Source organism: Embleya sp. NPDC020630 (genome assembly GCF_044334985.1).
In the GTDB taxonomy this organism is placed as follows: Bacteria; Actinomycetota; Actinomycetes; order Streptomycetales; family Streptomycetaceae; genus Embleya.
The window spans coordinates 1389859-1445804 of sequence record NZ_JBIRUB010000001.1 but is presented as its reverse complement, the minus strand read 5'-3'; the positions used below and the strand labels follow the sequence as shown (position 1 = coordinate 1445804).

Genomic DNA, 55946 nt, shown 5'->3' with positions numbered 1-55946 from the left:
TGACGGGTCGTCAGTGCGCGCGGAAGGGGGCATCATGCGGGGTTTCGAGGTTGTCGTGGTCGGGGCCGGATCGGCCGGGTGTGTGGTCGCCGCGCGGTTGTCGGAGCGCTACGACGTGCTCCTGCTGGAGGCCGGTCCCGCCGCGCTACCCGAGGAGTTGCAGCGACTGTCCCGTCCGATCCGGGCGCCCTACGACTGGGGCGACACGGTCGTCTCCGGCGATCGGGACCTGCGGTACGCGCGCGGCCGGGTGGTCGGCGGCTCGTCCGCCACCAACGGCGCGGTGGCCATGCGTCCCGAACCCGAGGACCTCGACACCTGGCCCGAGGGCTGGTCCTGGGCCGATATGTTGCCGCACCTGAACCGGATCGAGCACGATCTCGACTTCGGCGACCAGCCCTACCACGGCGCCGAAGGGCCGATCCCGATCATCCGGCACCCTCGCGCCGACTGGGCCCCGCTCCAGGCCGCGTTCGCCGCCGGTTGCGCGGCCGTCGGCATACCGGACTGCGCCGACCACAACGCGCCCACCGGCACCGGCGTCGGCCCGATCCCGATGAATCGCCGGGACCGCACCCGGGTCTCCAACGCCGCCGCGTACCTGGCCGGCGCGGCCGACCGGGTCACCGTACGCGCCGACACGCACGTGGCACGCGTGCTGGTCGAACACGGCCGTGCGGTCGGCGTCGAACTCGCCGACGGCACCATCGTGCCCGCCGGTCGGGTGGTCCTCGCGGCCGGCGTGGTGCAGTCCCCGCTCCTGCTCGCCCGCTCCGGGCTCGCCGCCGCGAATCCGCACGTGGGCCGGCATCTGACCGACCACCCGGTGGTCTCCTTCGCCGCCCGGGTCGACCCCGACGCGGTCCCGGCCGACGCGCCCACCCTCCAGGTGATCGCCAAGGCGACCGCCCGCCGGCGCCACGACCTCCAGCTGACCCCCGTCGCCCGGCGCAACCCGGACGGCACGTGCGAGTTGGACATCAGCGTGAGCCTGCAACTCCCCGCCGGCGCCGGCGCGGTGACCCCCACCTCCGCCGATCCCGCCGCGCCCGCCCGAATCGACTGGCCGTTCCCGGCCCACCCCGACAACCTGGCCCGGCTGCGCGAGGGCCGCCGCCTCGCCGCTCGCATCGCACGCGAGAGCGGGATCCTCCTCGACAACATCGAGGCCGACCGCGCGGCCGCGCTCGGCGACGCCGAGTCCGACGCACTGATCCGACGCACCCACTACGCCTTCTACCACGGCGTCGGCACCTGCCGGATGGCCGAGGACCCGGCCGCCGGCGTGGTCGACCCGACCGGGGCGGTATTCGGGTTGCGCGCATTGCATATCGTGGACGCGTCCGTGATCCCGACCGTGCCGCGTACCAATACCCACCTGCTGGTGACCGCGCTCGCGGAACGGTGGTGCGATCTGGATACCGCGTGATCGTTCGGCCTAGCCAGGAGTCGTCTTGTCCAGTGTTCCCCTGTTCCCGCCCACCGACCCGCACCTGGCCGCGCAGGTCGGCTTCATCCTGGAGATCGACCGGCTCAAGGCCGTGGTGCGGCGCAACCTGATCGCGGACGCCTCCCGGCGCGAGAACACCGCCGAGCACTCGTGGCACCTGGCCATGCTGGCCGGCACGCTGGCCGAGCACGCCGCGACCGACGTCGACGTGGCCCGCGTGACCCGGATGTTGTTGATCCACGACCTGGTCGAGATCGACGCGGGCGACACCTTCTACTACGACAGCGTCGCCGAGGTCGACCAAGTCGAGCGCGAACAGCGCGGCGCGGACCGCATATTCGGCCTGCTTCCGGCTCCGCAGGGCGACGAACTCCGGTCGTTGTGGGAGGAGTTCGAGGCCCGCGAGACGCCCGACGCGCGCTTCGCGAAGGCGATCGACCGGTTCCAGCCGTGCCTGCTCAACTTCCACACCGAGGGCGGCACCTGGCGCGAGTACGACCTCACCCGCACCGAAGTGCTGGCCAAGCAGGGCAGCACGATCGAGGACGGCTCACCGTCGTTGTGGGCCTACACCCTGGAACTGATCGACGAGGCGGTGCGGCGCGGCTACCTCAAGCCCTGACCGACGAGCCCCGACCAACGAGCACCGACCAACGAGCACCGACGAGCCTCGACCCACGCGCCCCGGCCAACCGTTCCGCCGGCGCCAGGATACGCTGCCGAACATGACCAGTGACGCATCCTTCACCACACACGTCACCCAACGTCTCGCCGCGCTGCCCGGAGTGGCCGCCGTGGTGCTCGGCGGGTCTCGTGCCCAGGGCACCCACCGACCCGACAGCGACTGGGACTTCGCGGTCTACTACCGCGACGGCTTCACCCCCGACGCGGTCCGGGGCCTGGGCTGGCCGGGCGAGGTGTCGGAGTTCGGCGCCTGGGGCGGCGGGGTCTTCAACGGCGGCGCCTGGCTCACCGTGGAGGATCGGGCCATCGACCTCCACTATCGCGAACTCGCGGACGTGGAGCGGAGGTTGGCCGAGGCACGGGATGGCCGCTTCCAGGTCGAGCGGTTGATGTTCCACCTCGCCGGCGTGCCCACCTACCTCGTGGTCGCCGAACTCGCGGTCAACCGGGTGCTGTTCGGCGACCTGCCGCGACCGTCCTACCCGTCGGCGCTGCGCCGCGCCGCGCACGTCCGGTGGAGCGACGACGCGCGCCTGACCCTGACCTACGCGGACCAGGCGCACGCCGCACACGGGCATGTCACCGACGTCGCGGGGGCGATCGGCCGCGCGGCCTGCGAGGCGGCACACGCGGTGGCGGCCGGTCGCGGCGAGTGGGTGACCAACGAGAAAACCCTGCTCGACCGTACAGGCCTGCGCGACGTCGACGAGATCGCCGGCCGACTCACCGCGTCCACCCTGTCGACCGCGATCGCCGACACACGCGAACTGCTCGACAAGGCCCTGACGGCAAGCCGCCCGGACTGACGTGTCACCGCAGCCATCTAGTACGCGGTCACTTATCGTCCTCGGGTGGTACTTCCGCGCCACTCGCCCCGTCGCCGGCCATCCGCCGCATCAGGTCGGCGGCGAGGCGCAACACCTGCCGCTCGGTTTCGGTGAGCGATCCCATCGCCCCGGCCAACCACGCGTCCCGCTCCGCCGCGTCGCGCACGAGCGCCGCGCGGCCGGCCGGGGTCAGCGTGAGCACCGACTGCCGCCCGTCCCGGGCGTCCCTGGCCCGAGTGAGCAGACCGTCCCGGGCCAGCTCCGCGAAGACCCGGGTGAGCGACTGGGGTTGCTGATGCTCGGCGGCGGCCAGTTCGCCCGGCGTACATGGCCCGTGCCGCAGCAGCCGACCCAGCACCACCACCTTGTTACTGCTCAACGCGTCGGCCGACCGACTCGCCCGCATGCGCCCGGCGACCGCGGTGATCCCGCGCCGAATCTCGGCCACATCGCCCGACTCGACCGGCCCGTCGGCCCGTCCGCCGCCCTGCCCGGTGGCCGTCGACGACTCCATACCCGCTCCCGCTCCGGTCATATTGCCAAGCTATCACTTACTATTTACTAAGCTTGCGCTTACGATTTCCGCCATGGAATCGCCTCGCGCGACCACCGTCGCGATGGTTTCGGTCCTCGCCGCCTACGGCTCGGCCCTCCTCCTGCAACGCACCGCCCACCTACACGCCGACATCGTCGTCGCGACCGTGGTGATCGCGCTGACCCTGGCCCGCACCCAGCGCGACGCCGACCCGCTGGACCGCGCGCTCGCCTGTCTCGTCCTGCCCCCGCTCGCCATGCTCGCCGCCGAGATCGGCGCCCTGATCCCACGTCATCCCGCCGTCGGCGGCACCCTGTTCGCACTCGCCATGGCAACCACCGTCGAACTGCGCCGCTTCGCCTCCCGGATCGCCGCCGCCGCGAATGTCGCGGCGCTGCCCCTGGTGGCGAGTCTGGTCCTGCCCGCCGTCGGCACCCGTCCCGCCGATCACACGCACACCCTGTGGGTCGGCCTGAGCACCCTGATCACCGCCGTCTGGGTCGGCGCGGTACACCTGGCCATCCCCGGCCCCGGCCCCAAGCCGCGTCGAGCCGGCACCCCCACCGGCACCCGGCGCCGTCTTCCCGCGAGTACACGAATGGCCCTACAGACCGGTCTCGCCCTCGGCGCGGCCTTCGCCCTCGGCCGCGTTCTCTGGCCCACGCACTGGTCCTGGGCCGTGCTCACCACCTACCTCGTCTGCGCCGGCACCCGCGGCCGCGGCGACGCGCTGCACCGGGGCTTGGTGCGCACCGTCGGCGCCGCGGCCGGCACCGCCTTCGCCGGCGTGCTCGGCGGCGCGTTCGCCGCCCACGACGCCGGCGCCGTACCGGTCATGTTCGCCCTGCTCGCCCTCGGCTCTTGGCTGCGCACGATCGACTATGCCTACTGGGCCGCCTGCGTGACCGCCGTACTGTCCCTGCTCTATGGCTACTTCGGCCAACCCGCCGGCGATCTGCTGGTGGATCGCCTCGCCGCGATCCTGCTCGGGGCCGCGCTCGGCGTGGCCACCACCTGGCTGATCCTGCCGATCCGCACCGTCGACATCCTGCGCCGCCGGGTCGCCGACGCCCTGGCCGCACTCACCCCGCTCCTCGCCGGCCCCACCGGCGCACCGTCGTCCACCGACCACCCGCTGCACCGTTTCGACGCCGCGGTCGCCGCGCTGCACCCTCTGGAACCGGCCCTGCGCGCCCACCACCGACTGGTCCGCCGACACCGCCCGGGCCCGCACCCCGTCCAGGCGATCGACGCCGTACGCGCCTGCGTAGGACCGGCTCACCGCCTCGCCCAACTCGCCCCCGGACACACCCCGAAAACCGAGGCCAGGACCGCCGTGGCGGCCAACATCGGCGCCGTGCGCCGCGCGATCGGCCGTCGACCCGGCACGCCGTACCGCCCGCTGCCCATAACCCACCGAACGCCGGGAAGCCCGCTCACCGACCTCGACACGGCACTCGCCGGCCTCGCCACGATCTTCCACCCGGCCGCACCGGAGCCGGGGGGCGAGTACCGGGACGGGTCCAAACCGGCGCCCGGATAGGGTCGGCGGATGGATTCCGTGGCGGTGGACTGGGACGACGCGCACTGGCTCAACCCGCCGGCCGGCGCCGAGCGCGACGGCGACGCACTGGTGGTCAGCCCGGTGCCGGGTGCCGACTTCTGGCGGCAGACGTCCTACGGCTTCACCCGCGACACCGGGAGCGCGCTGCTCACCGACCTGCCGGCGGGCACGGCGGTGGAGGTCACCTTCGAGGCGGACTTCGACGCGCTCTACGACCAGGCCGGGGTGTTCGTCCGAGTGGACGAGCAAACCTGGGTCAAGGCGGGCGTCGAGGTCACCGACGGCGCGCTGCACGTCGGAGCCGTGGTTACGCGCGGTGTCTCCGACTGGTCGATCGCCCCGGTACCCGAGTGGGCGGGCGGGCCGATCACCGTGCGGGTCAGCCGGGCCGGCGACGCGCTCACCATCCGGGCACGGCACACCGACGAGCCGTGGCGGACCATCCGACTCGCCCCGCTGTCCCCGAACGCGTCGGCCACCGCCGGGCCGTTCTGCTGCTCACCGCAGCGCGCGGGCCTACGGGTGCGTTTCACCCGCTTCGTCCTCGGCCCCGCCGACGCGGGCCTGCACGAAAATCCCTGAAATCGGCACCCTCGAACTAGGCGCCCTCGACAACGAGCGCCCCTGAAACAAGCACTTCGAAGCCGGTCGGCGGCCGCTCAGGCCTCGCCCGCCGGTGGAACGCTCACGCCGTATTCCCGCGCCTCGTGCAGCGCGTCCTCCAGCTCGTCGAGCGCGGGCGGCAAGGCGTTCGTGTCGTGCGCGTCACTCGCCTCCGCCAGCACGGAACGGGCCCGGATCACCCGCTCGCGCACCGCCCGGACGACCTCGGCCTGGTCGATGGCCGACTTCTCGTCGTATCCAGCCGTCATCACTTCCTCATTTCCCGCAGCCCCCGCGCGAGTACCCGTACACCCATTGGTGTTCCGACCTGAGGCGGGTTTCAACCGGCACCGTGCGTACGGGCGCGAGAAGTGCGTCAGGAATTGTTGGGGGAGGCGTCCACCTCGACGAACGTGCGCCCGGTCTCGCGAGCGCTCGCCCGGCCGCCGGTCAGGTCGGTCAACCGCGCCACGAAACGGTCCCGGTCCGGCTCCGGGACGCATACGTCGATCGCCACCTCGGCGCCGTAGCGGATGTCGCGCACCTCGTGGCCGAGCCCGCGCAGGTCGTTTTCCAGCCGCCCGGCGTGCGCGTGGTCGACATCCACGGTCAGCACCAGCATCGGGCGCAGCTCGACCACGCCGACCGCGTCCACCGCCTCGGTCACCGCCGAGCCGTAGGCGCGGATCAGGCCGCCGGCGCCGAGCATGATGCCGCCGAAGTACCGGGTCACCACCGCGACCGTCTCGGTCAGCTCACGGCGCCGCAACACCTGGAGCATCGGCGCGCCGGCCGTGCCGGACGGTTCGCCGTCGTCGTACGCCTTCTCCTGCCCACCCGCGATCCAGGCCGAGCAGTTGTGCCGCGCGGACGCGTGCAGCGCCCGGCGGCGGGCCAGGAACGCCTGCGCCTGCGCGTCGTCGGACACCCGGGCGAGGGCGCACACGAAGCGGGAACGCCGAACCTCGACCTCGACCTCACCTTCGGACTTGATCGTGAGCAGCGGCATGACCGGGGCCTTCGGTACGGGATCGACGGACGCCCCCACGGTAGGGCCCGACGGCGCCCGACCCGGGTCCGGGCTCACCGTGCGCGGCTACGCCGGTACGACCTGCCGCCCCGAGGCGGCCACGAACGCGCGCAGCAGGGCGGTCTCGTCCCCGCGCCGCCAGGTGAGCGTCACCGCCGACTCGCTCAGCCCGGTCACCGACACGAAGGCCACGTCGGGGCGGCCGTTGTACGCGGCGAACTGGGCGCAGAACAGCAGCACGCCGTGGTCGCCCGCGATCAGCGACAGCACCTCCTGGAGGGTGCCGGCGCCCGGCCCACGCGGGATCGGTCGCCCGCCCGGGGTCACCGTCGGCGACTGCAGCTCACGCCAGGGCGCGGGCGCGGGTCCGGCGATCTCCACGAACACGCAGTCGGCCAAGTCCTCCGCGTCCACCCGCGCCCGCCGCGCGAACGGGTGCCGCGTCGAGACGCCGAGCACCAGCGGGTCGGCGGCGATCACCGGGCCGGTGCGCAGCGTGGGATCACCCACGGGCAGGGTCACGAAGGCGGCGTCGATCTCGCCGCGCAGCACCGGGCCGAACGGGTCCGACAGCGGCATCTCGACCAGGTCGGCGCGGGCCTGCGGATGCCGGGCGCGGAAGTCGCCGACCAGGTCGAGCAGGGCGCCGTACGGGGTGCCGACGAAGCCGATCCGCAGCACGCCCTCGATGCCCCGGGCGCGGGCCTTGGCCCGGTCGACCGCGCCGGTGAGAGTGACGTAGGCGGGTCGTACCTCGGCCAGGAACAGTTCGCCCTGCGGGGTGAGCCGGACCCGGCGACTGCTGCGCTCGAACAGCCGTGCGCCGATCCGGTCCTCCAGGTGCCGCAGCAGTTGGCTGACCCGGGCCTGTGAGGTGTAGAGCCTGGCGGCGGTGCGGGTGAAGTGCAGTTCCTCGCTCAGCACGACGAAGCACTCCAGCTCCCGGAACTCCACACTCATCCCGTTTCCCCTCCCCCGCTCGGCCCCGGGCACCGGGCACCGGGCCCGGGGTGGGCCGTCTCCCACATTCCGACCTGCGAGCATAAGCGGCCCCTATGCTCGCATGCGATCTTCGCCGTTGTTCGGGGTCGGGGCCGTGCCCAGGGTGGAGGGCATGTTCGAACCGATCGTCGACACCGACGCGCCCCTGCCCGCCCCTGACCGACCCACCCCCGCCGATCCGGCGCCCGGAACCGCGTCGTTGCGCTCCTGGCTCGCCGTGGCGGCGATCGCCGTCGGCACCTTCGCCGTGGTCAGCACCGAGATGTTGCCGGTCGGCCTGCTCACCCCGATCTCGCACGGCCTGCACGTCTCCGACGGCACCACGGGCCTGGCCATGACCCTGGCCGCCGTGGTCGCCGGATTCGCCGCGCCGACGGTGCTGGTGGCCGCCGGGCGGGTGGATCGGCGGATCGTGCTCGCCGCGATGATGACCGTGCTGCTCGCCGCCAACACGATCGCCGCCCTCGCGCAGAACTTCGCCACGCTCCTGGTGGCCCGCGTCCTGGTGGGCATCAGCATCGGCGGCTTCTGGGCGATCGGCGCGAGCCTGCCGGTACGACTGGTGCCGGCCGGTTCGGTCGGTCGGGCCTCGGCGGTGATCTTCGGCGGCGTGTCGGTGGCCTCGGTGGTCGGCGTGCCGGTGGGCACGATGATCGGCGAGTGGGCGGGCTGGCGGGCCGCCTTCGCCGCGATGGCCGGCCTCAGCGCGACGGTGCTGGTCGCCCTGCTCGTCCTGCTCCCACCGCTGCCCGCCGAGCGGGCGGTGCGGCTGCGCGAGATCCCGGCGCTGCTGCGGCGCGGCGGGGTGGTGGCCGGTGTGTCGGCGCTGGTCCTGGTGATCGCCGGGCACTTCGGCGCGTACACCTACGTACGACCGATCCTGGAGGAGTCGGGCGGCCTGGGCCCGGGGCCGATCGGCGCGCTGCTGCTGGGCTACGGCGTCGCCGGGGTGGTCGGGAACGTACTGGCCGGGGCGTACGCCGGCCGCCCGCCGCACCGCACGCTCGCTCTCGCGGCCGGACTGCTCACCGCGGCGGTCGTGGTGCTCGCGGTGTCGGGGACATGGACCCCGGGGACCGCTGCGGCGATGCTCGTGTGGGGGTTGGCGTACGGCGCGGTGCCGGTCGCGTTGCAGGGGTGGATGTTGCGGGTGGCGCCGGACGCGCCCGAGGCGGGCTCGGCGGTCTTCGTCACCGGGTTCCAGCTGGCCATCTCGCTGGGTTCGCTGCTCGGCGGGGTGGCGGTGGACGCGGTGGCCACGTCGAGCGTGTTGTGGTTCGGCGCGGCCCTCGCTGCGGCGACCACGCTGCTCGCGCTGGTGTGGGGCCGGCGTGCCGGGCGCTGAGGTGGACCCGGGGCCGTCCCGGCGACACGTCCGATTCGTTCAAGACCACAAGCGCCGCCGCCGGCTAGCGTGCGGGCATGACTTCTCCTACACCCCGCTTCCACTTCATCGGGCTCGTGGTCGCCGACATGGCCGCCTCGCTCGCGTTCTACCGGGCCCTGGGCCTGGCCGTCCCGGCCGACGCCGACGCCGAGCCGCATGTCGAAGTGCCCTTGCCGGACGGCCCGTTGCTGGTCCTCGACACGATCGCGACGGTCCGCTCGTTCGCCCCGGACTGGACCCCGCCCACCGGTGGCCACCGGGCCTCGCTGGCCTTCGCGTTCGCCGATCCGGCGGAGGTCGACAAGAAGTACGCCGAGCTGGTCGCGGCCGGGTTCACCGGATACCGGGCGCCGTGGGACGCGTTCTGGGGACAGCGGTACGCCGTCCTGCACGACCCGGACGGCAACGGCGTGGACCTGCTCGCCCCGCGGTCGCAGGCCGCGTAGCCGGTGCGGGCCCGTGCGCTCAGCCCAGCAGGGTGCGCAGCGGCACGCCCGCCAGCGCCTTGACGTCGCGGGCGAAGTGGGCCTGGTCGGCATAGCCGCTGCCCGCCGCGACCCGGGCCGGCGGCATCCCGGTGCGGGCCAGGTCGAGCGCTCGTTCCAGGCGCAACACCCGGGCCAGCGTCTTGGGCCCGTAGCCGAAGGCGGCCAGCGAGCGGCGGTGCAGTTGCCGCTCGCTCAGTCGCACGCCGGCGGCGACCGTCGCGACGTCGGCGCCGGCCCGCAACTCGCCGACCACGGTGCCGGCGAAGCGGGCCGCTTCGGGGTCGCGGTCGCGCAGCCGCGCGGCGGCCAGTTCCTCCAGGAACGCCGCCGGGTCGGGGGCGGCGGCGAGGCGTTCGCTCAGGATCCGCACGTCGCGCTCGCCCCATACGTCGGCCAGCGGGATCCGCCGATCGCGCAGCGCGTCGGCGGGCGTCCCGAGCAGCGCGGGCCCGACCCCGGGGGCGCAGCGCACCGCCGCGTAGCGCGCCCCGACCCGGTCCTCCACCACGTGGGCCAGCGTGTCGGGACCGGCCACGACCAGCTCGTCCCCGGACCAGATCAGGTCGATGCAGCCGTCCGGGAGCACCCGCGCGGATCCGTCCGCCTCGACGGTTCGGGTCCAGACGATCAGCGGAGCCAGGGGGGACCGACGTTCGACGTACACGAGCCCATTATCCCCGCGCCGTCGGAGGTACGGTTGAGCCGTCAAGCGGGCACGGCCTGAACAGGGCAGGGGTAGTCATGGGCAACGAACGACGGTCCGACCTCGAACCACAACCGAACGACGAAGCACGACCCGACACCGGACAGCGGCCCGACGCCGAGCGAGGCCACGAACACCCCCAGCCGCCGACCACGGCACGCACGGCGGCCGACCCGGACGCCGATCAGGCCGCCCGCGCCGCGCGTTGGGGCCACCTGCCCGAGCGGGTGGCAGCGGACGACCTGGTCGAGGAGAAGCCGGCCGACCCGCCCAACGACCCCGACTTCGGCCGCGACCCGGACCGCGACTGGCTCCTGCGCTACACCCCCTGACGGACCGAGCGCCGGGCGGTCGGGGACTACCCGGCCGCCCGCCGCGCCGTCGGCGCCGTCGGGTGCAGCGACGCGTATTCCAGCGGCGCCGACGGGTCGATCGAGACGTCGAGGGGGGCCGGGGCGACGCCGGCGCGGATCAGCAGGTCGCCGACGGCCGCGATCATCGCGCCGTTGTCGGTGCACAGACGCGGCGGCGGCACCCGCAGTTCGATGCCCGCCGCGGCGCAGCGCTCCGCCGCGAGCGAGCGCACCCGGGAGTTGGCCGCGACGCCGCCCACCACGACCAGGGTGCGTACGTCGTGGGCGCGGCAGGCCGCGAGCGCCTTGCGGGTCAGCACGTCGGCCACCGCCTCCTGGAGCGCGGCGGCGCCGTCCGCGACCGGGAGTTCGGCGCCCTGCGCGCGCATGCGCTCGGCCCAGCGGGCGGCGGCGGACTTCAGGCCGGAGAAGGAGAACGCGTACGGGTCGTCGCGCGGGCCGGTCAGCCCGCGGGGGAAGGCCACCGAGGCGGGGTCCCCGTCGCGCGCCGCCCGGTCGATGGCCGGGCCGCCCGGATAGGGCAGGCCGAACACCCGGGCCACCTTGTCGAAGCACTCTCCCGCCGCGTCGTCGAGGGTGTCGCCGAGGTGCACGATCGGGTCGCGCGCGAGGTCGCGCACCAGGAGCAGCGAGGTGTGTCCGCCGGAGACGATCAGCACCACGCTCGGGTCGGGCAGCGGCCCGTGTTCGAGGGTGTCGGCGGCGACGTGTCCGGCCAGGTGGTGCACCCCGTACAGCGGCACGTCCAGGGCGAGCGCGAAGCCCTTGGCGGCGGCCACGCCGACCTGGAGCGCGGTGGCCAGACCCGGCCCGGTGGTCACCGCCACCGCGCCGATGTCACCGCGCCGCAGCCCCGCCGACTCCAGCGCGGCCCGTACCGTCGGGGTCACCGCGTGCACGTGCGCGCGGGCCGCGATCTCCGGCACCACGCCGCCGAAGCGCACGTGTTCGGCGATGCTCGTGGACACGGCGTGGCCGAGCAGCCGGCCGTCGCGGACCAGGCCGACCCCGGTCTCGTCGCAGGACGATTCGATGCCGAGGACGATGGGTGAGGCACTCATGCGCCGAGCCTAGTTGCCATATAGGGGTATGTGCACATCTGCTGCAACAACCCGGCGGCGTCCTCCCGGGTCGATCCGGGGTCGCCCGCGAATCCTTGACACCACCTGTCAGGGACCCCTCCATACCGTGGCGGCATGAACTACGACGACATCGTGATCACCGGCGCCCGGGAACACAACCTCAGGAATGTCTCGCTCCGTATCCCCAAGAATCGGATCGTGGTGTTCACCGGGGTCTCCGGATCGGGCAAGTCGTCGATCGTGTTCGACACCATCGCCATCGAGTCGCAGCGGCAACTCGCCGAGACGTTCCCGGCGTTCGTCCGCAACCGGCTGCCCAAGCACGAGCGGCCCCGGGCCGATTCGATCGAGCACCTGTCCACGGCGATCGTCGTCGACCAGCGGCCGATCGGCGGCAACTCCCGGTCGACGGTGGGCACCATGACCGACATCCATCCGCTGCTTCGGGTGTTGTTCTCCCGGCACGGCACCCCCTCGGCGGGGCCGGCCAACCACTATTCGTTCAACGCGCCCGGCGGCATGTGTCCGACCTGCGAGGGGCTCGGCCGGACCGTACGGCTGGACCTGGACGCACTGATCGACCCGTCGCGGTCGATCCGGGAGGGCGCGATCCGCCACCCCGCCTTCCCCGTCGGCGGCTGGCAGTGGCAGCTGTACTCGCACCACGACCTGTACCCCACCGACGTCCCCGTGCGCGAGTTCACCGACGAGCAGTGGCGGTTGTTCCTGTACGGCACCGGCGCCAAGGTGGAGATCGTCAACAGCAACGGCCGGCACCACATCGACTACGAGGGTCTGGTCGACCGGTTTAATCGGCTCTACCTCAAGCGGGACACCTCGGCGCTGGCCGAGAAGAGTCGCGAGACGCTGGCCCGGTTCGTCACCGAGGGCCCGTGTCCGGACTGCGCGGGGGCCAGGTTGAACGCGGCGGCGCGGGCGTCGCTGATCGAAGGGCGCTCGTTGCCGGACTACGCGGCGATGGAGATCGCCGACCTGGTGCCGGTGCTCACCGGGCTGAGCGATCCGGTCGCCCGTCGGGTCGCCGAGCCGGCCGCCGTCGCGTTGGAGCGGATCGTCGCGATCGGGCTCGGCTACCTGCACCTGGACCGGCCCACCTCGACGGTGTCCGGCGGCGAGGGGCAACGCCTGAAGATGGTGCGCCACCTCGGGTCGAGCCTGACCGGGATGACGTACATCTTCGACGAGCCGAGCGTGGGCCTGCATCCGCGCGACGTGGTCCGGCTGGGCGACCTGCTCACCCGGTTGCGGGACAAGGGCAACACCGTGCTCGTGGTCGAGCACGACCCGGACGTGATCGCGATCGCGGACCACGTGGTCGACGTCGGCCCCGGCGCGGGCGTACACGGCGGCACCGTGGTGTTCGAGGGCCCGTTCGCCGACCTGCGCACCGCCGACTCGCCGACCGGGCGGGCGCTGCGCCGGCCGGCCGCGCTCAAGCCGATCGTGCGCACCGCGACCGGCGTGCTGCCCATCCGCGGCGCGAACCTGCACAACCTGCGCGACGTCGACGCGGACATCCCCACCGGCGTGCTCACCGTGGTCACCGGCGTCGCGGGCTCCGGCAAGAGCACGCTGATCTCGGACGTCCTGGTCGCCGCGTATCCGGAGGCGGTGGTGGTCGACCAGTCGGGCGTGGGCACCACCTCGCGTTCGACGCCGATCACCTACGTCGGTGTCCTCGACCGGCTGCGCCGGTTGTTCGCCAAGGCCAACGACGTGGACCCGGGGTGGTTCACCTTCAACTCGACCGGCGCGTGCCCCGAGTGCGAGGGGCGCGGCGTGGTCCGCACCGACATGGCGTTCATGGACCCGGTGACCACCCGCTGCGAGGTGTGCGAGGGACGGCGGTTCCGCAACGAGGTGTTGGCGTACACCCTGCGCGGCAAGTCGATCGTGGACGTGCTGGCGCTGACCGCGGACGAGGCGGTGCACTGGTTCGTCGAACCGGAGTTGCGCGCCCGGGTGACAACGCTGGTCGAGGTGGGGCTCGGCTACCTGACGCTGGGCCAGCCGCTGTCCTCGTTGTCCGGGGGCGAGGCGCAGCGACTCAAGCTGGCGAGCGAGCTGCACAAGACGGGCAGCCTGTACATCCTCGACGAGCCGACCACCGGCCTGCACATGTCCGACGTGGACACCCTGGTCGGGCTGTTCGACCGGCTCGTGGACGCGGGCAACACGGTCGTGGTGGTCGAGCACAACCTGGACGTGATCCGTCGCGCCGACCACGTGCTCGACCTGGGTCCGGGCGGCGGCAAGCACGGTGGCACGGTCGTGTTCGAGGGCACGCCGGCCGAGTTGGTCAAGGCGGAGCACTCGGCGACGGGCGAGTTCCTGCGCGCCGCCCTCGCGTCCGCCGAGCGGGCGCGGGTGGGCTGACCCGCCACCGGGGACGCGCGGGCCGCGGGGGTCGCGGGGGTCGCGGGGGTCGCGGGGGTCGCGGGCCGCCGGGGGCGGCGTCGGTGCGACACGATAGGCATGTCGGATGGCACATACGACTGTCGACCCCCGTGACCAGTGGTTCTCCTCTGCGCTCGGCGGCCTCGTCACCGGCTCGGGCATGTGGTACCGCGAGATCCTGGCGGGCTTCACCCGAGTCGCCGGCTACCTCGGCGGCACCTGGTCCCCGCCCGTCGAATCCGACGGGCCGGGCTGTGTCGGCGACGGGTCCTGGCCGGCGCTGATCGGCCGGATCGAGGCGGTCGCGCTGCGCGCGGCGGCACCGTCGACCCGGCCCGAGCACCGCGAGGCGCTGCTCGCGCTGCTCGACCTGTGGGCGAAGACGGTGTTCGCCGACCCCGCCACGCGGATCCGCATCGGCAACGCCCGCGCCGAGGCGACGGCGGTGCGCGACGACCGGGGGGCCACCATCGCGACCTCGTGGCCCCGGGACGGCCGCTGCGATGTGCTCCAGGTATGGACCGGGGACGCCGCGCCGCCCGAGTTCGGCGGGCCGGTCGAGTGGGTCGACGCGCCGCGCGGCTGGGGCGACGCGGGGCAATTGCGCCGGTTGGTCGAGACGGTGCGCGCCCGCGGGCCGATGCCGTGGCGCGCCGAAGCGGGCGGCCGACTGGCCGAGGCGACCGGAGTCTCCCGCGCGGCGTCGGCGTTGCTCCTGACCGGCAATGCCGGGGGCATCAACACCCTGCCCCGGATGGAGCCGGACCAGCGCCGGGAGTTGGGTCTCGGCCCGGCCGAACTCGAAGCCGGTTTCGACGAGTTGCGCCGCCTCACCGAGACCGACCGCCTGGAGGTGTTCGCGGGCGTGCTCCCGGACGATCCGGCCGACCTGTGGGAGCCGACCGGCGCCGACGCACTCGCCGAGCGCATCGGTGCCGCGTGGGTGGCCCGGTTCGGGCGCACGATCCCGGTGCCGGAGGAGTCGCTGGCGGTGCCGGCCGAACTCGACCACGTCACGCTGCACACCCCCGCCGCCCACATCTGCGCCGCGTTCCTGGCCCCGGCCACCCACCCGCTGAGCAGCGTGGACCACGATCCCTGGCTGGCCGAGGGCGTCGGCGGGGTGTACTGCACCAGCGAGGAGCAGGGGGTGCGCTGGTTCGAGGAGTTCCTGAAGTCGCTCGCCGGCGCGCTACCCGTGATCTACGCCGAGTTGCCCGCCGGGGACCCGGTCCGGGCCGGACTGCCCGCCCTGCTGGCCGAGTTGCGCGTCCGGTTCGATCATCCGGGCCTGCTCCTCGGCGCCGGCTACGCGCCGCGGACGTGCGACTCCGCCGACCGGCTGCGCGAGTTGTTCGGCGATCGCCCCTACGTCGGCCCGATCCCGCTCACCACGACGACCTTCGACGACGGCCTCACCATCGCCTCGGTCGCCGAGCCCACCGAGCGCCACCCGGACCCGAGGGCTCGTCTGTACTTCCGGCCCGCGTACTACGCCGACGACGAACGTTCGACACTGCTGCGCGAGGTGGCCTCCAGCGGCGCGTACGTCCGCGACGTGGTCGACCTTGTCCGGGGCGACTGGAGCAGGCGGGTGGCGGAGCGCGTCACGAGCGGCGCGCTGCCGGTCGGCGGGTACGAGTGCGACCCGGCCGTCGCCGCGCCCGAGACGGTGGCCAGGGTCGCCAAGGCGCTGTCGGTGGATACCGACGCGGCGGCCCTGTACCTGCAAATCCTCGTCCTCGAACGCCCGAGCGATCGCCGGGTGCGCCGCTGGAACGGCTGGAACACCGCACGCCACAAGCGGGCGGCCGGTGCGCTGGAGGCGGCCGGCGTGGTGGTCGCGGACAAACGCGCACGGGCCGGGCGCGGCATCTTCCTGCCGGGCGACTGGGCCAAGGCGACGCACAAGTGGCTGTGGCCGATGGAGGTGTGGAAGGCGGAGCTGCTCGGCGTGCAGGTGATCGGCGACCGGGTCTGGGGGCGGCACACCTGGCGATTCACCCTGCCCGAACTGTTCGCCCACGCCTGGGACGTCGTCGAGCGGGGCGACGGCCCGGCCTGACCGGGTCGGCGACCGCCGACCGCGCCGACCGCCAACTCCGCCGACCGAAAAGGGAACTCGGTACGCTGTACGGAACCACTCCGCATGGCGTACGGTACGCCATGCGGAGTTTCCTACGAAGGGCGTACGAGTGGCACGGGAACGGGGTGGGCGCGCGGATCCCGCGCGGACGCTCGCGCTGTTGTGGCGTACGGGCGACGGGCCCACCCGGGGGCCGAAGCAGGGGCTGACCGTGGATCGTGTCGTCCGCGCCGCGATCGAGCTGGCCGACGCCGACGGGCTCGACGCGTTGTCGATGCGCGCGGTCGCCGAACGCCTCGGCGTCGGCACCATGTCGCTCTACACCTACGTGCCGGGCAAGGCGGAGCTGCTGCACGTCATGTTCGACACCGTGCTCGGCGAGTCCGCCCTGCCCGACCCGACCGGGAGCGGCTGGCGCGCGGCGCTCGAACAACGTGCCCGCGCCGACCGGGAGTTGGCCCGCCGGCATCCGTGGGTGGTGCGTCTGTGGGGACCCGGGCTGCTGCTGATGGGCCCGCGACTGACCGCCCGGGCCGAGGCGGGGCTGCGCACGGTCGCCGACCTCGGGTTGTCCGACGCCGAGATGGCGCATGTCGTCGGTCTCGTCGACGGCTACGTGCGAGGCGTCGCCCAGGTGACCGTCGACGTCGGTCGGGACGCGCTCGCCGGCGGCGCCGGCTACGACGACTGGTGGGCGGAGAGCACCCCCTACCTGGAGCAACTGATCCGGCCCACCCGCTTCCCCACCCTCACCCGGGTCTGGGAGGGCGGCGTCTACGAGCAGGCACCCGACGCGGGCTTCGAGTTCGGCCTGCGTCTGGTCCTGGACGGCATCGAGAACCTGATCCACTCGCGGCGGCCCGCCGCCGCACCCCCGGCACCCCAGGAGTAACGGACATCGCCACCCGCGCCCCGCACCCCCCGCTCGACCTGACCCGACACGCGGCCACCTTCGCGCCCGCCGATCCGCCACGCGCCGGCACCGTCGCGTTCTGGCCGCACGAGGACGGCCCGGACACGATCACCGTGCTCGACGCCGACGGCGTGGCCCGCACCCATCCCGCCGTACGGCTGCCCGTCGCCGACGCGGTCCGGGTGCTCTCCCGGGCCCGGCGCGCCCCCGACGCGCATCCGGCCGCCGCGTTCTGGGGCGCGGCCACCGTGCTCGCCCTGCAACTGGTGGCGCGCGGGCGCATGCTGCCCGGTCTCTCCGCCGCCGACCACGACGCGTGGCGGGCCGGTCCGCTGGATGCCGCCGACGTCGAGCGGGTGCGGGCGCTGGCCGACGCGATGCCCGGCGAGGCGCGGGCGATACCGACCGACGGCGGCACCCTGCTCCCGGCGGCGACCCCGCTGGTCCGGGCCTTCCTGGACGCGGTCGCCGACACCATGCCGCGCACCGCCGCCGGGCCGCACGCGGGTGACGGCGCGTTCGCCGCTCCCGCCGCGCGGAAGTTGCCGGCGCTGCGCCCGTGGTCGGATCGGGTCGCCGCCGGGCACGACCGGGGGGTACGGATCTCGCTGCGGCTGGAGAGCAACGACGTCGAGCGCGCGCCGTTCGTGGCGATCGTCCAGGCGCACTCGCTCGCCGATCCGACCGCCGTGGTCGACGCCGACACGCTGTGGACCGGCACCGACGCGCGCTTCGGCGAACGGGCCCGGCCCGACGTGCTGGTCGCGCTGCGCCGGGCGGCCCGCATCTGGCCCGCCCTGGAACCACTGCTGACCGCGAGCGTCCCGGACCGCGTGGTGGTCGCCGACGACGACCTGGGCACCCTGCTCGGCGCCGCGACCGCCCGACTCGCCGCGGCCGGCGTCGAGGTGCACTGGCCCCGTGACCTCGTCCGCGACCTCACCGCCCGGGCCGTGATCGGCGCCCACGACCACGCGCCCCGGGACCTGCGCGCCTTCCTCGGCGGCGACACCCCGCTCGGCTTCGACTGGCAACTCGCGCTCGGCGGCGACACGTTGACCACCGCCGAACTGGACGCGCTGGCCGAGTCGCACCGCCCGGTAGTGCGCCTGCGCGACCGCTGGGTGCTGGTCGATCCCGCCCTGATGGCCAAGGCCCGCAATCGTTCGATCAAGCCGCTCGCCCCGATCGAGGCCCTGACCGGCGCGCTGACCGGCGGCATCGAGGTGGCCGGCAAACGCATCGAGGTGGGCACCTCGGCATGGCTGGACGAGCTGCGCGCGCGGATCGCCGACCCGGACGGCGGCGGCGAGCCGATCGGCGCGCCCGCCGCGCTCGCCGCGACGCTGCGCGACTACCAGCTGCGCGGACTGCGCTGGCTGGACCGGATGACCTCGCTGGGCCTGGGCGGTTGCCTCGCCGACGACATGGGCCTGGGCAAGACGATCACCCTGATCGCGCTGCACCTGCACCGCGCGGCCGACACCGAGGACCCGAACGGCGCCGCACCCACCCTGGTGGTCTGCCCGGCGTCGCTGCTCGGCAACTGGGAGCGGGAGATCACCCGTTTCGCGCCGGGCACCCCGGTGCGCCGCTTCCACGGCGGCGCCCGCAGCCTCGACGACCTCACCACCGGATTCGTGCTCACCACCTACGGCACGATGCGCCTGGACGCGGCTCGCCTGGCCGCCGTGCCGTGGGGCCTGGTGGTCGCCGACGAGGCGCAACACGTCAAGAACCACACCTCCGCCACCGCCAAGGCACTGCGCCGCATCCCGGCGCGGGCCAGGATCGCGCTCACCGGCACGCCCGTGGAGAACCGGCTGACCGAACTGTGGGCGATCCTGGACTGGACCACCCCGGGCCTGCTCGGCACCGCGAGCACGTTCCGCCGACGCTGGACCAAGCCGGTGGAGGCGGACCGCGACGGGCCCACCGCCGAGCGGCTGGCCAGGCTGGTCGCGCCGTTCCTGCTCCGCCGCCGCAAGTCCGACCCGGGCATCGCGCCGGAGCTGCCCGCCAAGACCGAGACCGACCAGCCGGTGGCGCTCACCCGCGAGCAGGTCGGACTGTACGAGGCGGCGGTGCGCGAGGCGATGGCCGAACTCGACGCAGCCGGCTCCGACATGGCCCGGCGCGGGCGCATCGTCAAGCTGCTCACCGGCCTCAAGCAGATCTGCAACCACCCGGCGCAATATCTGAAGGAGCCCGAACCCCGCCTCGCGGGCCGCTCCGGCAAACTCGAACTGCTCGACGAGTTGCTGGACACCATCCTGGCCGAGGACGGCTCGGTGCTGGTGTTCACCCAGTACGTGGCCATGGCCCGACTGCTGCGCACCCACCTGACCGCCCGCGGCATCGGCAATCAGCTCCTGCACGGCGGCACCTCGGTGGCCCGCCGCGACGCGCTGGTCAGCCGCTTCCAGGAGGGCGCGGTCCCGGTCTTCCTGCTCTCGCTCAAGGCCGCCGGCACCGGGCTCAACCTCACCCGCGCCGACCACGTGGTGCACTACGACCGCTGGTGGAACCCCGCCGTGGAGGAGCAGGCCACCGACCGGGCGTACCGGATCGGGCAGACCCGCCCCGTGCAGGTGCACCGGTTCATCGCCGAGGGCACCATCGAGGACCGGATCGCCGAGATGTTGCGGGACAAGCGCGCGCTCGCCGACTCCGTGCTCGCCCACGGCGAGACCGCGCTGACCGAACTCTCCGACGCCGAACTCGCCGACCTGGTCCAGTTGAGGAGTGCCCGATGACCGCCGCCTCGGCCCGCGCGTTCCCCGCCTTCGCCCCGCGCCGCGCCCACGGCCTCGCGGGCCGGACCTGGTGGGGCCGCGCCTGGGCGGAAGCCCTCGAACACGCCGCGCTGGACGGCCGGCCGCTGCGCGAGGGCCGCGCGTTCGCCGCCTCCGGCCGGGTCGGGCCGATCACGATCGCACCGGGCCGGATCACCGCACGCGTGTCCGACGCCGACGGCACGTCGTACCGCACCGAGGTGCGGATCGAGCCGCTGGACGACGCGCGCTGGGAGCGTCTGCTCGACCAGGTGGCCGCCGAGGCGGGACACCTGGCCGCGCTCCTGGAGCGGGAGTTGCCACGCGAGCTGGTGGCCGCCGCCGCGGACGCGGACGTGTCCCTGCTGCCGGGCATGGACGAGCTGGATCACGAATGCGACTGCCCCGACTGGGAGTTGCCGTGTCGGCACGGCGCCGCACTGGGCTATCAGACGGCCTGGCTGTTGGATGCGGACCCGTTCGTGCTGTTGCTGATGCGCGGCCGGGACGAGCCGGCCGTGCTGGAGCGGTTGCGCGCGCGGCAGCCGCGTCCCACCACGAAACCGGACAACGCGGCCGGGATCGACGCGCGCGCGGCGTACCGCGCCGTCGACGCCCTGCCGGCCGACCCGCCGCCGGTGCAGGAACCCGCCGCGCCGTTGCGCGTCGCCCCCGCCCCGGGCATCCCGGCCGGCGAACTGGAACGCCTGGCCGCGGCGGCGGCGCGGCGGGCCCGGGAACTGCTCGCGGAGCGGGACGAGAGCACCGTCCACAATCCGCCGACGGAAGAGATAACCCGATGATCGTACGGGCGGTCCGGCTCTAGGATGATCGGCGCCGTATCGCCGAATCGCCGACCGGACAGAGATGAATCGAACCATGCACCCCACAGCGGACTCCCCTCGTCAGGTCCTGATCTTCGATGCGGACGACACTCTGTGGGAGAACAACATCCTGTTCGAGCGGGTCATCGACGACTGGCTCGACTGGCTCGACCACGCCACCCTGGACCGCACCCGGATCCGGGCGATGCTCAACGACGTGGAGGCCGCGAACGCGATCACCCACGGTTACGGCAGCAAGATGTTCCTGCGCAGCCTGGGCGAGACGCTGGAGCGGCTGTACGCCCGCCCGGCCACCGAGGAGGAGCTGCGGCACATCGAGACGTTGGCGGTCGCGCTCCTGGAGAACCGGGTGGAGCTGGTGCCCGGCGTGGTGGAGACGCTGACCGCGCTCGGCGCCCGGCACGATCTGATGTTGCTCACCAAGGGCGACGCCGAGGAGCAGCAGCGCAAGATCGACGCCTCCGCGCTGGCCCACCACTTCCGCAGCACGCACATCGTGCCGGAGAAGGGCGTCGACGTGTACGTCGACCTGATACGCGCGCACGAGCTGGCGCCGGAGTCGACCTGGATGATCGGTAACTCCCCCAAGTCGGACATCCTGCCGGCACGCGGCGCGGGCCTGGGCGCGGTGTTCATCCCGAACGCGCACACCTGGGTCCTGGAGCAGAGCGAGTTGGACCCGCACGACGAGCGGGTGCTCACCCTGGCCGCGTTCCCCGACCTCCTCCGGCACTTCTGATGGCCGCCGACCGGCCCGCCGGGCCCTCGGTGTCCTGCGTCTTCGTCTGCCACGACGGCGCGGGGCGGGTGCTGCTGGCCCGCCGCGCGGCCGCCGCCCGGGACGAGCCCGGCACATGGGACACCGGCGCCGGCGCGCTGGAGTGGGGCGAGACGTTCGAGGAGGCGGTCACGCGCGAGGTGCGCGAGGAGTACGGCACCGAGCCGCTGTCCATCGAGCCCCTCGGCGCCCGCAACGTCCTGCGCGGCGACCCGATCGCGTCGCACTGGGTCGCGGTCGTCTTCGCGGTCCGCGTCGACCCGGCGCGGGCAGTCATCGGCGAACCCCACAAGTTCGACGCGCTGGACTGGTTCACCCCCGACGCCCCGCCCGCACCACTGCACTCGCAATGCCCGGCCACCCTCGACCTCTTCCGCACCCACTCCCCCTCGGACGGCCAACCGCCCGCTCCGCCGAACGCGAGGGCATGGACCGCGCGAACGATCGGCGCCTGACCCCACGCCGCCGGCCACCGGGCCGGCGCCTCGGGCGCCGGGCTCGCCCGGATCAGGCGGGCTCGGTCGTGCGGGCCCGGGGGCGAAAGCCGTCCACGGCCAGGGCGACCCGGGCGGCGAGGATGCCGGCGGCGGTGGCCTTGGACAGCAGCGGGGCCACGCCCGGGACCGCCGGCAGCACGAACGAGGCGGGGATCGCGACGGTACGGGCCGCGCCGAGCACGCGGCAGCGCTCCAGGGCCCGGCCCAGGTCCGGGTCGCCGCCGATCAGCGCGACCTCGACGATCCGATGGGTGCCGTACTGCCAGACCAGTCGGGCCAGCCGGTACAGTTCCGCGTCCTCGTCCGGTCCCGCCGCCGGCGCGGTGACCAGGATCGCGGCCCGCGCGGGCACCCGCGCCGCCGCCGCGCGCAACCACCCGATCAGCTGCCCGGCGGCGCCGAACGGCCGGGCGAGCACCACCCGCGAGCGCTCCGCCGCCGGCAGCGCGCGCAGGGTCCGCGTGGTCTCCGCGAGCAGCCCGGCGTCCCGACCCAGCGTCATCGGCACCACGCACACCCGGTCCGCCCCGCCCCCCAGCAGCGCGGACACCGCCCGGTGCGTCTGCCGGCCGGGGGCCACCGCGGTCACCTCGGGGCCGAGCAGTCCCGGCAGCGCCGCGCCGTGCGCGCTCTCGTGCCCGCCGACCGCCACCACCGCCACCCGCTCCGCCACGACTCAACCGCCGTTCGGGGCACGATCGCACCCGGGCCGGCCGGCTGCCTCGCGGGGTTCGGGATTCATCGTGGATTCCTTCTCTCGGATGGCCGCGCCCGGGATGGTTGTCTCGTCCCGGGTATCCACCGCACCGACGCACCAACCCCGGCCATCGGAGTGAAATCCGACCATCCGCCGATCATCCGACAGCGCGGCGCCACGAGCACCGTCCGGATCCCGATCAACCCGCCGGGTCGGGCCGCTCCGCGAGTTCGTCGACGACGAGGTCGCCGGTCGGCAGGTGCGGCAGGCGGTACACCGCGTGGCCCACCAGGTGGGTGGCCACCGGGACCGTGGTCACCTGGAAAAACGCCACCATCACCAGCATCCCGACGTCGATCCCGCTGCGCAGCCGCAGCCCGAGGCCGAGGGTGACCAGGAGCAGCCCGAGCACCTGCGGCTTGGCCACGGTGTGCATCCGCGACAGGGTGTCCTGGAACCGCAACAGGCCCACCCCCGCGACGAAGGCGAGCGCGCAGCCCGCGAGCAGGCAGCCTACCGCCGCGCCGTCGGCGAACTCACCCGCGCGCACGTCGGCTCCCCTCCCGGGCGGAGAAGCGCACGATCGACACCGAGCCCAGGAAACCGACCAGGCCGAGCGCGAGCAGCACCGGAACGGTGGTGGTGTGCCGGTTCAACGTCGCCTCGGCCGCGATCGCGGCCAACATCACCGCGAGCAGCATGTCCACCGCCACCGCCCGGTCCAGCGTGGACGGCCCGCGCACCAGCCGGATCAGCGCCATCAGCGCGGCCGAGCCGAGCAGCACGATCACGGTGCCGCCGACGAGTGGATTCATGGGTGCTCCCCGGGAGTTCGAGCGGACAGGGACGGATCCTCCGGGCCGGCGCGGTCCGCACGGGTCCCGAACGCGCCGACCGCGCGGGCGGCCAACCGCAGCACCGCCCGGCGGGCCGCCGCCACCGCCGCCGGTGTGTCGGCGCCGAGCGCGTGGATGAAAAGCGTGGTCGACCGGCCCCGATCGATCTCGATCACGATGCTGCCGGGCAGTACGTTCAGGGCCAGCACGGTGAGGGTGAGCAACAGGTCGGAGCGGGGTGTGAGTTCCACCGCGAGCACCGAGTTGCGCGGCAACCTGCCCGGCCACAGCGCCTGCCACGCGACGCGCAGCGAGGACACCACCAGGTCGAGCCCGAAGCGCAGCACGAAGCGCACCAGCCCCCAGGGCCGGAAGGCGAGCCGATCCCGCGCCGGCGACAGCGGCAACAGGGCAAGCATGAGCACCGCGGACACCACCCCGGTGAGCACGTTGGCCACGGTCAACGTGCCCCACAGCGCCACCCACACGGCGGTCAGCCACACCACGAGCAGCGGCGAGACGCGCCGCCGGCGGCGCGCCGCGGCGACCCGGGTGGCGTTCATCGGCCTCCGCTGCGATGCACCCCGCCGGGCAGCGGGACGGCGTCGACATAGGCGGAGCGGCCCACCAGTTCGGCCCCCGTACGATCGGCCAGCGCGACCAGCGGGCCCGCCCATACGGTGAAGGCCACGCCCACCGCGACCAGCGCGCAGGTCGCCAGCGTCATCGCGCGCGGCAGCACACTGGTGGTCGCCGCGACATCCCGCCCGCTCAGGCTCGCGCCCGAGGAGTAGGCGGTCGCCCCCGAGTGGTCGGCCGTACCGCCGAACACCTGCCCCCACACCCGGGCCATCGCGTACAGCGTGAGCAGGCTGGTCGCCACCGCCGCGCCGATCAGCACGTACGAGGTGACCGTGCCGAACTCCGCGCCGGCCCGCAACAGCAGCCATTTGCCCAGGAATCCGGACAGCGGCGGAATCCCGCCCAGATTCATCGCGGGCACGAAGAACAACACCGCGAGCACCGGCGACATCCGGGCCAGACCGCCGAGCCGGCCCAGGTCGGTACTTCCGCCGCGCCGCTCGATCAGCCCGGCGACCAGGAACAGCGAGGTCTGCACGGTGATGTGGTGCACCGCGTAGAACACCGCCCCGGCCAGACCCGCCGCGCTTGCCAGGGCGATGCCGAACACCATGTAGCCGATGTGGCTGATCAGCGTGAACGACAACAACCGGTTCAGGTCGCTCTGCACGATCGCGCCCAGGATGCCCACGATCATCGTCGCCGCGGCGACCACGAGCAGCAGTTCGCGCACCCGCCCCTCCGGGAACAGCAGCGTCTGCACCCGGATGATCGCGTACACACCGACCTTGGTCAGCAGCCCGGCGAACACCGCGGTCACCGGCGCGGGCGCGGTCGGGTACGCGTCGGGCAACCACGCGGACAGCGGGAACACCGCCGCCTTGACCCCGAATCCGATCAGCAGCATCGACTCCAGGATCAACCGCACCCCGGGGTCCACCTCGGGCAACCGCACCGCGAGTTGGGCCAGATTGACCGTGCCGGTGGCCGCGTACACCATCGCGATCGCGGCCAGGAACACCAGCGAGGACAGCAGGCCCACCACCACGTAGCCGGCGCCCGCGCGCACCCGCGCGGCGGTGCCGCCGACGGTCAACAACACGTAGCTGGCCGCGAGCAACACCTCGAAGCCCACGTACAGGTTGAACAGGTCACCCGCCAGGAACGCGTCGGCCACGCCGGCGACCAGGATCAGGTAGGTGGGGTGGAACACCGACAGCGGCGTTGCCTCGTCCTCGTCCGCGCGTCCCTGCCCGATCGAGTAGATCAGCACGCCCAGGGTGACCGCGCAGGAGACCACCAACATCAGCGCGGAGAGCCGGTCCGCCACCAGCACGATGCCGGTCGGCGCGGGCCAGCCCGCCATCCGCGCCACCACCGGACCGTCCCGGTCGGCCGACACGAGCAGCGCGACGGCCACGCCGAGTACGGCGGTCAACACGCCGACGCTGATCACCCGCTGGCCCCGCGGCAGCCGGGCGCCGATGGCCAGCTTCAGGCCCGCGCCGAACAGCGGCAGCAGCACCGGCAGCGGGACCAGGTGATTCATCGGCGCGGCTCGTTCCCGACGTGGTCGCCGCCCCGGCCCGCCCGGAACGCCGTCGCACCGTGGCCGGACCCGATCGTGGTCGTCTCGCGCGGAAACTCGGTGTCCGGCACCGCGTCCACCACGCCGTCCGCCCGCGCCACGGCCGCCCGCTCGGCCCGCGCCTGCCGATTCAACTCGCGCCGCGCGGCCCGGAAACGGGCGCGCAGCTCGCGCTGCTGGACCCGGTGTTCGGACTTGATCCCGCGCAGCCGCAGGCGCAGCTCGGCGCGCCGCTCGCGGGCGATCCGCTGCTCCTCGGGCCGCCCGCCGTGCCCGCGCTCGTCCACACCGAGCCGCCGGCACTCGGCCGCGTAGTTGGCCCGCGCCTCGACCGCGAGCCTGCGCACCACCGCCCGCCTGGCCCTGGTCTGCTCGCGCAACTCGCGGCGCAGGCGCCGGTGTTCGGCCCGCAGGTCGCCGCGTTCGGCGCGGCGCACCACGCGCAGGTCCTCGGCGTCGTCCTGGATCTCGTCGGTCCCGGTCAACTCCCAGTGCCGGTGCACCATCGACAACACGAACGCGGTCACCGCGAGGGTGATCACGATCGCGGTCAGCACCATCGCCTGGGGCAGCGGGTCGTTCATCCGGCCCGGGAGCGTCACGCCGAGCACCGGCGCGCCGCCCGCCCGGCCGCCGCCGGAGAGCACGATCAGGTTGGCTCCGTTGCCGATCAGCACCACGCCGAGGAGCACGCGGGTGAGGCTGCGTTCGAGGATCAGGTACACCCCGACGCCCACCAGGACCGCCGCGGTGAGCACCAGGATCAGGGTGGGACTTTTCATACGATCACCGTCTGTTCGGCATCGGGGTCACGGGTCTGTTCGATGCGCCGATCCAACTCCGCGCCCAACGCGCTCAGCACGTCCTGCACGAGGCCGACCACGAGGAGGTAGACGCCGATGTCGAAGAACACCGATGTCGCGATGTGCACGCCGCCGAACACCGGCAGATCGGCGTCGAGGACGGTGCTGCGCAGCGGTGCGCCGCCGACGATCAGGCCGACCAGGGCGGCGCCGGCGGCGACCACCAGGCCGGTGCCGAGCAGCCGCCCGGCGGGCAGTGGCGCGGCTTCGGCCAGTTCGTACCGGCCGCCCGCGAGGTAGCGCACCAGGAGCGCGAGTCCGGCGGTGATCCCGCCCGCGAAGCCGCCGCCCGGCGTGGAGTGGCCGCTGAACAGGAAGTAGAGGGACAGGACGAGTACGGTCGGGAAGGCCACCCGGGCGACCACCTCGAAGAGCACCGTGCGCCGCCCGGGGGCGAGCGTGCGGGCGGCGACCAGGCGGCCGGCCGGCCCGGGTTCGTGGCCCGGATGCGCGTCGTCACCGCCGGCGGGCAGCGGCGGCGCGTCGGGCGCGCGGTCGGCGAGTCGGGGCAATTCCCGGGTCCGGCGTACGAAGATCAGGCTGGTGACCCCGATCGCGGCGACCGCGAGCACCGCGATCTCGCCCATCGTGTCCCAGGCGCGAATGTCCACGAGCAGCACGCTGACGATCTCCTTGCCCCCGGCCTCCTCGGCCGCGGCGGCGAACGCCTCCGACACCGGAGGCCGGGTCCGCGCGGCGAACGCCGATACCGCGACGCTCGCGAGCACGCCGCCGGTCAGCACCGCGATCACGATGTGCACGGCGCGCCGCACGGGTCGGGTGGTGTCGCGGAAGCGGCCGGGCAGTCGGCGCAGCACCAACAGGAACACCACCAGACTGACGGTCTCCACCAGGCCCTGGGTGAGCGCGAGGTCGGGGGCGCCCTGGAGGACGAACAACGTCGCGCAGCCGTAGCCGGTGACGCCGACGAGCAGCACGGTGGGCAGCCTGCCCCGGGTACCGGCGGCGATCAGCGCGGCGGCCACGACCAGGAGGGCGACCACGACCTGGGCGGCGGAGTCCCACCAGCGTGGTGTGTCCGGGAAGGGCAGCGGGAGTCGGCCGAGCGCGGCGGCGGCGGTGATCGCGATCAGGCTGAGCAGGATCACCCCGACGTACACCGGCATCGACCCGCGCTGGGTGGTGCCGGTCAGCTGCAACGCGCCCCGATCGACGCCGCGCACGAGCAGGTCGTACAGCCGCGAGGGCTCGACCCGCGCGGTGGCCAGTTGTACCCGCACCACCGGCTCGCGGGCCAGGAACAGCACGATGCCCAAGCAGACGGCGGCGGTGGAAAGGTTCAGCGCGATGCCGGGGCCGTGCCACAGGGCCAGGTGGTAGTCGGTGCCGCCGGCCGGGAACAGGTCGGCGTACGAGGAGATCCAGTGGTCGAGAGAGCGCGCGGCCAGGCCGAGTCCGAGGCAGCTCGCGCCGAGCAGCACGGCCGGGGCGAGGAGCAGTCCGCTCTGGGGCGCGCACGTGGTGGTGGACACGCCGTGCTTGCGGGCGAAGGCGCCCCACACGAAGCGCAGGCTGTAGCCGGCGGTCAGCGCCGATCCGGCGACCAGGACGCCGAGCACGACGGTGTCGGCCCGGCCCCGGTGCAGGAACGCCTCGTACACCGCCTCCTTGGCGACGAACCCGGCCGTCGGCGGCAGTCCGGCCATGGACAGCGCGGCGACCACCGCGACCAGGCAGGTGATCGGCATGGCGCGGGCCAGGCCGGACAATCGGCGCAGGTCGCGGGTGCCGGCGCCGTGGTCGATGATGCCGACCACGAGGAACAGCGTGGCCTTGAACAGGGCGTGCGCGACCAGTATCGCGATGCCGGCGAGCGCCGCGTCCCGATTGCCGGCGCCGGTAACCACGGTGAGCAGGCCGAGTTGGCTGACCGTGCCGTAGGCGAGGACACGTTTCAGGTCGTTCTCGCGCAGCGCGCGCCACCCGGCCAGGAGCAGTGTGGCGCAGCCGGTGATCAGTACGATCGGCCGCCAGGGCGCGAGTTCGGCGAAGCCGGGGGCGAGCCGGGCGATCAGGTACACGCCGGCTTTGACCATCGCGGCGGCGTGCAGGTAGGCGCTGACCGGGGTGGGTGCCGCCATGGCGGCGGGCAGCCACGATCCGAACGGCACGATCGCCGACTTGGCCAGCGCGCCGACCAGGATCAGCACGATCGAGGTGGTCACGAGCGTGCCGCCGGGCGGATCGGCCAGGATCTCGGAGAGCCGGTAGGTGCCGGCTCGTTCGCCGAGCAGGATCAGCCCGACCAGCATCGCCAGGCCGCCGAAGGTGGTGATGGTCAGCGCCTGCATCGCGGCCCGGCGCGAGCCCCGGTGTTCGCTGCGATGGCCGATCAGGAGGTAGGAGAAGACCGTGGTCGCCTCCCAGAACACGTACAGCAGGATCAGGTCGTCGGTGGTGACCAGCCCGATCATCGCGCCGGCGAAGGCGACCAGGACCCCGGCGAACGCACCGAGCCCGGGTTCGTCGTCGTCGAAGTAGCGCGCGCAATAGACGAGGACGAGTACGCCCACGCCCGCCGCGAGGAACACCATCAGCAGCGCCAGGGCATCACACCGGAAGGCCAGCGAAACGCCCTGCCGGGGAATCCACGCCCGCGACTCGACCAGGGCGTGGCCGTCGAACACCGAGCCGGCCTGGGCGAGCGCCCAGCCGGTGGTCGCGACCGGCAGCGCGGCGAGCACCAGGAAGGCATTGCGCCCGAGGCGGCGAACCAGCCACGGAGCGATCGCCGCGACCACGAAGTACGAGGCCACCGAGAGGATCATGACGCTACGTTAGGGCGTGATCACCGTAAATCATCTCAAATCGGACAGATGTCTCCCGATTTTCCCTTCACCCCGACGAGCGCCCGCCCTCACCCGAGAACCGAGCGCACCGCCTCGGGGCTGCGTCCCACCACCGCGTGGCCGTCGTCGGCCGTGATGATCGGCCGCTGGATCAACACCGGATGCGCCGTCAGCGCCGCGACCCAGCGTGCCCGATCCCCGGCCTCCCGCCCCCAGTCGGCGATGCCGAGTTCCGCGGCGACCGCCTCCCCGAGGCGGGTGATGTCCCAGGGCTCCAGGCCCAGGCGCCCGAGCACCGCCTCGATCTCCGCCGCGGACGGCGGCTCCTCCAGATACCGCCGCACGGTGTAGGCGGCGCCTTCCGCGTCCAACAGATGCACGGCGGCCCGGCACTTCGAACACGCCGGGTTGAGCCAAATCTCCACGCCGCCGCCTCCCGACCCGACCGACAAAGACCCGCCATTCAACCCCACCCCGATCCCCCGCGGCGAGCCGCCACACCTCACCCGCGACGTGCTCTGGATCGAGGAGCGGGCCGGCCGGGCCCACCCAAGGCCCGGCCGGCGTCCCCCCGTTCCTGCGGTGATCAGTCGCGCAGCCCCATCGTGTCCGCCGGGTTTCCGCGCAGTGCGACTCGCGCCGGCACCACCGTGGACACCAGCGCCAACAGCGCCGCCACGAGCACGACGGTCGCGTAGGTCAACGGCGGCGCGTACGGCGACGCGCTCTTGGTCATGCCCATGCTGTACGCGGTCAGCGTCGCGTAGGCGACCAGCGAGCCCAGCCCAGCGGCGAGCAGGGCCACCGCCCCGGTCTCCCAGCGCAACATCCGCATCACCTGTCGGCGCGTGGTGCCCACCAGTTGCAGCAGCGCGAACTCGCGCCGCCGGGCCGAGGTGGCCATCACCAGCGTGTTCACCACGGCGATCCCGGTGAACGCGATGATCAGCCCCATCGCGACATAGTTGACCTGGGCCTGGGTGCCGGCCTGGTCCCGCCGGGCCTGTTCGACCTCGCCGCGGTCGAGCACCCGGACCCCGGGGAAGTCGGCCATCGCGCGCCGCAGCGGCTCCCGGGACAACGCGGGTGTCCCGGAGATCAGCACCGCCGCGGCGGCCGGCCGGTCCACGTGCGCCGCCGTCACCGCGTACGGCAGGGTCAGGTCGCCGAAGCCGAGGCCGCGTTCGTAGATCGCGACCACCTTGAGCGTGACCACCACGCCGTCGCCCATGGTGACCTTCAGGTCGTCGCCGACCCCGACCCCCTTGGTCTTGGCGGCCAGGTCGCTCACCGCGACCGTGGTGTCGGTCATCGCCGCCGACGAGCCGGACTTCGTCTTCAGGTCGAGCGTGCGCTCCAAGCCCTGGGGCGTGACCCCCTGGGCGGCGAACTTGTCCTGGCCGGCCCGGACGAGCGTGTGCAGCACCTCGGTGACCACCTCGACCCCGGGCACCGCGCGCGCCGCCTCGGCCGCCCGGCCGGGTACACCGGGGCCGGCGGCCAGCGTGTACGACGCCAACGTGCCCGCCTTCGCCTGCTCCTGCGCGGCGTGGCTCGCGGTGGTCTGGGTGAACAGGATGGTCGAGGCCATCGCCACCGCCAGGCTCAGCGGGGTGACCACGGCGGCCACCCGCTCGGCCGCGGCCCGGGCGTTGCGCGCGGCCAGGAAGCCGCTCACCGGCGACAGGCGCCCGACCAGCGCGCCGAACACGGCGGTCGCCGCGCGGGCCACGATCGGACCGAGCAGCGCGATCGCGACGGCGGCCAGGATCACCGTGAGGAACGTGACGGGGGTGGACTTGGGCTCGGTGTCCAACCCGCTGAGCACCAGCAACAGCACGGCGTAGCCCGCCGCCGCGATCAGCCCGCCGATCAGTCGCCCGACGCCCACCCGGGGTCGTTCGATCGCCGCGTCGGCCAGGGCCTCGGTGGGCCGCACCCGCGCCGCGCGCCGGACCGACACGCGGGCCGCGGTCCAGGCCGCGACCAGGGTCAGCAGTGCCGCGCCGATCAGCGGGAAGGGGCTGAGCCTCAATTCCAGCGTGTCCGGCATCGCGCCGAACGCCACGAACCGCCCGTGCAGCCAACGGGCCAGACCGAGGCCGGCGAACGCGCCGAGCGCGCCCGCGAGCAGGCCCACCACCAGCGCCTCGCGACCCACCATGCGCCGGATCTGCCGGGGCGTCGCCCCGATCGCGCGCAGCAGCGCGATCTCGCGCCGACGCTGCTGGATGGACAGCGCGAACGTGCCCACCACGACCAGGACGGCAACCAGGAGCGAGGTGCCGCCGAGCGCGCCGCCGAGGCTGATCAGGGTGACCCGGGCCTTGGCCGCCGCCGGGAACTCCGCGGGGCCACGATCGGTGCCGGTCCGTACCTGCGCGCCGGTCCCCGCGAGGGCCGTCTTCGCGGCCTTGCGCACGGTGCCCGGGTCCGCGCCGGGGGCGGGGAACAGGCCCACCGCCGCGACCTGTCCGGGGTGTCCGGCCAGCCGCCGGGCGTCCTCGGCGCCGAAGAACACGGTGGCCTGCCGGGCCAGGGCATCCCGACCGGGCGGCGTCGCGACGCCCACCACACGGTAGGCGCCGGGGGCCGATCCGGCCTGCACGGTGATCGTGCCGCCGACCTCGACCCGGGCCCGCCGGGCAAGGTCCGCGTCCAGCACGATCTCGCCGGCCGCCGCCGGGGCCCGTCCCGCGCGCAGCCCGAACGGGGTCAGCCGCGCCGACTCCCACGCGTGCCCCCACGCGTTGTCGTCGGTGTCCAGGGCCCGGCCGCCGGCGGTGAGCACGTGGGCGGAGAAGGTCAGTTCGGGCACCACCTCCACGCCGGGGATCGTGCGCAGCCGGTCCACGGCGGCGGCGTCCAGCCAGGCGTGCTCGGTCAGCGGCTTGGACTTGACCTTGGTCTTGCCCTTCTTGTGCTTGGTCCAGTGCAGGTTCTGGTCGGCGGTGACCACGGTGTCGGTGGCGGCGTAGCGTTCGACGCGGATGTCGCCGCGCAGGCCGGTCTCCAGGAGCGCGCCGCACGCGGTGACCAGGGCGGCGGCGCAGATCAGCGCGACGAACGCGCCGACGAAGCCGCCTTTTCGGGCGCGCAGCGTACGCAGGGCGAGGAAGAGCATCAGGCGGCCCACGCGCCCAGGTGGGTCATCCGGTCCGCGATCTGCTCGGCGCTCGCCCCGGCGAGCCGGTCGGTGATCCGGCCGTCGGCGAGGAACAGCACGTCGTCGGCGTAGGAGGCGGCGACCGGGTCGTGGGTGACCATCACCACGGTCTGCCCCATCGTGTCCACCGTGTCGCGGAGCAGGACCAGCACCTCCTTCGCGGTGACCGTGTCCAGCGCGCCGGTGGGTTCGTCGGCGAAGACCACCTCGGGCCGGGTGACCAGCGCGCGGGCGATCGCGACGCGCTGCTGCTGGCCGCCGGACAACTCGGCCGGGCGGTGTTCGGTACGCCCGGTCAGGCCCACCCGCCGGACGATCTCGGCGAGCCACTCGCGGTCCGCCTTGCGGCCGGCCAGGCGCAGCGGCAGCGTGATGTTCTCCAGCACGGTCAGCGAGGGCATCAGGTTGAAGGCCTGGAAGACGAAGCCGACGCGCTCGCGGCGCAGTTCGGTCAGGCCGGTCTCGTTGAGCCCGGTCAGGTCGGTCTCGCCGAGCCGCACCGTGCCGCTGGTCGGCCGGTCCAGACCGGCCGCACATTGCAGGAACGTGCTCTTCCCGGAGCCGGAAGGCCCCATGACCGCGGTGAAGCTACCTCGGGGGATGCCGACGGTGACGTCGCTCAGCGCGGTGACGGCGGCGGTGCCCTTGCCGTGCACGCGTGCGACTCCGATCAGGGACACGGCTTCGGGTATCTGCTCGTGGGAACTCATGGTGCGGCGTCGCCCTTGTCTCAGGTGTCGGGGGTCGTGGTGGTGCGCGCCGTCTCGGGCTCGCCGGTCCCGGGCGCGTCCGTCCCGGGCAGGTTCGTCCCCGCCCCGGTCGCCGGGGAGCGGTACGTGAAGAACCGGGTCTGCACCGCCCGTGCGCCGTCGGGCAGCGGGCCGGTGCGCTTGTATCGGTTCAGGAGGGCGATGTACTCCTCGAAGAACTCGCCCAGTTCGGCCTGGGTGACATGGATGGTGCCGCGCGAGTACGGCATGTCCATCTCCTCCTCGGCCTGGGGTGCGGTGCTCGCGTCGAGGAAGTCCTGGAGGTCGGCCGCGAAGACCAGGCGGGTCATCTCGTCGACCACCGGGCGGACCTCGGCGCTCTGTTCGCTGCGCGGCGGGAACCGCAGGTCCCGACGCACGGCGCGCCACCACCGCTCCCGGCCGTGCGCGTCGGGGTCGTCGAAGTCCTCCACGAAGCCGTGTCGGGCCAGTTCCCGGAGGTGGTAGCTGGTCGCGCCGGTGTTCAGGTCCAGCGAGCGGGCCAGCGTCGCGGAGGTGGCCGGACCGTCCACCTCCAGATGCCGCATGATCCGTTGCCGCCGGGGATGGGCGAGTGCCTTCAGCGCTTCGAGTTCGGTGACCTCGCGGCGTTCCGGCGTCTCTCCCATGAATGCACACTAATCTGTGCACAAGAAATTGTGCAATGGTTTGGGGTTGCTCCGCGCCATCCGGACGACACCGCGTTTTCCGGCTGCCCCGACACCGGGGGGCGGGCGGCTCAGGTCGCCGGCTCCAGCAGCGCGAGCAGTTTGATCACCGTGTTCCAGTTGCGCACGGTCGCCCCGTCGCCGAGCCGGCGGGACAGGATCGGGGTCAGCCGCGCCTTGCCGAGGCCGTCCGGGAAGTACATGTACAACTCGCGCCCGCCGGCGCTGAACTCCTCCGGCGCGTAGTCGGCCGGATCGACCCCGGCCAGCACCGCCGGGTCGAACCGCGCGCGCAGGAACGCCACCGCGAGCTTCGCCGGATCGCGCACCTCCAGCGGATTGGCCGCCACCACCGCCCGCCACTCCGCGTCGCTGCGCACCATCACGTCCACCGCGAACCCGAACTCGGCGGCCAGCCCCGCCTCGATCCTCGCCACGAGTTCGTCGGTCGGCCGCTCGGCGGCCGCGAAGACCGCGTTCCCGCTCTGCAGCAGCGTGCGCACCTCGGTGAAGCCGAGTTCGGTCAGCACTCGGCGCAGATCCGCCATCGGCACCCTGCGGTGTCCGCCCACGTTGATCCCGCGCAACAGCGCCACGTACTTCGTCACCACACGCCTCCCTCGAACCCGGTACCGCCCGACCGGCGACCCGCCGCCGGGCACCATGATCGAACCGCGCGCCGGGCGCTGCGGCAAGCGCTCAGTCGGGCCACCGCTCCAGCGCGGTGTGCAGCGCCTGCACGGCCCGCTCGAAGGACTCCCCCGGCGGACGCACGTGGCCGAACCCGCCATTGGCCTCCAGGACCGCAAAGCCGTGGAACGTGCTGCGCAACAGCCGCCCCGCGTCGGTCAGATCCGGCTCCTCCAGGCCGTAGGCGCGCAACATCGCGTAGGTGTAGTCGACGTTGCGTCGGTGACCGTCCGAGCAGGCGAGCAGGGCCGGATCGATCCGCGCCTGGGTGGCCGCGTAGCGACCGGGGTGCTCCAGCGCGAAGTCGCGGTATGCCCGCGCGAACGCCGTCAGCGCGTCCCGGCCGGCCCGGCCCGCCACCGCCGCCGCGATGCGGTCGGCCAGCTCGGCGGCGGCCAGCAGGGCGATGCCCACCCGCAACTCCTGAAGGTTGCGGACATGTGAGTACAGGCTCGCGTCCTTCACCCCGAAGCCGCGCGCCAGCGCGGTCAGGGTGATGTTCTCGAAGCCGACCTCGTCGGCCAGATCCGCGGCTGCCCTGGTCACCCGTTCCGCGGTCAGTCCCTTGCGCGCCAACCCGCCCCCTCCGTCGAGGCGCCGATCATCGCACCCCGGTGTTTTTCCCATTTCCTAGTCCCTCTAGGTTGTTGCCTAGAGTACACAGCCACTGTTAGTTTCCGCCGCATGAACCCACTGACCGAGCAGGACATCCGCACGTCGTTTGTCAACTGTTCCAAGGGCGAGGCGCAACGCCTGCCGATGCCCCGTGACCTGGCCGAACGCCCATGGGCCGAGCTGGACTTCCTGGGCTGGGGCGATCCGGGCGCACCGGATCGCACCTACCTGGTGACCGAGCATGCCGGCGACCTCGTCGGCGTCACCCTGCGCTTCCCCGCCCAGCGGCGCGGCTACCTGCACCGCAGCATGTGCTCGTTGTGTCTGACCACACACCCGGGCAGCGGCGTCTCGCTGATGACCGCGCGCCGCACCGGCCGAGCGGGCCGCGACGGCAACTCGGTCGGCGTGTACATGTGCACCGACCTGGCCTGCTCGCTCTACATCCGAGGCTTGAAGAAGCCGGCCCCCGGCGGCCGGTTCGAGGAATCGCTGACCTTGGCCGAGCAGATCGAGCGCACGAAGGGCAACCTGTCCGCGTTCTTGACCAAGGTCCTGGAATAAGCCGCGCCGCACCCGGGCTTGACCTCTCGTCCGCGTCGGTCGCGCGAGCGTCCGACGGTGGAGGGCGGCACATCCCCCTCCGCCCGACGGCACGAAAGGGACGATGGATGATTTTGGTGACGGGGGCGACCGGCAACGTCGGCCGCCATGTGGTGGCCGAACTGCTCGCCGCGGGAACCGAGGTACGGGCGCTGGTCCGGCGCCCCGAAACCGCCGACCTGCCCCCCGGCGTCGAGGTGGTCGCCGGCGATCTGGCCGATCCGGCCGGCCTCGCCGCGGCGCTGACCGGGGTCGAATCGGTGTTCCTGGTCTGGCCCTTCCTCACCGCCGAGGGCGCGTCGGAGGTACTGGCGGCGATCACCGAGCACACCGACCGGGTCGTCTACCTCTCCTCGTCGCGGGTGCCCGACGCGCTCGCCGGGCGGGACGACCCGATCGGCGCGCTGCATGCCGATCTGGAGCGCACGATCGCCGAGTCCGATGCGACGTGGACCTTCCTGCGCGCCGAGACGATCGCGAGCAACACGCTGGGCTGGGCGGGGCAGATCCGCGAGACGGGCGTCGTGCACGGACCCGACCTGCCCGCCAAGCCGGTGGTGCACCCGGGGGACGTCGCCGCGGTGGCGGTCCGGGTGCTGACCGAGGACGGCCACGCCGGCGCCGGCTACGTACTGACCGGCCCGGACGTGCTCGGGCGGGCCGACCAGGTGGCCCTGATCGGCGCGGCGATCGGCCGTCCGCTGCGGTTCGAGCCGGTCCCGCCGGCCGTCGCCCGGGCTCGGATGCTCGCCGACGGTCGCCCGCCGGCGCTGGTGGACGCGCTGCTGGCGGGCGCCGACGCCCCGCCGCAGCCGGCCGTGCTCACCACCACGGTGCAGGACCTCACCGGTACCCCGCCGCGCGGCTTCCGGGACTGGGCGAAGGAACACGCCGCCGACTTCGCGTGAGAGCGGCGGGCGCCCGTCCCGCGCCGTCGCGGGCGCCTCTCCGCCCCGGCCGGCGGGCGCCCGCTAGCCTCACCGCCATGATCGACATCGACACGCACGTCCGCATCGCCCGCCCCTCCCTCGACCTCGCCGCCGCCGAGCGGTTCTACGTCGAGGGGTTGGGCCTGAGCGTCCTGTGGCGCACCACCGAGCAGGTCCCCGGCGAGCACGACCTGGTGATGGTCGGACTGCCCGGGGGCCACTGGCACTTCGAACTCACCCGGGACCCGGAAAACCCGCTGCCGCCGACACCGACCGTCGACGACCTGTTCGTGCTCTACCTGGGCGGCCCGATCGACCCCGAGCTGGTGGACCGGCTGATCGCGACGGGCGGCACCCGCACCGCCGCGCACAACCCCTACTGGGACAGGTTCGGCGTCACCGTCACCGACCCGGACGGCTACCCGCTGGTGCTGTGCACCCGCTCCTGGAACGCCTGAGCGGCGGCCGGCTCAGGCGGATCCGGCGCCGATCCCGGTGGACGCCTCCAGCGGGCGGCGACCGGCGAGGGCCCGGCCGAGCGGGTACGCCAGCGCGTTCGGCGGGAGCGCGCCGGGGCGCCCGCTGAGCAGCACCTCGATGCCACCCGGCGTCGCCCCGGCGTCCTCGCTCAGGCCCAGCCGGCGCAGCGTCTGCCGCGCGACCGCCTCGGCGCTGTCGTACAGCACCACCTCGGCGGGCAGCGCGGCGGCGATCCGCTCGGCGACCAGCGGGTAGTGCGTACAGCCCAGGACCACGCCCGCGCAGTGCGCGGGCGTGCGGCGCGCCGCGTCGGCGAGCGCCACCTCGATGGCCGGCTCGTCGGCCCGGTCGATCGCCTCGGCCAGGCCCGGACAGGCGATCCGGACCACGGTGTGTCCGGCGGCGAACTCCTCGATCAGCCGGGCCTGATAGGCGCTCGCGGTGGTCGCCGCAGTGGCCCAGACCGCGAACGGCGCGCCGGCCGCGGCGGCCGGTTTGATCGCGGGCACCGTGCCCACCACCGGCAGGGCGGGTTCGTGTCGGGCGCGCAGCGTGTCGAGCGCGGTGACGGTGGCCGTGTTGCACGGCACCACCAGGCCGTCGACGCCGCGCGCGACGGCCAGTTCACCGGCGGCGAGCACCCGTGCGGTGATCACCGCCTCGCTCCGGTCGCCCCAGGGCATGTGATCGGGGTCCATGCACAACAACAGGTCCAGATCGGGCCGCAACCGCCGCAACCACCCGGCTGTCGGCAGCAACCCCGTCCCGGAATCGATCAACGCCACACGCATGCGCTCCAACCTAGCCTCCCGCGCCCGCCCACGCCCACGAGGGGCACATCCGTGGGCGTGGTGTGCGCCGCCGTCCGGCAGGGCCCGCGGGCGTACCGACGCGCATCGGGGACACGACGCCACCGTCCTCACAGGCCGGGGGGTTCGGGGCGCACCAGGCCGCTCTGGTAGGCGATGACGACGAGTTGGGCGCGGTCGCGCGCGCCGAGTTTGGTCATGGCGCGTTGGATGTGGGTGCGGACGGTCAACACGCTCAGCACCAGCTCCGCGGCGATCCGGTCGTTGGACTTGCCGTGCGCCGCCAGGACGGTGACCTCCTGTTCGCGGGGTGTCAGGTCGGCGAGGCGTTCGGCCGGGGCCAGGGGCGGTCCGGAGGCGGGGGTGGTGAGGAAGCGGGTGATCAGCGCCCGGGTGGCGCCCGGGGACTGCAGCGCCTCGCCCCCGGCGACGGTTCGGATGCCGTCGAGGAGCGCGTCCGTGGTGACGTATTTGCCGAGGAAACCGCTGGCTCCGACCCGGAGCGCCTGCGCGACGTATTCCTCGGTCTCGAACATGGTCAGGATCAGCACGCGCGTGCCGGCGAGATCGGGATCCTCGCAGATCGCGGCGGTGGCGGCGAGGCCGTCGGTGCCGGGCATGCGGATGTCCATCAGGACGACGTCGGGCCGGTGGGCGCGGGCCGCCGCCACCGCCTGCCCGCCGTCGGCGGCCTCGCCGACCACCTCCAGGTCGGCGCAGGAGTCGATCAGGAGCCGGAAGGTGCCGCGCAGCAGGGCCTGGTCGTCGGCGAGCAGGACACGGATGGTCAACGGGTTTCCTCGTGTCGTCGTCCGGCCGGGGCGTCCGCCGGGGTGCGGGGCTGGAACGGGAGGGCGGCCGCGACCTCGAAGCCGCCCTCGGGTCGGGGGCCGGCGCGCAGGTCGCCGCCGACGGAGTGGGCGCGTTCGCGCATGCCCATCAGTCCGTATCCGCCGCCGGGCACCGGCGGCACGGGCCCACCGTCGGTCGTGCCGTCGTTGGTGACGGTGATGAACAGGCGCGCGTCGTCGTAGCGGAGCCAGACCCGCGCCGCGTGGTCCGACGCGTGTTTCGTAGCGTTCGTCAGGGCCTCCTGGATGATCCGATAGGCGGTCAGGTCCACGCCCGGGGACAACGGTCGGGCCTGTCCTTCGGCGTCGACGGTGACCGTCAGACCGGCCGAAGCGCAGGCCGCGACCAGCGTCGGGAGGCGGTCCAGGCCCGGGGCGGGCTCCAGCGGATCGGCGTCGGGATCGGCGGTGCGGCGCAACACGCCCACCGTGGCGCGCAGTTCCAGGAGCGCGGCGGTGGTGGTGCCGACGAGGTCGGTCAGGATCCGCCGGGTCTGCTCCGGGTGCGTGTCGGCGAGGTGGGCGGCGGTGCCGGCCTGGGCGTGCGCGACGGCCATGTGGTGGGCGACGGCGTCGTGGAGTTCGCGGGCGATGCGCATCCGTTCCTCGGCGACGCGAAGCCGGGCCTCCTCCTCGCGGGTGCGTTCGGCATGCGCGGCGCGGGCCTGCACCGACTCGACGTAGGCGCGCCGCAACCGGCTCCAACTGCCCAGGGACACCGGCAGCAGCAGCCACAGGACCGTGCCCACGGTCCGCAGGGTGAAGTCGTCGCCGATCGGCGCGCCGGCCAGCGAGGTGGCCAGGAGCACGGTCATGGTCGCCGAGCCGTAGCAGCCGACGGTCCGCGCATCGGTGAGCGCGGCGAGCCAGTACAGGGCGGTCATCACGGGGGCCAGCAGCAGGGGGCTGGGCAGGTAGCCCAGCGCGGTCAGCACGGCGGCCGCGGCGGCGGTGACCACGAGGGCCGCCCGTGGCCGGCTGCGGGAGCCCGCCACGGCGACCCCGGACAGGAGCAGGATCCAGGCGGGCCACAGGGCATGCGGCGGCGCGGACTCGGATGTGCCGATCCGGGCCCCGAAGACCGTGCACACGCAGGACGCCACCGCCGTCAGCACGTCCACGCCCCGGGCGTGACGCTCCGCGTACCGTTCGAGGTTGCCGGTCATCGTGCTCTCCGTGAGGGGGCGTGCCGAGGTCCATGGTCGCCGATGACGGCGCGGGCGGGCCCCGCGGACCGCCCGAGAGAGCGCGCTCGGGCGGAATCCGCGGGCGGCGTCACACCTGCGCCCGGACCGACCCGTCCGGATCCGGGCGCGGGTCGTGCGAGCGCGCGTGGCCGAGCGCCGCGCCCTCCACATCGACGCGGGGCAGGACCCGACCCAGCCACGTCGGCAACCACCAGGCCCGGTCGCCGAGCAGGGCCAACACCGCGGGCACGATGGCCATTCGGACCATGAACGCGTCGAAGAGCACCGCGGCGGCCAGGCCGAACCCGAGCATCTTGATCAGCGACCCGTCCTCCCCGATGAATCCGGAGAAGACCGCGACCATGATCAGCGCGGCGGCGGTCACCACGCGGGAGCTGTGCCGGAACCCGGACACGACGGCTTGCCGGGCGCCCTCCCCGTGGGTGTACGCCTCGCGCATCCGGGAGACCAGGAACACCTCGTAGTCCATGGCCAGTCCGAAGACGATGCCCATCATGAAGATCGGCATCAGGCTCATGATCGGCCCGGTCTGCTCCACGCCGAACAGGTCCGCGGCGTGTCCCTTCTGGAAGACCAGCACCAACACACCGAGCGCCGCCAACACCGAGAGCACGAAGCCCAGCGCCGCCTTGACCGGCACCAGCACGGACCGGAAGACCACGAGCAGCAGGACCACCGCCAGGCCGCCCACCACCGCGAGGTACGGCACCAGCGCGGACTGCACCTTGGCCGCGACGTCGATGTTCAGCGCGGTCGTACCGGTGACCTCGAAGGTCACCGACGCCTGTCGCTCCACGGCGGGACGGTCGCGGCGGATCGTCTCCACCAGGTCCCTGGTCTTCTCGTCCGTGGGGCTGGTCGACGGGGTGGCCCGGAAGACCGCCGTGTCGCCGGCCTCGTTGAAGCAGGCCGGCGCGACCGACACGATGCCGTCGGTACGGGCGATCCGGTCGCCGACGGCGCGCACCGCGGCCTGCGGGTCGGACGCTCCCTGCGCGTCCACGACGATGGTCAGCGGGCCGTTGAAGCCCGGGCCGAAACCCTCGGCGAGCGCGTCGTAGGCACGCCGCTCGGTGGTGGCGGTGGACTTGGCCTCGTCGCCCGGCATGCCGAGGCGCAGCGACGCCATCGGCACGGCGAGCGCGATCAGGCCCACCACGCCGAGCACCAGTACCGCCACGGGGCGGCGCAACACGAAACGCGCCCAGCGGGTGCCGAGGTTGTCCCGCCCGGCGGTCGGGCCGCCGCGCGCGCGGCCCTTGCGTACCCGGCGGGCGAGCACCGCGTTCGGCCAAAAGCCGAGCAGCGCGGGCACGACGGTCAACGCGACCAGCACGGCGACCGCGACGGCTCCGGCGGCGGCCAGGCCCATCTTCGTCAGCGTCGGAATCCCCACCACCGACAGGCCGGCGAGCGCGATGATCACGGTGACCCCGGCGAACACGACCGCCGATCCGGCGGTACCCACAGCCACCCCGGCCGCCTCGTGCGGCGCCCGCCCGCGCCCGCGCTCCTCTCGATAGCGCGAGACCACGAACAGCGCGTAGTCGATTCCCACCGCCAGGCCCAGCATCATCCCGAGGGTGAGCGTGTCCGAGGACAGGCCCAACGGGCCGGCGAGGAGCAGGATCGCGAACAGGCTCACGGCGACCCCCACGATCGCGGTCAGCAGCGGCAGGCCCGCGGCGGCCAACGACCCGAAGGTGAACAGCAGTACGATCGCCGCCGCCGAGAGGCCGACCAGCTCCGCGCTCCCGCCGGGGCCGCCGCCGGCGTCCATCGCCGATCCGCCGGTCTCCACCGTCAGGCCCGCCGAACGGGCCCGGTCCGCCGCCTTGTTCACCGCCGTACGGGCGGCGTCGGTGACGTCGTTGGCCTCCACCTTGTAGGTGACGGTCGCATACGCGGTCGCACCGTCCCTGCTCACCGCCTTCGACGCGAACGGGTCCGCGACACCGGCCACCTGCGGGCCGTCGCCCAGCGCCGTCACCGCCTGTTCGACGGCCTTGCGCAGGTCGCCGTCGGTCACCGTGTGTCCGCGCGGGGCGACGAAGACGATCCGGGCGGTGGCGCCGTCCGCGGCGGTTCCGGGAAAACGCCGCTCCATCAGATCGAACGCCTTTTGCGACTCGATCCCCGGCATCGAGAACTCCTCGTCCGAGGGCCCCGACGCCCGCGCGGCGCCCACCGCGACCACGACCAGCACCCCCAGCCACACCAAGAGCACCCGACCGCGCCGCCGAAAGGCCGCGAGGCCGAGCCGATACAGAAAAGTCGCCACGTCAGGGTCTCCCTATCCACGAGCGATGACCCTTCGAGCCTCGTTCGGGACGACCCCTCCCGTCGTCATGCCGCTACGGACACCGCGACCTACCGAAACCGCACGACGGCCTACCGGGATCGCAGTAGTCGCCCAGGTCGGCGGCCCCTCAGCCGACCCAAAACACCGGCCCGCGCGGGGAGAACGGCAGCCGGGCGCCGGCCGGGACCAGGAAGGCGTGTTCGCGCCGGATCCGCAACACGTCGCAGTGCCCGTCGGTGATCACCAGGATCGGCCCGTCGGGCGGGAAGTCGGCGGCGCCCTCCAGGAGTCGGATCCCCGGCTGTAGGACCGTGCCGCCGCGTCCGCGCACCTTGGCCCGCTGCGCGATGTCCTCGACCGGCAGGTAGCCGGCGTCATAGGCGGCGGCGTCGCAGTACACGACCCGCGCGGCCGGTACGTCCCGGGCGCTCGCGTAGGAGGCGATCGCGCCCAGGGCCTTGCCGAGCAGGGTGGTGTCCATCGATCCGGAGGTGTCCAGGACCACGCCGAACGTACACAGCCTCTCGACGTCCTCCGGCCGTACCCGGCCGGGCCGGGGGATGTCGGGGGTGGCGGCCTGGCGGCGGCCCGCCCGGGCGTAGGTGCGCACGGTCTCGGGCCGGCGTACGTGTTCGTCGAACCAGCGGGCCAGCCGCACGTCCCAGGCCGGCGGCGGCTGTTCCAGCGTGCGGATCTCCTCGACAAGACCGGCGGGCAACAGGCCGCGCCCGACGTCGTGGTAGGCGAGACCGGCGGTCAGCGCGCGCCGATAGAAGGCGTCCAGGTCGACCGAGGAGACCCGGGGCCCGGGCCGCGCGGGCAGCGGTCCGGGGGTGCCGCGCCGACTGGACCGCCGCGTCGCCGCGGCCGGTTCGGAGAGCCATTCGCCCAGCATGTCGCCGTGCTCGCGGGAGCCGGGGGTGCGCAGTTTGCGGGCCCGGCGCAGGTCGGTGGTCAGCGTGTCGTACACGGATTCCGCGGACAGTCCCGTCAGTCGCGCGTCGTAGAGCAGCCCGTCGGGCATCACCCCCACGCCCATCTCGACCAGCCACCCGTTGATCACGTAGTCGCAGGCCACGTTGAACAGGTGCGCGTCGCGGTGCTCGCGCCGCCGGTCGTGCCGCAGCGCGGCGTGCAACATCTCGTGCGCGAGCACGAACTGCCATTCCTCCAGCGAGAGTTGCACGTGCGGGTTGACGTAGATCTCGCCGTGCTCGGCACTGACCGCGGCAATCGAGATGCCCCAGGAGCGGGCCAGTTCGGCGTCGGCGACCACGGTGAGGCCGGCGGCGAGGGCGCCCAGGAGCGGGTAGGAGGAGACGAACCAGGACAACGCGCGGTCCCAGGGGCCCTGGGTGCGGGCCCGCCCCGCGACGCCGACCTGCTCGCCCGGTTCGGCCATTGCGGATTCCAACGAGGTGGCGACCATCTCGACCAGTCCGCGCGCCATCACCGCGGGCCAGTCGCGCGGCGCCGGGGCGTCGCGGGTCGGCGGCGGTTCGCGGCGCAGACAGGGCGAGGTGCCGTTGGTCCCGAGCCGGCGCAGCGCCTCGGGCACACCCTCGAGGCGCCAGCGTTGGGTGAGTTCGCGTTCGTCGCCGTCGGGCAGCCGGGGCAACTCCGTCAGGGGGGTGCCGATACCCAGGCCGTCGGCGAAGCGGTGCGCCGCGACGCAGCACGCGGTGTTGTACGCGTCGTCGATCACGGCGGCGGGATGGCCGAGGCCGGCCTCGGCGAGGGTGTGCCCGTCGAGGTGGCCGAGCGCCAGGTGCAGCAGCAGATGGGTGTAGGCCCGTTCCCACAGCAGCGGTGGCACGTAGCGGTGCCGGTCCACGGTCAGCGTGCCGCGCTCGCCGATGTGGCCCAGCGCGCCCGGGCCGAGGGTGTCGTAGTCGTGCCGCACCAGGTGGGCGAGGTAGGCGATCGGCGCCACGTCGGTCGCCGACCAGCCGGCTTCGCGCGCCGCCACGACCTTGTCCGCGTGGTTGACGGCCGGCTTCTTCCCACCGGCCCGACGGGCGGCCATCGGCGGCCCGTTCAGCGCCGCGCGCCGACCAGGCGCGGCAGGTCGCGGGCGGCTTCGAGCAGGAACCACGCGGGCAGCGGCTCGGCGCCCTCCCGGTCGTCGGCGATCACGAGTTGGGCCATCTCCAGGGAGATCTCGGCGAGTTCGGCCAGGAGCCCCTTGGCCCGGAAGGCGAAGTCGCGCAGCGCGGGCGAGACGTGTCGGCGGTCGGCCGGGAGGTCCTTGGCCAGTCGCGCGCGGAAGCTCTCGACCAGGAAGTAGAGCAGGTCCCGGTCGGCGGGCGCGGCCGGCCAACGCGCGTCGCCCTTGAGGATGGCGTCCAGGCCGTAGGCGTTGCGCACGGTCTTGAGGAAGCCGAGGAACGCGGCGGCGTGGGTGGGGGTGAGCGTGCCGTGGGCGAGCAGTCGCACGTGTTCGTCGCCGACGTCGGGGCCGAAGGAGTACAGCCCGTCGGAGAGCATGTGCCACGCGCGCGGCGTGGAGAACGCCTCCTCGGTCTTGGGCGGCGCGCTCCACAGGTGGTCGGGTCGGGCCCGGATGTGCTCCAGGATCCAGGGGTGGATGCCGTTGACGCCGGCCCAGCCGAGCCAGTCGTCGACCGAGGCGAGCAGGTGTACGTGCACGAGGCGGTTGATCAGCGCCGAGGACATCGGTCGGGCCGGCGCGTTGTCGCTCGCCCGGTTGCCCGCGCCGATCACCACCGACCCGGCGGGCAGCGTGTACGAGCCGATGCGTCGGTCCAGGATCAGCGAGTAGAACGTCTTCTGTACGTCCGGGGAGGCGGCGTTGAGTTCGTCCAGGAACAGGCAGTACGGCTCGTCCCGGGCGATCTGCTCGGGTGGGCAGAACCGGCTGCGGCCGGCCACGATCTGCGGCACGCCGATCAGGTCCTCGGGGGCGAGCTGGGTGCCGAGGAGCGACACGCACTCCAGGCCGATCGAGGCGGCGAAGTCGCGTACGAGTGACGACTTTCCGATCCCGGGAGCGCCCCACACGAAGACCGGTCGCACCAGCGCGGTGTGCAGCAGGACGTCGGGCAGTGCTGCGGGGGTGATCGTGTGTGCGGCCTGCACGGCGACCTTTCGGCGAGGGGTGTGGGGGCGCCGGAGTCGGGCTGCGGCCCTCGCATGATGCCGCCGCGGGGCCGGGCCTGTCGTGCGAATTTCCGCGCCCCGCACGGCCGCTCGCGCCGCTGCGGGGGAAGGCCGACTCGGGCCGGCGGGGCCGATCCCCGCCGGGCATGCTGAGGCGCGGCCGCAGTCGGCCGGTACCCCGCACACAGCCCGGAGGCACGGTGAACCCGAACCGCATCGACAGCTACCTGGCCATGCTCGGCGTCCCTCGCCCGGCGTCCCCGAATTCGCGGACGTTGGCCGAGTTGCAGTGGCGGCACCTGCTGACCGTCCCGTTCGAGAACCTGGACATCCACCTGGGTCGCCCGCTCTCGCTCGACGAGGACACGCTGCTCGCGAAGATCCTGGATCGGCGGCGTGGCGGCCTGTGCTATGAACTCTGCGGTGCGTTCGCCGTGTTGCTGCGCGAACTCGGCTACCGCGTCACCCTGTTGTCCGCGTACACCTACGACGACTCGGGGCGGGTGGGGATCCCGTTCGACCACCTCGCGCTGCGCGTCGACCTCGAGTATCCGTGGCTGGTCGACGTCGGTTTCGGGCGCTTCACCCACCACCCGATACGGCTGGACCTGCGGACGGACCAGGTGGACCCGGGTGGGGTGTTCCGGATCGTCGACGGCGAGTACGGCGAGGTCGACATCCTGCACGACGGCAAGCCCGCGTACCGCCTGGAGCCCCGCCCGCGCGTGTCGGGCGACTTCGTCACCGGGTGCTGGTGGCACCAGACCGCGCCGACGTCGCGCTTCACCCACGCCCCGGTGTGCTCGCTCGCGCTCCCGGACGGGCGGATCACCATCTCCGACCGCGCCCTGATCCGGACCACGGGCACCGACCGCCACGAGGAGCCACTCGTCGACGACGCCGCCCTCCTGGCCGCCTACCGCGAGCACTTCGGCATCACCCTGGACCGCGTTCCGGGCCGGCCGACGAACCCGCCGATCCCCGCCGCCACCCCCTGACCACCGGTCGGCCGCGCGCTGCGCAGGGGGCGCGGCCGACCGGTCGCTGTGATCGGCACCACAGGAAATCCCGGGGGCTCACCCGTTAGATCGCCTCCCGCTCGACGCGTCTAGTCACCAGTGGGTTCGGCCGCCGCACCCGCGCGCCGAGCCAACCCGCCGGTCCCTCCGGCTCCAAGCCCTCGTTCGCCCCGATTTCCTCCGCGCTCCTCCTCCGTCGGGGCGCCGACGGTGAGGTCAGCCATGCCCGAAACGAGCTACGAACCGGTTGTTCATCCGGTCGTGCGAGCGATGCCCGCGGGCATCTCCACGCCGGCCGCGCCCCGCCGACCGCGCCTGTCCGCGCCCGCCCGCCGGGTGCTGCTCCTCGTGGCGTGCGTCGCGCTGGCCGCGTACACCGGGATCCGCGCACCGAGCGCGTGGACCGCGACGTTGCAGTCGATCTCGCTCCAGGACGGCTTCCGCCGACGGTTCGTGGTCGGCACGGTGCTGCATCCGGTCGCGGAGGCGACGGACTACCCGTACGCGCTGTTCGCCGGCACGTCGTTTGTGATCCTGGCCGCGCTGCTCGCGGTCATCGTGGTCGCGGCGGCGCGCACTCGGCTGCCGGCCCGGCGGGCGCTGGTGGCCGGGTGGCTGGTGCTGCCCACCGGCGGCTACCTCTTCCACGAGGTCGGCTACTTCGAACAGCTCCTGTTCCTGGCCCTGTTCGGCGCGTGGTGGCTGCTCGTCCGAGGTCGCGTGATCGCCGCCGCGCTGGTGATGGCGGTCGCGGTGTGCGTGCACGAGATCGCGCTGCTGACCGTGATCCCGCTGTTCACCCTGCCGGCGGTGGACCGGCTGCCGATCCGCAGGGCGGCGGCCGTACTGCTGCCCGCGGTGCTCGTCGGCGGCACGGTGCTGCTCGTCTCGCCGGCCGCCGACGGGGCGGCGCCCGGTCTACAGGCCCGGCTGCGCGAGGGCGGATTCCCGGCCCGGGCCGACGTGTTCGAGATCTTCGGCCGGACGCAGGCGCAGAGCCTGCGGATGTACGAGCCGTTCGAGGTGTTGTGGTTCCTGGTCCCGCTCGCGGTGATTCTCACCGCGGCGCTGGCCGTGGCGTTCGCCGGGGGCACCGTGGTGGGGCCGCGCCGACTGCTGGCGATCGCGGCGGCCGGCGCACCGCTGGTGGCCGCGTTCGCCGGATGGGACACCCACCGCTGGGCGTTCCTGCTTGTGGCCAACACGGCCGTGGTGGCGTGGTGGTGGCTGGGGCAGGAGCGGCCCGATGCGGCGCCGTCCCGGGTGCGCTCACGCCACCGGACACTGGTGGCGGCGGCACTGCTGTGCGTCCACGTACCGCTGGCCTACTTCGACGACTTCGCCCCCCGCGAACTCACCGGCCCGGGAATCCGCACCTTCGTCGACGACACGACCTCCGGCAACCTGCTGCGCACGCCGACCCGATGACGGCAACCGAGCCCCGCGGTCGCCGCGCCTCCCGGCGCAGGCCGCCCGGCGGTCAGTGCCCGTGGCCGGCCAGTGCCGCGAGGACCGCCTCGGCCACGTGGTCGCCGTCGGGGGTCGCCGGCAGGTCCAGGGGAGCGCTCCAGAGCGCCGCGGCCGGGTCCACCACGCCGTACACGTGCGGGAACAGCGCGCCGCCGCGCGAGGGTTCCCAGCGCAGCGCCGCACCCAGGACGGCCGGGTCCAGTGCCACCAGGACCAGATCGTCGCGGCCGGCGAAGTGCCGCCGGGCGGTCTCGGCCACCTGCGCGCCCGTGGACAGGTGCACGTAGCCGTCCACCAGGTCGATCCCGGCCCCCGCGAACCGGCCGGCCCGCACCGCCTCGGCCCACTCGTCGGCGCCGACCAGCTTGTAGACGATCTCCTCACTCATGCCCCGACCCTAACGCCGCGCCGCCGGGCGGCCGCTCACCCGACCCCGGCCCGCCGGCACACGCGGCGCAGGTCACCGATCCGGCGCGTCGCCGGGAACGCTCGCCGATCGTGGATTACCGCGGCCCTTCGCCGACGTTGTGTCCCTCACACGCAGGACACGACAGACGACGGACCCGGCCAACCGCGGCGACGGTAGCCCACAACTCGGGAGACGCACCTGATGACCACCGACCCCCGCACCGGCCCTCCGGGGCCGGACGCGGGCCCGCTCCTCGAACGTGAGGCCGAGCTGCACGCCCCCTTCCTGGAGGAGGCCGCCGCACGGCTGCGCGATCTGGCGCTGTACGGCGACCACACGCTGACCCGGGTGGACCGGATCCTCGATCTGGGCGGCGGCCCCGGGGTCGCGTCCTGCCTGCTGGCCCGCTACTTCCCCAACGCCGACGTGATCGCCGTCGCGCCGAACCCCGCCCTGCTGGCCCGCGCCGGCGCCCGCGCGCACCGGGAGGGCCTGGGCCACCGGGTACACACCCACCACGTCGAGCTGCCCGCCGACCTGGACACCCTGGGCAGCGCCGACCTGATCTGGGCGGGCGACGTGGTCCACCACCTCGGCGACCAGCAGGCCGCGCTGGACGCCCTGGCCCGGGCCCTGCGTCCCGGCGGCATGATCGCGATCGCCGAGCGCGGCCTGTCCACCCGCTTCCTGCCCCGCGACATCGGCATCGGCCGCCCCGGCCTCCAGGCCCGGCTCGACGCCGCATATGAGGACTGGTTCGCCGAGCTGCGGGCGAGCCTGCCCGGCGCCCGGGCGGCGGTCGAGGACCGGCCGGCCATGCTCGCCCGCGCGGGCCTGGTCCCGACCGGCACCCACTCGTTCCTGATCGACCTGCCCTCACCGCTGGACGCCCTGCCGCGCGAGCACCTGCACGCCGAACTCACTTACCGCCGCGCCCTGTTGGCCGACCGCCTGGACGCGGAGGACCTGGCCACCCTCGACGCCCTGCTCGATCCCGACACGGACACCGGCATCCTGTGGCGCCCGGACGCCTTCTACCTCGCCGCGACCACGATCCACACCGCGCGCGCCTGCCCGCGCCGCTGAGCCGACGACCGAGCGCCGGGGTCAGCGGGCGTCGACCGGCACGTCGACCGCGGGCGCGTCGGCGACCGTCGAAGTCGCCTCCCCCGCCCCGGCGTCGGCCACCGGCACCCCGCGCAGGAACCGCGCGCAGTAGCCGGCCCCGATCACCATGACCACCGCCGCGCCGATCGCCGCGGCGTTCATCCCGTCGCAGAACGCGTCCCGGGCCGTGTCCAGCAGGGTCCGCCCCGCGTCCCCCGACAACCGGGCCGCGGTCGCCTGCGCCCCACCCAGGGTCTCCCGCGCCGGCCCCCCGGGACCGGTGTCGGCCATCGCCCGGTGGTAGACCGCGTCGCCGATCGTGCCGAGCAGCGCCATGCCGAGCGCACCGCCGAGTTCGCTGCCCGACTCCAACACGGCGGAGGCGGAGGCGGCCCGCTCGGCCGGCGCGACGCCCATCGCCATCTCGGTCACCTGCGTCATCACCGCGACCACGCCGGCCGCGTACACCGCCGCGCCGCCGAGCAGCAGCGGGAGCGAGGAGTCGGGCCGAGCGGTCGCCAGCACCGCGAACCCGCCGATGGCCACCGTGAATCCGCCGCTCATCACCCAGGCCCGATCGATCCGCCGGGCCAGCACGGTGGCCACGGGCGTGGCCACCGCGACCGCCAGCGACGGCACCAGGCTCCACAGCGCGGCGCGCAGCGGGCTCATCCCGAGCACCGACTGGAGGTACTGCGTGGTGAAGATGGCGAATCCGACGATCGCGAACATCGACATCACATTGGCGAACACCGCCCCGCCGAACGCCCGCATCCGCAACAGTTCCAGGTCCAACAGCGGATGCTCGGCGGTGAGTTGGCGCCGTGCGAAGAGCGCCCCGACGATCAGCCCGAAAGCGATGCTCGCGATCGGCAACGTCTGTGCCCCGGATCGGGCGATCTCCTTGATCCCGTACACCACCGGCAGCAGCGTGCCGAGCGATAGCACCGCGCCGATCAGGTCGAACGACCCGTGTGCGACGCCGCGATGACGCGGGACGAAGACCGGGACCAGGATCAGCAGGATCGCCATCGCCGGCACGTTGATCAGGAAGATCGAACCCCACCAGAAGTGTTCGACGAGCACACCGGACAGGATCGGCCCGAGCGAGATGCCGCCGGTCATCACCGCGGTCCAGATCGCGATCGCCGTCCCGCGCTGTTTGGGGTCGACGAACATGGTGCGGATCAGCGCCAGCGTGGACGGCATCAGCGCCGCCCCGCCCACCCCGAGCAGGGCCCGTGCGGCGATCAGCGTCTGCGCGTCCTGCGCGTACGCCGCGAGCAGCGACGCCCCGGCGAACAGCCCCGCCCCCACCAGGAGCAGCCGCCGCCGACCGATCCGGTCGCCGAGCGCGCCCATCACGATCAGCAGGCCGGAGAGCACGAACCCGTACATGTCCAGGATCCACAACTGCTGTGTGCCGGTGGGCTCCAGTGCCCGGCCGATGAACGGCACCGCGAAGTAGAGCACCGACACGTCCATGCTCACCAACAGCAGCGGCACCAGCAGGACGGCCAGCCCGACCCACTCCCGCCGCCCCGCCGACGGCGCCGCCCCCGGCTCTTTGGTCGTCTCGTCGATCGCCACTGGATCTCCCCCATTGTTCGCACGTGTTCACACTGTCGCGCCGCACTGCATCCGTACGGCGTACGCTCCGCCGCGTACAGAGTAAACACACCGTACGCAGCACAACAACAGCCAGGTATTCAGTGGAAATAAAGGCTTCACCAAGTAGTGCACCGAAACTAGTGCACCAATCCGGTGGCAAGGGTGCCCTATAGTGCACTGACCAGGACAGGGAGTACCGACAGCCCGGGAGGCCCCGATGCCCCGCGACGCCACGCCCTCGATCCGGATCGCCGACGAGCTGCGGCGGCGGATCGAGACGGGCGAGCTGCGTCCCGGCGATCGGGTGCCCTCCACCCGGGCGATCACCGCGGAGTGGGGTGTGGCCATGGCCACCGCCACCAAGGCGCTGACCGCGCTGCGCGAGGCGGGACTGGTCCGGGCGGTGCGCGGCGTCGGCACCGTGGTCGCCGACCACCCCGACGCACCGCGCGCCCGGGTCCGGGCGATCGCCGTCCCGCCCACACACCCGCCGCGCACCGACGCCGAACTCACCCGGGAGCGGGTGGTCGCGGCCGCGATCGCCATCGCCGACGAACGCGGCCTGGCGGCGGTGTCGATGCGGCAGATCGCCGCCGAGGTGGGGGTGGCTCCGATGAGCCTGTACCGGCACGTGCCCGGCAAGGAGGACCTGCTCACCGCGATGGCCGACACCGTGTTCGCCGGGGCGCCGCTCCCCGCCGGGGAAAGCATCGGCTGGCGGGCCCGCCTGGAGACCTCGTGCCGGATGCAGTGGGCGATGTACCGCCGCCACCCGTGGCTGGCCCAGGTCATGTCGATGACCCGCCCGCTGCCGACGGTGCGCGGCATGCGGCATGTGGAGTGGGCGATGGCCGAGTTCGAGGGGCTGCCGACGGGCGTGATGATCCACATCGCGGTGACGATGCTCAACTACGTACGCGGCACCGCGATCAATCTCGCCGGCGAATCCGAGGCCGAACGCGCCACGGGCGTGTCCAGCGAGGAATGGATGCAGGCACAGGACGAGACCCTGGACCTGATCCTGGCCGGCGGCGACTTCCCGATGTACTCCGCCGCGTTGACCGACCCCGACCTGGAGCTGAGCCTCGAAACGTTGTTCACCTTCGGGCTGGACCGCCTCCTGGACGGCATCGCCTGCCTGATTCCCGCGAGCGGGTGAGCGCGCCGCGCCGGCACGGCGGGCGCGCCCGCGCTCACCCGCGCGGCAGCGTCACCAGGCTCAGGAAGAACTCGTCGATCCCGCGCACCGCCTCCAGGAACGACTCCAGCTCGACCGGCTTGGTCACGAACGCGTTCGCGTGCAGGTCGTAGCTGCGCCGCACGTCGTCCGGCGCGGCCGAGGTGGACAGCACCACCACCGGGATCGTCCGCCACCGCTCGTCGGCCTTCATCGCCGACAACACCTCACGACCGTCCATCCGCGGCATGTTCAGATCCAGGATCACCAGATCCGGCCGCTCATGCGTACGCAGCCACTCCAGCGCCTCCATACCGTCCGCGACCCGACACAGGGTGTGCCCTCGTTCCCGGTTCAGCAACGCCTCCTCGATCATCAACGCGTCGCCCGGGTCGTCCTCCACCAGCAACACCGTCGGCGTTCGTGTCATCGCGGTCTGGCTCATCGCACCACCTTCGGATCACGGCCACGGCCGACCCTCGACAGGACCGACACCCACCCATCGAACTCGGCGCGCACGCACCACCGACCCGCCTCCGAAGGCTAACGCCTCCCGTCCACCGATACGGAGAGCACACCGGTACCGCCCGTCCCGGTCCTTGACGCATATCACGCGATGGCCCATCGTGGGGCGTCGGTCACACTCGGCAACCGGGCGGAGGCACGAACCGGTGCTCGGCGAACCTCGGGGGGAACCGCCATGCGGATGAACACGGTCGAGAAGATGGTCGTGGCCAGTCCGCTGCGCCGGGGCCCGCAGATCTGGTACGAGACACCCCTGCTGCTGCGCCTGGGCGGCCGGCTCGACCCGGGCGCACACGCGCTGGAGATCGGCTGCGGCACCGGCCGGGGCATCGAGCTGATCCTTAACCGCTTCGGCGCCGCGCGGGTGGACGGCATCGACGTCGACCCCGACTCGCTCGCCCGGGCCCGGCGGCGCTGGCACGGCAACAGCCGGGTCGCCATCGTCCAGGGTTCGGCCACCGACCTGCGCACCGCGGTCGACGCGGCGGACGCGAGCTACGACGCGGTCTTCGACTTCGCGATCGTGCACCACATCCCGGACTGGCGCGCCTGCCTGGCCGAGGTGGGCCGGGTACTGCGCCCGGGCGGCCGGTTCTACTTCTCCGAGATGACCGCCCGCGCACTGGCCCGCCCCACCCTGGCCCGCCTGTTCGACCACCCCACCGAGGACCGCTTCGACGCCCACGACTTCCTCACCGAACTCCCCCGACACGGCCTCGACGTCGTCGGCAGCAAATCCCTCCTCGGCGACTACTTCTTCGGAGTGGCCCAACGCCGCCAAGAAAAGCCCCAGGGCCAACAGGCCTGACCGAACCCGGCCCGACGCACTGAAACCCCGGCGCACGGACGCAACGCAACGGGCGGAGCCGGCGGGCACACCAAACCCAACCCGACCAAAGCGCAACCGCAACCCGCACTAGGCTCGTCAGGCGATGCTCAACACACACCCCACCTTCGAAACCTTCGTCGCGGTAGGCGACTCCTTCACCGAGGGCATGTCCGACCCGGACGCCCACGGCAACTACCGCGGCTGGGCCGACCTCCTCGCCGACCGGCTCGCCGTCGACACGCCGACGCTGCGCTACGCCAACCTGGCCGTGCGCGGAAAGCTGATCCGGCAGATCGCGGACGAGCAGGTCGACACCGCCGTCGCGCTCGACGGCGCGCTGATCAGCCTCGCCGGCGGCCTCAACGACGTGCTGCGCCCGCGCTGCGACGTCGGCGCGGTCTGCGCGGTGTTCGAGCAGGCCGCGGCCAAGCTCGCCGCCGGCGGTGGACACCTGGTGCTGTTCCGCAGCACCGACCCCACCCGCCGCCTGCGCTCCTCCGCCCGGCTGATGCCCCGGATCGAACGCCTGGTGGAGTTCGTGGACACCGTCGGCGCCCGCCACGACGCCACCGTGGTCGACCTGTTCACCGCGCGCGTCTTCGACGATCCCCGGATGTGGGCGGACGACCGGCTGCACCTGTCCGCCGAGGGACACCGCCGGGTCGCCGAGGCCACCGCGCAGGCGCTCGGCCTGCCCGGCGACGACGACTGGCGCGCGCCGCTGCCCGCCGCCGCGCCGCGCACGTGGGGCGACCGCAGGCGCGCCGACGCCCGCTGGGCCCGTACCCACCTCGGCCCCTGGCTGGCCCGCCGCGCCACCGGTCGCTCCTCCGGCGACGGCCGCGCCCCCAAGCGCGCCGAACTCACCCGGTGGCGATAGCGAGAATCTTTCCGGCCCTGGGCGGCCGACGGTGCGCACGTCAGGTTAGGGTTACCTAACAAACACACGCCGAGTCGCACAGTGCAGGCGAGGAGAACCCCCATGGCGGACAGCCCGGCACGCAAGCCCCGCAAGCTGATCGAACTCGAGGTACGCAGCGCCGAACAGGTCGGCCCGCACCTCATCCGGATCGTCGCCGGCGGCGAGGGCCACCGGAACTTCACCGACAACGGCTACACCGACGCCTACGTCAAGGTGCTCTTCCCGCTGCCCGGGGTGACCTACCCGGAGCCGTTCGACATGGAGGTCATCCGCGCCGAACTCCCGCGCGAGGACTGGCCGCGCACCCGCACCTACACGGTGCGCGCGAACGACCCGGCGGCCGGCGAGCTGACCATCGAATTCGTGCACCACGGCGACGAGGGCCTGGCCGGCCCCTGGGCGGCGCGCGCCAAGCCGGGCGACACGCTGCGCCTGCTCGGCCCCGGCGGCGCCTACGCGCCCGACCCCGAGGCGGACTGGCACCTGTTCGTCGGCGACGAGAGCGCGTACCCGGCGATCGCCGCGTCGATGGAACGGCTGCCCGCCGCCGCCCGGGCGATCGCGCTCCTGGAGGTGGGCACCGCGGCCGAGGCGCCCACCGGCATCCTGCCCGCGACCCACCCCGACCTGGACCTCGACCTCACCTGGATCACCCGCGACGCCGGCCCCGGCCTGCTCGACGCGCTGCGCGCGCTGGAGTTCCCGACCGGCCGGGTGCACGCATTCGTGCACGGCGAGGCCGGCGTGGTCAAGGAACTGCGCCGACACCTGGTCGACGAGCGCGGCGTCGACCGCGCCGACATCTCCTTCTCCGGCTACTGGCGCAAGGGCCGCGACGAGGACGGCTTCCAGGCGGACAAGGCCGCCGAAAAGGCCGCCGAACGCGCCACCGAACAGCGCGCCTGAACCCGTCCCACCCCTCGGCGGTCCGGGCCCGCACCCACCCCCGGACCGCCGCCGCGCCCCGCCGACACGGGCCGGCAACGGCCGCACGGCGGTCGGGCCGACTCCGGCTCGACCGCGGGCGCGTGCCGCTCGGGCGAACTGCCGGGCCGGCCGGGTGAATCCGCGCGTGGGGCACTACCGCGGGCGATCGAGCCGGCACAGGGTGGTGCCCATGAGACGTCCACCCCACACCGTCACATCCCTGATCGCCCTCGCGACCGCCCTCACCCTCACCGCGGCCGTCGCCCCAGTGGCCCACGCCGACGACGCCCGGCCCACCCCGGGCGCACCCGGGATCGGCGATCCGCTGTTCCCGCTGAGCGGCA

54 protein-coding genes (1 of these 54 running past the window's edge) are annotated in these 55946 nt (G+C 73.4%); 26 read left to right on the top strand and 28 right to left on the bottom strand.

The genetic code is table 11. The annotated features are described in order from the left end of the window. Positions 1-34: 34 nt before the first annotated feature. From ACH4XV_RS06040 to ACH4XV_RS06030, 3 genes are all read left to right on the top strand, one after another. On the top strand, positions 35-1429 hold the full coding sequence (locus tag ACH4XV_RS06040; protein WP_395787017.1) for a GMC family oxidoreductase: 1395 nt from the start codon (positions 35-37) through the stop codon (positions 1427-1429). Positions 1430-1454: 25 nt separating this feature from the next. Further along, a complete protein-coding gene (locus ACH4XV_RS06035; RefSeq protein ID WP_395787016.1) occupies positions 1455-2072 on the top strand; it encodes an HD family hydrolase in 618 nt (205 codons plus the stop codon). 103 nt (positions 2073-2175) lie between these two features. After that, positions 2176-2940 (top strand): nucleotidyltransferase domain-containing protein, encoded by a 765-nt coding sequence (locus tag ACH4XV_RS06030; RefSeq protein WP_395787015.1) that lies wholly within the window; start codon positions 2176-2178, stop codon positions 2938-2940. Positions 2941-2968: 28 nt separating this feature from the next. Here ACH4XV_RS06030 and ACH4XV_RS06025 read toward each other — a convergent pair whose 3' ends face one another. Then, the gene (locus ACH4XV_RS06025; RefSeq protein ID WP_395787014.1) at positions 2969-3475 is read right to left on the bottom strand and encodes a MarR family winged helix-turn-helix transcriptional regulator; all 507 of its coding nucleotides are present in this window, start codon (positions 3473-3475) and stop codon (positions 2969-2971) included. Positions 3476-3548: 73 nt separating this feature from the next. Between ACH4XV_RS06025 and ACH4XV_RS06020 the strand changes: the two genes are divergently transcribed. Together ACH4XV_RS06020 and ACH4XV_RS06015 are read left to right on the top strand one after the other, a co-directional pair. After that, the gene (locus ACH4XV_RS06020) at positions 3549-5039 is read left to right on the top strand and encodes an FUSC family protein (protein ID WP_395787013.1); all 1491 of its coding nucleotides are present in this window, start codon (positions 3549-3551) and stop codon (positions 5037-5039) included. Between the two features lie 9 nt (positions 5040-5048). Beyond that, positions 5049-5642, top strand: coding sequence for a DUF1349 domain-containing protein (locus ACH4XV_RS06015; protein ID WP_395787012.1), 594 nt, complete (start codon positions 5049-5051; stop codon positions 5640-5642). Between the two features lie 77 nt (positions 5643-5719). Here the strand turns inward: ACH4XV_RS06015 and ACH4XV_RS06010 are convergent, their stop codons facing one another. The 3 genes from ACH4XV_RS06010 to ACH4XV_RS06000 all read right to left on the bottom strand — a co-directional run bounded on the left by ACH4XV_RS06010 (position 5720) and on the right by ACH4XV_RS06000 (position 7653). Beyond that, a complete protein-coding gene (locus ACH4XV_RS06010) occupies positions 5720-5932 on the bottom strand; it encodes a hypothetical protein (protein ID WP_395787011.1) in 213 nt (70 codons plus the stop codon). A gap of 107 nt (positions 5933-6039) precedes the next feature. After that, positions 6040-6672 (bottom strand): YigZ family protein, encoded by a 633-nt coding sequence (locus ACH4XV_RS06005; protein ID WP_395787010.1) that lies wholly within the window; start codon positions 6670-6672, stop codon positions 6040-6042. An 87-nt stretch (positions 6673-6759) separates the two neighbouring features. Beyond that, positions 6760-7653 (bottom strand): LysR substrate-binding domain-containing protein, encoded by an 894-nt coding sequence (locus ACH4XV_RS06000; RefSeq protein WP_395787009.1) that lies wholly within the window; start codon positions 7651-7653, stop codon positions 6760-6762. A 154-nt stretch (positions 7654-7807) separates the two neighbouring features. Between ACH4XV_RS06000 and ACH4XV_RS05995 the strand changes: the two genes are divergently transcribed. Together ACH4XV_RS05995 and ACH4XV_RS05990 are read left to right on the top strand one after the other, a co-directional pair. After that, on the top strand, positions 7808-9040 hold the full coding sequence (locus ACH4XV_RS05995; protein ID WP_395787008.1) for an MFS transporter: 1233 nt from the start codon (positions 7808-7810) through the stop codon (positions 9038-9040). Positions 9041-9117: 77 nt separating this feature from the next. After that, complete coding sequence (locus tag ACH4XV_RS05990; protein WP_395787007.1) at positions 9118-9528, top strand: VOC family protein; 411 nt, start codon at positions 9118-9120, stop codon at positions 9526-9528. Positions 9529-9547: 19 nt separating this feature from the next. Here ACH4XV_RS05990 and ACH4XV_RS05985 read toward each other — a convergent pair whose 3' ends face one another. Beyond that, positions 9548-10234 carry a helix-turn-helix domain-containing protein gene (locus tag ACH4XV_RS05985; protein WP_395787006.1) on the bottom strand — a complete coding sequence of 229 codons (687 nt, stop codon included), beginning with the start codon at positions 10232-10234 and terminating at the stop codon, positions 9548-9550. Positions 10235-10311: 77 nt separating this feature from the next. Between ACH4XV_RS05985 and ACH4XV_RS05980 the strand changes: the two genes are divergently transcribed. After that, positions 10312-10605: a hypothetical protein gene (locus tag ACH4XV_RS05980; protein WP_395787005.1), complete on the top strand. Its 294-nt coding sequence runs from the start codon at positions 10312-10314 to the stop codon at positions 10603-10605. A 26-nt stretch (positions 10606-10631) separates the two neighbouring features. Here the strand turns inward: ACH4XV_RS05980 and tsaD are convergent, their stop codons facing one another. After that, the gene (gene tsaD, locus ACH4XV_RS05975; RefSeq protein WP_395787004.1) at positions 10632-11708 is read right to left on the bottom strand and encodes a tRNA (adenosine(37)-N6)-threonylcarbamoyltransferase complex transferase subunit TsaD; all 1077 of its coding nucleotides are present in this window, start codon (positions 11706-11708) and stop codon (positions 10632-10634) included. A 135-nt stretch (positions 11709-11843) separates the two neighbouring features. Here tsaD and ACH4XV_RS05970 point away from each other — a divergent pair, with 135 nt between their 5' ends. The 7 genes from ACH4XV_RS05970 (at position 11844) to ACH4XV_RS05940 (ending at position 21998) form a co-directional block, all read left to right on the top strand. Next, the gene (locus ACH4XV_RS05970) at positions 11844-14126 is read left to right on the top strand and encodes an ATP-binding cassette domain-containing protein (RefSeq protein ID WP_395787003.1); all 2283 of its coding nucleotides are present in this window, start codon (positions 11844-11846) and stop codon (positions 14124-14126) included. Between the two features lie 106 nt (positions 14127-14232). After that, complete coding sequence (locus tag ACH4XV_RS05965) at positions 14233-16212, top strand: hypothetical protein (RefSeq protein WP_395787002.1); 1980 nt, start codon at positions 14233-14235, stop codon at positions 16210-16212. Positions 16213-16342: 130 nt separating this feature from the next. Continuing rightward, the gene (locus ACH4XV_RS05960; RefSeq protein WP_395787001.1) at positions 16343-17125 is read left to right on the top strand and encodes a TetR/AcrR family transcriptional regulator; all 783 of its coding nucleotides are present in this window, start codon (positions 16343-16345) and stop codon (positions 17123-17125) included. 134 nt (positions 17126-17259) lie between these two features. After that, positions 17260-19902: a DEAD/DEAH box helicase gene (locus tag ACH4XV_RS05955; RefSeq protein WP_395787000.1), complete on the top strand. Its 2643-nt coding sequence runs from the start codon at positions 17260-17262 to the stop codon at positions 19900-19902. Then, positions 19899-20723, top strand: a complete 825-nt coding sequence (locus tag ACH4XV_RS05950; RefSeq protein ID WP_395786999.1) for an SWIM zinc finger family protein — start codon at positions 19899-19901, stop codon at positions 20721-20723. The genes ACH4XV_RS05955 and ACH4XV_RS05950 overlap by 4 nt, the downstream gene beginning before the upstream one ends. A gap of 76 nt (positions 20724-20799) precedes the next feature. After that, positions 20800-21504 (top strand): HAD family hydrolase, encoded by a 705-nt coding sequence (locus tag ACH4XV_RS05945; RefSeq protein ID WP_395786998.1) that lies wholly within the window; start codon positions 20800-20802, stop codon positions 21502-21504. Continuing rightward, entirely contained in the window at positions 21504-21998 is a 495-nt protein-coding gene (locus ACH4XV_RS05940) for an NUDIX domain-containing protein (protein ID WP_395786997.1), read from the top strand. Before ACH4XV_RS05945 ends, ACH4XV_RS05940 begins: the two co-directional genes overlap by 1 nt. A gap of 52 nt (positions 21999-22050) precedes the next feature. On the opposite strand, the gene ACH4XV_RS05935 is transcribed toward ACH4XV_RS05940, so the two are convergent. The 13 genes from ACH4XV_RS05935 to ACH4XV_RS05875 form a co-directional block, all read right to left on the bottom strand. Next, positions 22051-22713 (bottom strand): cobalamin biosynthesis protein CbiX, encoded by a 663-nt coding sequence (locus ACH4XV_RS05935; protein WP_395786996.1) that lies wholly within the window; start codon positions 22711-22713, stop codon positions 22051-22053. A 223-nt stretch (positions 22714-22936) separates the two neighbouring features. Continuing rightward, positions 22937-23287, bottom strand: coding sequence for a cation:proton antiporter (locus ACH4XV_RS05930; protein WP_395786995.1), 351 nt, complete (start codon positions 23285-23287; stop codon positions 22937-22939). Beyond that, the gene (locus ACH4XV_RS05925) at positions 23274-23552 is read right to left on the bottom strand and encodes a monovalent cation/H+ antiporter complex subunit F (RefSeq protein WP_380000532.1); all 279 of its coding nucleotides are present in this window, start codon (positions 23550-23552) and stop codon (positions 23274-23276) included. The genes ACH4XV_RS05930 and ACH4XV_RS05925 overlap by 14 nt, the downstream gene beginning before the upstream one ends. Then, positions 23549-24136, bottom strand: a complete 588-nt coding sequence (locus ACH4XV_RS05920) for a Na+/H+ antiporter subunit E (protein WP_395786994.1) — start codon at positions 24134-24136, stop codon at positions 23549-23551. Before ACH4XV_RS05920 ends, ACH4XV_RS05925 begins: the two co-directional genes overlap by 4 nt. Next, positions 24133-25704 carry a Na+/H+ antiporter subunit D gene (locus tag ACH4XV_RS05915; RefSeq protein WP_395786993.1) on the bottom strand — a complete coding sequence of 524 codons (1572 nt, stop codon included), beginning with the start codon at positions 25702-25704 and terminating at the stop codon, positions 24133-24135. The genes ACH4XV_RS05920 and ACH4XV_RS05915 overlap by 4 nt, the downstream gene beginning before the upstream one ends. Then, positions 25701-26525, bottom strand: a complete 825-nt coding sequence (locus ACH4XV_RS05910) for a Na(+)/H(+) antiporter subunit C (RefSeq protein WP_395786992.1) — start codon at positions 26523-26525, stop codon at positions 25701-25703. Before ACH4XV_RS05910 ends, ACH4XV_RS05915 begins: the two co-directional genes overlap by 4 nt. Continuing rightward, positions 26522-29395, bottom strand: coding sequence for a Na+/H+ antiporter subunit A (locus ACH4XV_RS05905; protein WP_395786991.1), 2874 nt, complete (start codon positions 29393-29395; stop codon positions 26522-26524). The genes ACH4XV_RS05910 and ACH4XV_RS05905 overlap by 4 nt, the downstream gene beginning before the upstream one ends. Before the next feature lie 89 nt (positions 29396-29484). Continuing rightward, positions 29485-29841, bottom strand: coding sequence for an arsenate reductase family protein (locus ACH4XV_RS05900; RefSeq protein ID WP_395786990.1), 357 nt, complete (start codon positions 29839-29841; stop codon positions 29485-29487). Positions 29842-30002: 161 nt separating this feature from the next. After that, a complete protein-coding gene (locus ACH4XV_RS05895; RefSeq protein ID WP_395787080.1) occupies positions 30003-32540 on the bottom strand; it encodes an ABC transporter permease in 2538 nt (845 codons plus the stop codon). Continuing rightward, entirely contained in the window at positions 32540-33292 is a 753-nt protein-coding gene (locus ACH4XV_RS05890; RefSeq protein ID WP_395786989.1) for an ABC transporter ATP-binding protein, read from the bottom strand. Before ACH4XV_RS05890 ends, ACH4XV_RS05895 begins: the two co-directional genes overlap by 1 nt. A 20-nt stretch (positions 33293-33312) precedes the next feature. Then, a complete protein-coding gene (locus ACH4XV_RS05885) occupies positions 33313-33960 on the bottom strand; it encodes an ArsR/SmtB family transcription factor (protein WP_395786988.1) in 648 nt (215 codons plus the stop codon). A 110-nt stretch (positions 33961-34070) separates the two neighbouring features. After that, positions 34071-34610 (bottom strand): DUF1697 domain-containing protein, encoded by a 540-nt coding sequence (locus tag ACH4XV_RS05880; protein ID WP_395786987.1) that lies wholly within the window; start codon positions 34608-34610, stop codon positions 34071-34073. Between the two features lie 88 nt (positions 34611-34698). After that, positions 34699-35265, bottom strand: a complete 567-nt coding sequence (locus ACH4XV_RS05875; RefSeq protein WP_395786986.1) for a TetR/AcrR family transcriptional regulator — start codon at positions 35263-35265, stop codon at positions 34699-34701. A 108-nt stretch (positions 35266-35373) separates the two neighbouring features. Between ACH4XV_RS05875 and ACH4XV_RS05870 the strand changes: the two genes are divergently transcribed. The 3 genes from ACH4XV_RS05870 (at position 35374) to ACH4XV_RS05860 (ending at position 37294) form a co-directional block, all read left to right on the top strand. Beyond that, positions 35374-35868, top strand: a complete 495-nt coding sequence (locus tag ACH4XV_RS05870) for an FBP domain-containing protein (RefSeq protein ID WP_395786985.1) — start codon at positions 35374-35376, stop codon at positions 35866-35868. A gap of 107 nt (positions 35869-35975) precedes the next feature. Beyond that, entirely contained in the window at positions 35976-36815 is an 840-nt protein-coding gene (locus ACH4XV_RS05865; RefSeq protein ID WP_395786984.1) for an NAD(P)H-binding protein, read from the top strand. 77 nt (positions 36816-36892) lie between these two features. After that, a complete protein-coding gene (locus ACH4XV_RS05860) occupies positions 36893-37294 on the top strand; it encodes a VOC family protein (protein ID WP_395786983.1) in 402 nt (133 codons plus the stop codon). A 12-nt stretch (positions 37295-37306) separates the two neighbouring features. Here the strand turns inward: ACH4XV_RS05860 and ACH4XV_RS05855 are convergent, their stop codons facing one another. The 6 genes from ACH4XV_RS05855 to ACH4XV_RS05830 form a co-directional block, all read right to left on the bottom strand. Further along, positions 37307-38107 carry a glutamate racemase gene (locus ACH4XV_RS05855; RefSeq protein WP_395786982.1) on the bottom strand — a complete coding sequence of 267 codons (801 nt, stop codon included), beginning with the start codon at positions 38105-38107 and terminating at the stop codon, positions 37307-37309. Positions 38108-38235: 128 nt separating this feature from the next. After that, positions 38236-38916 carry a response regulator gene (locus ACH4XV_RS05850; protein WP_395786981.1) on the bottom strand — a complete coding sequence of 227 codons (681 nt, stop codon included), beginning with the start codon at positions 38914-38916 and terminating at the stop codon, positions 38236-38238. Continuing rightward, positions 38913-40142, bottom strand: coding sequence for a sensor histidine kinase (locus tag ACH4XV_RS05845; protein ID WP_395786980.1), 1230 nt, complete (start codon positions 40140-40142; stop codon positions 38913-38915). Before ACH4XV_RS05845 ends, ACH4XV_RS05850 begins: the two co-directional genes overlap by 4 nt. Before the next feature lie 109 nt (positions 40143-40251). Next, complete coding sequence (locus ACH4XV_RS05840; RefSeq protein ID WP_395786979.1) at positions 40252-42465, bottom strand: MMPL family transporter; 2214 nt, start codon at positions 42463-42465, stop codon at positions 40252-40254. A 148-nt stretch (positions 42466-42613) separates the two neighbouring features. Further along, positions 42614-44512 (bottom strand): hypothetical protein, encoded by a 1899-nt coding sequence (locus ACH4XV_RS05835; protein ID WP_395786978.1) that lies wholly within the window; start codon positions 44510-44512, stop codon positions 42614-42616. A gap of 11 nt (positions 44513-44523) precedes the next feature. Beyond that, positions 44524-45585, bottom strand: a complete 1062-nt coding sequence (locus ACH4XV_RS05830; RefSeq protein WP_395786977.1) for an ATP-binding protein — start codon at positions 45583-45585, stop codon at positions 44524-44526. Between the two features lie 221 nt (positions 45586-45806). On the opposite strand from ACH4XV_RS05830, the gene ACH4XV_RS05825 reads away from it, so the two are divergent. Together ACH4XV_RS05825 and ACH4XV_RS05820 are read left to right on the top strand one after the other, a co-directional pair. Next, positions 45807-46604, top strand: a complete 798-nt coding sequence (locus tag ACH4XV_RS05825; protein ID WP_395786976.1) for an arylamine N-acetyltransferase — start codon at positions 45807-45809, stop codon at positions 46602-46604. Between the two features lie 282 nt (positions 46605-46886). After that, positions 46887-48053: a hypothetical protein gene (locus ACH4XV_RS05820; RefSeq protein ID WP_395786975.1), complete on the top strand. Its 1167-nt coding sequence runs from the start codon at positions 46887-46889 to the stop codon at positions 48051-48053. A 52-nt stretch (positions 48054-48105) separates the two neighbouring features. Here the strand turns inward: ACH4XV_RS05820 and ACH4XV_RS05815 are convergent, their stop codons facing one another. Continuing rightward, positions 48106-48483: a DUF952 domain-containing protein gene (locus ACH4XV_RS05815; RefSeq protein WP_395786974.1), complete on the bottom strand. Its 378-nt coding sequence runs from the start codon at positions 48481-48483 to the stop codon at positions 48106-48108. Positions 48484-48705: 222 nt separating this feature from the next. Here ACH4XV_RS05815 and ACH4XV_RS05810 point away from each other — a divergent pair, with 222 nt between their 5' ends. Continuing rightward, positions 48706-49590 carry a class I SAM-dependent methyltransferase gene (locus ACH4XV_RS05810; protein WP_395786973.1) on the top strand — a complete coding sequence of 295 codons (885 nt, stop codon included), beginning with the start codon at positions 48706-48708 and terminating at the stop codon, positions 49588-49590. Positions 49591-49611: 21 nt separating this feature from the next. On the opposite strand, the gene ACH4XV_RS05805 is transcribed toward ACH4XV_RS05810, so the two are convergent. Beyond that, the gene (locus ACH4XV_RS05805; RefSeq protein ID WP_395787079.1) at positions 49612-51195 is read right to left on the bottom strand and encodes an MFS transporter; all 1584 of its coding nucleotides are present in this window, start codon (positions 51193-51195) and stop codon (positions 49612-49614) included. A 244-nt stretch (positions 51196-51439) separates the two neighbouring features. Between ACH4XV_RS05805 and ACH4XV_RS05800 the strand changes: the two genes are divergently transcribed. Continuing rightward, entirely contained in the window at positions 51440-52381 is a 942-nt protein-coding gene (locus ACH4XV_RS05800) for a TetR/AcrR family transcriptional regulator C-terminal domain-containing protein (RefSeq protein ID WP_395786972.1), read from the top strand. Between the two features lie 34 nt (positions 52382-52415). On the opposite strand, the gene ACH4XV_RS05795 is transcribed toward ACH4XV_RS05800, so the two are convergent. Continuing rightward, complete coding sequence (locus tag ACH4XV_RS05795) at positions 52416-52844, bottom strand: response regulator (RefSeq protein ID WP_395786971.1); 429 nt, start codon at positions 52842-52844, stop codon at positions 52416-52418. A 255-nt stretch (positions 52845-53099) separates the two neighbouring features. On the opposite strand from ACH4XV_RS05795, the gene ACH4XV_RS05790 reads away from it, so the two are divergent. The 4 genes from ACH4XV_RS05790 to ACH4XV_RS05775 all read left to right on the top strand — a co-directional run. Next, the gene (locus tag ACH4XV_RS05790; RefSeq protein WP_395786970.1) at positions 53100-53732 is read left to right on the top strand and encodes a class I SAM-dependent methyltransferase; all 633 of its coding nucleotides are present in this window, start codon (positions 53100-53102) and stop codon (positions 53730-53732) included. A gap of 124 nt (positions 53733-53856) precedes the next feature. Beyond that, entirely contained in the window at positions 53857-54633 is a 777-nt protein-coding gene (locus ACH4XV_RS05785; protein ID WP_395786969.1) for an SGNH/GDSL hydrolase family protein, read from the top strand. A gap of 102 nt (positions 54634-54735) precedes the next feature. After that, positions 54736-55581 carry a siderophore-interacting protein gene (locus ACH4XV_RS05780; protein ID WP_395786968.1) on the top strand — a complete coding sequence of 282 codons (846 nt, stop codon included), beginning with the start codon at positions 54736-54738 and terminating at the stop codon, positions 55579-55581. 211 nt (positions 55582-55792) lie between these two features. After that, a protein-coding gene (locus ACH4XV_RS05775) for a M1 family metallopeptidase (protein ID WP_395786967.1) crosses the window boundary here: on the top strand, positions 55793-55946 show its beginning. The gene runs 1307 nt beyond the window's last position; the window shows 154 of its 1461 coding nt (coding positions 1-154); it begins with the start codon at positions 55793-55795; its stop codon lies off the right edge, out of view.

Coding starts and splice junctions, on each gene's coding strand:
- ACH4XV_RS06005 (WP_395787010.1), bottom strand. CDS start 6,672: ATGCCGCTGCTCACGATCAAGTCCGAAGGTGAGGTCGAGGTCGAGGTT.
- ACH4XV_RS05810 (WP_395786973.1), top strand. CDS start 48,706: ATGACCACCGACCCCCGCACCGGCCCTCCGGGGCCGGACGCGGGCCCG.
- ACH4XV_RS05990 (WP_395787007.1), top strand. CDS start 9,118: ATGACTTCTCCTACACCCCGCTTCCACTTCATCGGGCTCGTGGTCGCC.
- ACH4XV_RS05905 (WP_395786991.1), bottom strand. CDS start 29,395: ATGATCCTCTCGGTGGCCTCGTACTTCGTGGTCGCGGCGATCGCTCCG.
- ACH4XV_RS05895 (WP_395787080.1), bottom strand. CDS start 32,540: ATGCTCTTCCTCGCCCTGCGTACGCTGCGCGCCCGAAAAGGCGGCTTC.
- ACH4XV_RS05940 (WP_395786997.1), top strand. CDS start 21,504: ATGGCCGCCGACCGGCCCGCCGGGCCCTCGGTGTCCTGCGTCTTCGTC.
- ACH4XV_RS05785 (WP_395786969.1), top strand. CDS start 53,857: ATGCTCAACACACACCCCACCTTCGAAACCTTCGTCGCGGTAGGCGAC.
- ACH4XV_RS06040 (WP_395787017.1), top strand. CDS start 35: ATGCGGGGTTTCGAGGTTGTCGTGGTCGGGGCCGGATCGGCCGGGTGT.
- ACH4XV_RS06020 (WP_395787013.1), top strand. CDS start 3,549: ATGGAATCGCCTCGCGCGACCACCGTCGCGATGGTTTCGGTCCTCGCC.
- ACH4XV_RS05870 (WP_395786985.1), top strand. CDS start 35,374: ATGAACCCACTGACCGAGCAGGACATCCGCACGTCGTTTGTCAACTGT.
- ACH4XV_RS05950 (WP_395786999.1), top strand. CDS start 19,899: ATGACCGCCGCCTCGGCCCGCGCGTTCCCCGCCTTCGCCCCGCGCCGC.
- ACH4XV_RS05980 (WP_395787005.1), top strand. CDS start 10,312: ATGGGCAACGAACGACGGTCCGACCTCGAACCACAACCGAACGACGAA.
- ACH4XV_RS05800 (WP_395786972.1), top strand. CDS start 51,440: ATGCCCCGCGACGCCACGCCCTCGATCCGGATCGCCGACGAGCTGCGG.
- ACH4XV_RS05885 (WP_395786988.1), bottom strand. CDS start 33,960: ATGGGAGAGACGCCGGAACGCCGCGAGGTCACCGAACTCGAAGCGCTG.
- ACH4XV_RS05845 (WP_395786980.1), bottom strand. CDS start 40,142: ATGACCGGCAACCTCGAACGGTACGCGGAGCGTCACGCCCGGGGCGTG.
- ACH4XV_RS06025 (WP_395787014.1), bottom strand. CDS start 3,475: ATGGAGTCGTCGACGGCCACCGGGCAGGGCGGCGGACGGGCCGACGGG.
- ACH4XV_RS05860 (WP_395786983.1), top strand. CDS start 36,893: ATGATCGACATCGACACGCACGTCCGCATCGCCCGCCCCTCCCTCGAC.
- ACH4XV_RS05890 (WP_395786989.1), bottom strand. CDS start 33,292: ATGAGTTCCCACGAGCAGATACCCGAAGCCGTGTCCCTGATCGGAGTC.
- ACH4XV_RS05835 (WP_395786978.1), bottom strand. CDS start 44,512: ATGGCCGCCCGTCGGGCCGGTGGGAAGAAGCCGGCCGTCAACCACGCG.
- ACH4XV_RS05795 (WP_395786971.1), bottom strand. CDS start 52,844: ATGAGCCAGACCGCGATGACACGAACGCCGACGGTGTTGCTGGTGGAG.
- ACH4XV_RS06030 (WP_395787015.1), top strand. CDS start 2,176: ATGACCAGTGACGCATCCTTCACCACACACGTCACCCAACGTCTCGCC.
- ACH4XV_RS05910 (WP_395786992.1), bottom strand. CDS start 26,525: ATGAAAAGTCCCACCCTGATCCTGGTGCTCACCGCGGCGGTCCTGGTG.
- ACH4XV_RS05925 (WP_380000532.1), bottom strand. CDS start 23,552: ATGAATCCACTCGTCGGCGGCACCGTGATCGTGCTGCTCGGCTCGGCC.
- ACH4XV_RS05965 (WP_395787002.1), top strand. CDS start 14,233: ATGGCACATACGACTGTCGACCCCCGTGACCAGTGGTTCTCCTCTGCG.
- ACH4XV_RS05945 (WP_395786998.1), top strand. CDS start 20,800: ATGCACCCCACAGCGGACTCCCCTCGTCAGGTCCTGATCTTCGATGCG.
- ACH4XV_RS05780 (WP_395786968.1), top strand. CDS start 54,736: ATGGCGGACAGCCCGGCACGCAAGCCCCGCAAGCTGATCGAACTCGAG.
- ACH4XV_RS05855 (WP_395786982.1), bottom strand. CDS start 38,107: ATGCGTGTGGCGTTGATCGATTCCGGGACGGGGTTGCTGCCGACAGCC.
- ACH4XV_RS06000 (WP_395787009.1), bottom strand. CDS start 7,653: ATGAGTGTGGAGTTCCGGGAGCTGGAGTGCTTCGTCGTGCTGAGCGAG.
- ACH4XV_RS05915 (WP_395786993.1), bottom strand. CDS start 25,704: ATGAATCACCTGGTCCCGCTGCCGGTGCTGCTGCCGCTGTTCGGCGCG.
- ACH4XV_RS05970 (WP_395787003.1), top strand. CDS start 11,844: ATGAACTACGACGACATCGTGATCACCGGCGCCCGGGAACACAACCTC.
- ACH4XV_RS06010 (WP_395787011.1), bottom strand. CDS start 5,932: ATGACGGCTGGATACGACGAGAAGTCGGCCATCGACCAGGCCGAGGTC.
- tsaD (WP_395787004.1), bottom strand. CDS start 11,708: ATGAGTGCCTCACCCATCGTCCTCGGCATCGAATCGTCCTGCGACGAG.
- ACH4XV_RS05995 (WP_395787008.1), top strand. CDS start 7,808: ATGTTCGAACCGATCGTCGACACCGACGCGCCCCTGCCCGCCCCTGAC.
- ACH4XV_RS05790 (WP_395786970.1), top strand. CDS start 53,100: ATGCGGATGAACACGGTCGAGAAGATGGTCGTGGCCAGTCCGCTGCGC.
- ACH4XV_RS05815 (WP_395786974.1), bottom strand. CDS start 48,483: ATGAGTGAGGAGATCGTCTACAAGCTGGTCGGCGCCGACGAGTGGGCC.
- ACH4XV_RS06015 (WP_395787012.1), top strand. CDS start 5,049: ATGGATTCCGTGGCGGTGGACTGGGACGACGCGCACTGGCTCAACCCG.
- ACH4XV_RS05920 (WP_395786994.1), bottom strand. CDS start 24,136: ATGAACGCCACCCGGGTCGCCGCGGCGCGCCGCCGGCGGCGCGTCTCG.
- ACH4XV_RS05865 (WP_395786984.1), top strand. CDS start 35,976: ATGATTTTGGTGACGGGGGCGACCGGCAACGTCGGCCGCCATGTGGTG.